The 56,059-nt window shown below is 64.5% G+C and carries 50 protein-coding genes (2 of these 50 only partly in view); 22 read left to right on the top strand and 28 right to left on the bottom strand.

Annotation, left to right across the window (positions count from 1 at the left end):
• The 5 genes from NTD88_RS19790 to NTD88_RS19770 form a co-directional block, all read right to left on the bottom strand.
• Positions 1–286: the 5' portion of a DUF3509 domain-containing protein gene (locus tag NTD88_RS19790; RefSeq protein ID WP_262154543.1), read on the bottom strand. The gene continues 29 nt to the left of window position 1, outside the view; the window shows 286 of its 315 coding nt (coding positions 1–286); it begins with the start codon at positions 284–286; the stop codon falls past the left edge of the window.
• A gap of 164 nt (positions 287–450) precedes the next feature.
• Positions 451–855, bottom strand: a complete 405-nt coding sequence (locus tag NTD88_RS19785) for an HPF/RaiA family ribosome-associated protein (RefSeq protein ID WP_095154499.1) — start codon at positions 853–855, stop codon at positions 451–453.
• Between the two features lie 236 nt (positions 856–1,091).
• Complete coding sequence (fecA, locus tag NTD88_RS19780) at positions 1,092–3,416, bottom strand: TonB-dependent Fe(3+) dicitrate receptor FecA (RefSeq protein ID WP_262154542.1); 2,325 nt, start codon at positions 3,414–3,416, stop codon at positions 1,092–1,094.
• Positions 3,417–3,542: 126 nt separating this feature from the next.
• Positions 3,543–4,478 (bottom strand): FecR domain-containing protein, encoded by a 936-nt coding sequence (locus NTD88_RS19775; protein WP_262154541.1) that lies wholly within the window; start codon positions 4,476–4,478, stop codon positions 3,543–3,545.
• The gene (locus NTD88_RS19770; RefSeq protein WP_262128152.1) at positions 4,475–4,978 is read right to left on the bottom strand and encodes a sigma-70 family RNA polymerase sigma factor; all 504 of its coding nucleotides are present in this window, start codon (positions 4,976–4,978) and stop codon (positions 4,475–4,477) included. Before NTD88_RS19770 ends, NTD88_RS19775 begins: the two co-directional genes overlap by 4 nt.
• A gap of 184 nt (positions 4,979–5,162) precedes the next feature.
• Here NTD88_RS19770 and NTD88_RS19765 point away from each other — a divergent pair, with 184 nt between their 5' ends.
• The 6 genes from NTD88_RS19765 to NTD88_RS19740 all read left to right on the top strand — a co-directional run bounded on the left by NTD88_RS19765 (position 5,163) and on the right by NTD88_RS19740 (position 11,441).
• Entirely contained in the window at positions 5,163–5,468 is a 306-nt protein-coding gene (locus NTD88_RS19765) for a DUF3649 domain-containing protein (RefSeq protein WP_262128153.1), read from the top strand.
• Positions 5,465–7,048, top strand: coding sequence for a PepSY-associated TM helix domain-containing protein (locus NTD88_RS19760; protein WP_262154597.1), 1,584 nt, complete (start codon positions 5,465–5,467; stop codon positions 7,046–7,048). The genes NTD88_RS19765 and NTD88_RS19760 overlap by 4 nt, the downstream gene beginning before the upstream one ends.
• Positions 7,048–7,374 carry a DUF3325 domain-containing protein gene (locus NTD88_RS19755; protein ID WP_262154540.1) on the top strand — a complete coding sequence of 109 codons (327 nt, stop codon included), beginning with the start codon at positions 7,048–7,050 and terminating at the stop codon, positions 7,372–7,374. The genes NTD88_RS19760 and NTD88_RS19755 overlap by 1 nt, the downstream gene beginning before the upstream one ends.
• 4 nt (positions 7,375–7,378) lie before the next feature.
• On the top strand, positions 7,379–7,945 hold the full coding sequence (locus tag NTD88_RS19750; protein ID WP_095154514.1) for an RNA polymerase sigma factor: 567 nt from the start codon (positions 7,379–7,381) through the stop codon (positions 7,943–7,945).
• The gene (locus NTD88_RS19745) at positions 7,942–8,928 is read left to right on the top strand and encodes a FecR family protein (protein WP_262154539.1); all 987 of its coding nucleotides are present in this window, start codon (positions 7,942–7,944) and stop codon (positions 8,926–8,928) included. Before NTD88_RS19750 ends, NTD88_RS19745 begins: the two co-directional genes overlap by 4 nt.
• A gap of 164 nt (positions 8,929–9,092) precedes the next feature.
• Entirely contained in the window at positions 9,093–11,441 is a 2,349-nt protein-coding gene (locus NTD88_RS19740) for a TonB-dependent siderophore receptor (protein WP_262154596.1), read from the top strand.
• A gap of 66 nt (positions 11,442–11,507) precedes the next feature.
• Here NTD88_RS19740 and NTD88_RS19735 read toward each other — a convergent pair whose 3' ends face one another.
• Positions 11,508–12,386: a helix-turn-helix domain-containing protein gene (locus NTD88_RS19735; RefSeq protein WP_095154518.1), complete on the bottom strand. Its 879-nt coding sequence runs from the start codon at positions 12,384–12,386 to the stop codon at positions 11,508–11,510.
• Positions 12,387–12,519: 133 nt separating this feature from the next.
• On the opposite strand from NTD88_RS19735, the gene NTD88_RS19730 reads away from it, so the two are divergent.
• Positions 12,520–13,422 (top strand): DMT family transporter, encoded by a 903-nt coding sequence (locus NTD88_RS19730; RefSeq protein WP_095154520.1) that lies wholly within the window; start codon positions 12,520–12,522, stop codon positions 13,420–13,422.
• An 85-nt stretch (positions 13,423–13,507) separates the two neighbouring features.
• On the opposite strand, the gene NTD88_RS19725 is transcribed toward NTD88_RS19730, so the two are convergent.
• Entirely contained in the window at positions 13,508–14,479 is a 972-nt protein-coding gene (locus NTD88_RS19725; RefSeq protein WP_262154538.1) for a 2-hydroxyacid dehydrogenase, read from the bottom strand.
• Positions 14,480–14,552: 73 nt separating this feature from the next.
• Positions 14,553–15,500 (bottom strand): LysR family transcriptional regulator, encoded by a 948-nt coding sequence (locus tag NTD88_RS19720; RefSeq protein WP_095154524.1) that lies wholly within the window; start codon positions 15,498–15,500, stop codon positions 14,553–14,555.
• A 181-nt stretch (positions 15,501–15,681) separates the two neighbouring features.
• Here NTD88_RS19720 and NTD88_RS19715 point away from each other — a divergent pair, with 181 nt between their 5' ends.
• Genes NTD88_RS19715 through NTD88_RS19700 form a run of 4 tightly spaced genes read left to right on the top strand, consistent with a single transcriptional unit; the run spans position 15,682 to position 20,443 of the window.
• A complete protein-coding gene (locus tag NTD88_RS19715; protein WP_262154537.1) occupies positions 15,682–17,208 on the top strand; it encodes an efflux transporter outer membrane subunit in 1,527 nt (508 codons plus the stop codon).
• Positions 17,205–19,391: an FUSC family protein gene (locus tag NTD88_RS19710; protein ID WP_262154536.1), complete on the top strand. Its 2,187-nt coding sequence runs from the start codon at positions 17,205–17,207 to the stop codon at positions 19,389–19,391. Before NTD88_RS19715 ends, NTD88_RS19710 begins: the two co-directional genes overlap by 4 nt.
• Positions 19,381–19,581, top strand: a complete 201-nt coding sequence (locus NTD88_RS19705; RefSeq protein WP_095154530.1) for a DUF1656 domain-containing protein — start codon at positions 19,381–19,383, stop codon at positions 19,579–19,581. The genes NTD88_RS19710 and NTD88_RS19705 overlap by 11 nt, the downstream gene beginning before the upstream one ends.
• 10 nt (positions 19,582–19,591) lie before the next feature.
• Positions 19,592–20,443, top strand: a complete 852-nt coding sequence (locus NTD88_RS19700; protein WP_262154535.1) for an HlyD family secretion protein — start codon at positions 19,592–19,594, stop codon at positions 20,441–20,443.
• 108 nt (positions 20,444–20,551) lie between these two features.
• On the opposite strand, the gene NTD88_RS19695 is transcribed toward NTD88_RS19700, so the two are convergent.
• Complete coding sequence (locus NTD88_RS19695; protein WP_262154534.1) at positions 20,552–21,001, bottom strand: universal stress protein; 450 nt, start codon at positions 20,999–21,001, stop codon at positions 20,552–20,554.
• A gap of 151 nt (positions 21,002–21,152) precedes the next feature.
• On the opposite strand from NTD88_RS19695, the gene NTD88_RS19690 reads away from it, so the two are divergent.
• The 5 genes from NTD88_RS19690 to NTD88_RS19670 all read left to right on the top strand — a co-directional run bounded on the left by NTD88_RS19690 (position 21,153) and on the right by NTD88_RS19670 (position 27,060).
• Positions 21,153–22,058 carry a LysR family transcriptional regulator gene (locus NTD88_RS19690; RefSeq protein WP_095154536.1) on the top strand — a complete coding sequence of 302 codons (906 nt, stop codon included), beginning with the start codon at positions 21,153–21,155 and terminating at the stop codon, positions 22,056–22,058.
• A gap of 109 nt (positions 22,059–22,167) precedes the next feature.
• Positions 22,168–23,709 carry an MFS transporter gene (locus NTD88_RS19685; protein WP_262154533.1) on the top strand — a complete coding sequence of 514 codons (1,542 nt, stop codon included), beginning with the start codon at positions 22,168–22,170 and terminating at the stop codon, positions 23,707–23,709.
• 27 nt (positions 23,710–23,736) lie between these two features.
• Positions 23,737–24,798 (top strand): HlyD family secretion protein, encoded by a 1,062-nt coding sequence (locus NTD88_RS19680; protein WP_262154532.1) that lies wholly within the window; start codon positions 23,737–23,739, stop codon positions 24,796–24,798.
• Positions 24,795–26,237 (top strand): efflux transporter outer membrane subunit, encoded by a 1,443-nt coding sequence (locus tag NTD88_RS19675; protein WP_262154531.1) that lies wholly within the window; start codon positions 24,795–24,797, stop codon positions 26,235–26,237. The genes NTD88_RS19680 and NTD88_RS19675 overlap by 4 nt, the downstream gene beginning before the upstream one ends.
• A 28-nt stretch (positions 26,238–26,265) precedes the next feature.
• A complete protein-coding gene (locus NTD88_RS19670) occupies positions 26,266–27,060 on the top strand; it encodes an SDR family NAD(P)-dependent oxidoreductase (RefSeq protein WP_095154544.1) in 795 nt (264 codons plus the stop codon).
• A gap of 128 nt (positions 27,061–27,188) precedes the next feature.
• On the opposite strand, the gene NTD88_RS19665 is transcribed toward NTD88_RS19670, so the two are convergent.
• From NTD88_RS19665 to yaaA, 18 genes are all read right to left on the bottom strand, one after another.
• The gene (locus tag NTD88_RS19665; protein WP_262154530.1) at positions 27,189–28,013 is read right to left on the bottom strand and encodes an SDR family oxidoreductase; all 825 of its coding nucleotides are present in this window, start codon (positions 28,011–28,013) and stop codon (positions 27,189–27,191) included.
• Positions 28,014–28,094: 81 nt separating this feature from the next.
• The gene (locus NTD88_RS19660; protein ID WP_262154529.1) at positions 28,095–30,875 is read right to left on the bottom strand and encodes an RHS repeat-associated core domain-containing protein; all 2,781 of its coding nucleotides are present in this window, start codon (positions 30,873–30,875) and stop codon (positions 28,095–28,097) included.
• 28 nt (positions 30,876–30,903) lie between these two features.
• Positions 30,904–31,254 carry a hypothetical protein gene (locus tag NTD88_RS19655; protein WP_095154550.1) on the bottom strand — a complete coding sequence of 117 codons (351 nt, stop codon included), beginning with the start codon at positions 31,252–31,254 and terminating at the stop codon, positions 30,904–30,906.
• 78 nt (positions 31,255–31,332) lie between these two features.
• A complete protein-coding gene (locus tag NTD88_RS19650) occupies positions 31,333–31,797 on the bottom strand; it encodes a multidrug transporter (RefSeq protein WP_262154528.1) in 465 nt (154 codons plus the stop codon).
• A 113-nt stretch (positions 31,798–31,910) separates the two neighbouring features.
• Positions 31,911–32,153 (bottom strand): hypothetical protein, encoded by a 243-nt coding sequence (locus NTD88_RS19645; protein ID WP_262154527.1) that lies wholly within the window; start codon positions 32,151–32,153, stop codon positions 31,911–31,913.
• Positions 32,154–32,560: 407 nt separating this feature from the next.
• On the bottom strand, positions 32,561–34,012 hold the full coding sequence (locus tag NTD88_RS19640; RefSeq protein WP_262154526.1) for a mannose-1-phosphate guanylyltransferase/mannose-6-phosphate isomerase: 1,452 nt from the start codon (positions 34,010–34,012) through the stop codon (positions 32,561–32,563).
• Positions 34,013–34,049: 37 nt separating this feature from the next.
• Positions 34,050–34,706 (bottom strand): alginate O-acetyltransferase AlgF, encoded by a 657-nt coding sequence (locus NTD88_RS19635; protein WP_095154556.1) that lies wholly within the window; start codon positions 34,704–34,706, stop codon positions 34,050–34,052.
• 13 nt (positions 34,707–34,719) lie between these two features.
• Positions 34,720–35,877 carry an alginate O-acetyltransferase gene (locus tag NTD88_RS19630; protein ID WP_262154525.1) on the bottom strand — a complete coding sequence of 386 codons (1,158 nt, stop codon included), beginning with the start codon at positions 35,875–35,877 and terminating at the stop codon, positions 34,720–34,722.
• 11 nt (positions 35,878–35,888) lie between these two features.
• Positions 35,889–37,346 (bottom strand): MBOAT family O-acyltransferase, encoded by a 1,458-nt coding sequence (locus NTD88_RS19625; RefSeq protein ID WP_095154560.1) that lies wholly within the window; start codon positions 37,344–37,346, stop codon positions 35,889–35,891.
• A gap of 173 nt (positions 37,347–37,519) precedes the next feature.
• Entirely contained in the window at positions 37,520–38,593 is a 1,074-nt protein-coding gene (locus tag NTD88_RS19620; RefSeq protein ID WP_410017298.1) for a mannuronate-specific alginate lyase, read from the bottom strand.
• A gap of 22 nt (positions 38,594–38,615) precedes the next feature.
• Complete coding sequence (locus tag NTD88_RS19615; protein WP_262154523.1) at positions 38,616–40,052, bottom strand: alginate O-acetyltransferase; 1,437 nt, start codon at positions 40,050–40,052, stop codon at positions 38,616–38,618.
• Positions 40,053–40,063: 11 nt separating this feature from the next.
• Complete coding sequence (gene algG, locus NTD88_RS19610) at positions 40,064–41,626, bottom strand: mannuronan 5-epimerase AlgG (protein ID WP_262154522.1); 1,563 nt, start codon at positions 41,624–41,626, stop codon at positions 40,064–40,066.
• Positions 41,627–41,644: 18 nt separating this feature from the next.
• Positions 41,645–43,132: an alginate export family protein gene (locus tag NTD88_RS19605; protein WP_095154568.1), complete on the bottom strand. Its 1,488-nt coding sequence runs from the start codon at positions 43,130–43,132 to the stop codon at positions 41,645–41,647.
• On the bottom strand, positions 43,129–44,541 hold the full coding sequence (algK, locus tag NTD88_RS19600; RefSeq protein ID WP_262154521.1) for an alginate biosynthesis TPR repeat lipoprotein AlgK: 1,413 nt from the start codon (positions 44,539–44,541) through the stop codon (positions 43,129–43,131). The genes NTD88_RS19605 and algK overlap by 4 nt, the downstream gene beginning before the upstream one ends.
• A gap of 115 nt (positions 44,542–44,656) precedes the next feature.
• Complete coding sequence (locus NTD88_RS19595) at positions 44,657–45,823, bottom strand: alginate biosynthesis protein Alg44 (RefSeq protein WP_262154520.1); 1,167 nt, start codon at positions 45,821–45,823, stop codon at positions 44,657–44,659.
• A 39-nt stretch (positions 45,824–45,862) separates the two neighbouring features.
• The gene (gene alg8, locus NTD88_RS19590) at positions 45,863–47,353 is read right to left on the bottom strand and encodes a mannuronan synthase (RefSeq protein ID WP_175652126.1); all 1,491 of its coding nucleotides are present in this window, start codon (positions 47,351–47,353) and stop codon (positions 45,863–45,865) included.
• 61 nt (positions 47,354–47,414) lie between these two features.
• Positions 47,415–48,731 carry a nucleotide sugar dehydrogenase gene (locus NTD88_RS19585; RefSeq protein ID WP_262128175.1) on the bottom strand — a complete coding sequence of 439 codons (1,317 nt, stop codon included), beginning with the start codon at positions 48,729–48,731 and terminating at the stop codon, positions 47,415–47,417.
• Between the two features lie 790 nt (positions 48,732–49,521).
• On the bottom strand, positions 49,522–50,301 hold the full coding sequence (gene yaaA, locus NTD88_RS19580; RefSeq protein ID WP_262154519.1) for a peroxide stress protein YaaA: 780 nt from the start codon (positions 50,299–50,301) through the stop codon (positions 49,522–49,524).
• A gap of 121 nt (positions 50,302–50,422) precedes the next feature.
• Between yaaA and NTD88_RS19575 the strand changes: the two genes are divergently transcribed.
• From NTD88_RS19575 to NTD88_RS19550, 6 genes are all read left to right on the top strand, one after another.
• Complete coding sequence (locus NTD88_RS19575; protein WP_262154517.1) at positions 50,423–51,550, top strand: polysaccharide deacetylase family protein; 1,128 nt, start codon at positions 50,423–50,425, stop codon at positions 51,548–51,550.
• Between the two features lie 318 nt (positions 51,551–51,868).
• Complete coding sequence (locus NTD88_RS19570; protein ID WP_262128178.1) at positions 51,869–53,263, top strand: PhoH family protein; 1,395 nt, start codon at positions 51,869–51,871, stop codon at positions 53,261–53,263.
• Positions 53,264–53,358: 95 nt separating this feature from the next.
• Positions 53,359–53,832 (top strand): cyclic pyranopterin monophosphate synthase MoaC, encoded by a 474-nt coding sequence (gene moaC / locus NTD88_RS19565; RefSeq protein WP_095154582.1) that lies wholly within the window; start codon positions 53,359–53,361, stop codon positions 53,830–53,832.
• Positions 53,829–54,074: a molybdopterin converting factor subunit 1 gene (gene moaD / locus NTD88_RS19560; RefSeq protein WP_095154584.1), complete on the top strand. Its 246-nt coding sequence runs from the start codon at positions 53,829–53,831 to the stop codon at positions 54,072–54,074. The genes moaC and moaD overlap by 4 nt, the downstream gene beginning before the upstream one ends.
• A 1-nt stretch (position 54,075) precedes the next feature.
• Positions 54,076–54,522 carry a molybdopterin synthase catalytic subunit MoaE gene (gene moaE / locus NTD88_RS19555; protein WP_262154516.1) on the top strand — a complete coding sequence of 149 codons (447 nt, stop codon included), beginning with the start codon at positions 54,076–54,078 and terminating at the stop codon, positions 54,520–54,522.
• 206 nt (positions 54,523–54,728) lie between these two features.
• The gene (locus tag NTD88_RS19550) at positions 54,729–55,505 is read left to right on the top strand and encodes an ABC transporter substrate-binding protein (protein ID WP_262154515.1); all 777 of its coding nucleotides are present in this window, start codon (positions 54,729–54,731) and stop codon (positions 55,503–55,505) included.
• 75 nt (positions 55,506–55,580) lie between these two features.
• Here the strand turns inward: NTD88_RS19550 and NTD88_RS19545 are convergent, their stop codons facing one another.
• Positions 55,581–56,059, bottom strand: the 3' portion of a protein-coding gene (locus NTD88_RS19545; protein ID WP_262128181.1) for a transcriptional regulator. Its footprint extends 142 nt past the window's final position; only the last 479 of its 621 coding nucleotides appear in the window; its start codon lies off the right edge, out of view; it ends in the stop codon at positions 55,581–55,583.

The following is a 56,059-nucleotide window of genomic DNA, read 5'->3' as shown; positions in this document are numbered from 1 at the left end:
GATTGTCACGCCGACTGTGGCGTGCACCTTCTTCGGTCATGGCCGCGAGGATGTCCATGGCGCTGTGGCCCTGCTCGATGGCGATGCCGAAACGCACGCTGTCGATCAGTCGATCCAGGCGCTGCGGGTCGTTGCGCTGGGCCGAGCTGATCAGGCGTTTGGCGACCACACCGCCGGTTTCGTTGGACAGCGTCAGCATGATGCTGCCGTCCAGCCGCTCGATACTCAGGTTGACCCGGTACTGCGCCGAAAAGGCGGCGCTGATCTGCTGAAAGGGATTGTGCATGGTGCTCACCTGACAAATGACGTGCATCGATTGACTGGCCTCGAGGCGGGTAGTTCAGATCAGGTTGCAAGGGTCGGGCCGGACGGTGGGGTGCCGGTACATAAAAAAAGCCCCGGGCCGCAAGGCCAGGGGCTTTCTCTACCGTCCGCGTTACCGCGTGATTATCAGCTCAGGCGAGCCTGTTCGTTTTCCAGGAATTCTTCCTGCAGCAGACCATCGGCATCATTGGCACTGCTTTCCTGCTGGGTGACTGCGCGTTTGCTGCGCTGCTTGCCGTAATGGTGTTCCAGCGCGTGGTTCAATTTGTCTGCGGCGCCCGCGACAGCCTTCTCCAGCGATTCGGCTTTGTGGGACACGGAAATCGGTTGATGGCCTTTTGGGCGTGCCTCCATCTGGCAGCGTTTGTCATGCGGGCCGGGCTTGTCGCCGTTTTCATCGCGCATGTGGACTTCAATTCGGGTGAGGTCCTCTTCGTAACGTTCGAGCGTGCTTTCCACCGTGCTGCGAACCCACTCGTTCAGCCGGATATTGCCTTGAATATGGTTGTCGCTGTAGACCTGGATTTGCATGGTTCCAATCCTTATTCAGCTAGCTCGCAAGAGACTGACCAGGAGCTTTGCGCTCTGTGGGAATCATTGCCTCTTGACTACAAGGTCAGGCACTTGGACGAACATTTCAACCCCCTAAAAAATAAAAATATTTTGTTTCAAGTGGGTTGGGGAATAGGGTTAGGATCCGGTAGATAAGTTGCATGAGGGCATTTCACTCTTGCCCAGGAAGGGCCGCAACGCGGCCCCCAGGGGCTTCAGAACGCCACGGACGTTTGCAGGTAAACCGTGCGCGGCTCACCCACATACTTGCCCTTGTTGTTGTCGTCGAACGAGCGCGTGAAGTACTCACGATTGAAGATGTTCTTCACGCCCACCGCCACGTTCAGGTTCGACAGTTGCGGACCGAAGTCGTACGCCGCGCGGCTGCTGAACAGCATGTAGCCGGGGATGCGTCCGGTGCTGCCGTCGGCGCTTTCTGCCGAGGTGTTGGCGTTGTCGGCGAACTGGTCGCTCTGCCAGGTGCTGTCCAGGTTCAACTTCCACGGCCCTTCGCTGTAACCCACGCCCAGCGTGCCCTTGTGCCGCGACGAGAACGGCACGCGGTTGCCCTTGTTGGCGCCGTCTTCGCGGATGGTAGCGTCGACGAACGCATAGCTGGCGTACACATCGAAACCGGCCAGCGCCGGGGTCAGCCCGTCGAGCGCATATTTCACGCTGGTTTCCAGACCCTGGTGACGTGTTTCGCCGCGGGCGATGACGCTGTCGTTGGTCTGGTTGCTCTCGTACTGATTGTCGAAGTTGATGAGGAACAGGCCGGCTTCTGCCTGCAAGTTGCCGTTATCGTAGCGAGTGCCGACTTCCCAGGTGCGCGCCTTCTCCGGCTTCACTTCACCCTGGTTCACGCGGTTCGGCATCTGGCTGTACTGCACGCTGCCGAACGAGCCTTCGGTGTTGGCGTAGAGGTTCCAGCTTTCACTCAGGTGATACATCACGTTCAGCGCTGGCAGGGCGGTGTTGTAGCTGCCCTGGTAGTCCTTGCCGGTGAGGTTGTTGTTCTGCCGCGAGTCGATCATTTCGTAGCGGATGCCGGGGGTGATGGTCCACTGGCCGATGTCGATGCGGTCATCGAGGAACAGCGCATGGGCTTCGGTGGCGCCGCGGGTGTCGCGGTCGTTGAGGCTGGCAGTGGACGGCAGGCGATTGGCGCTCACCGCTTCCATGAAGCGCAGTTCGTGGCCGGCCTCGTTGACGTAGCGGTAGCCGAGGCCGACTTCGTGGTGGCTGTCGCCCAGCGCGAAGCCTTGGGTGAAGCGGGTTTCGATGCCGCGCACCCAGTACTCGCGCGGCGACAGCGAAATCGAGTTGCCCTGGCGCAGGTAGCCGCTGCGCAGGGTCTTGGTGAAGAAGCTGTTGACGCTGAACTGGCGCTCGCCTTCCTTGTAGTCGTAGCCGGCGTTGAACATGGTGCGACGGCCCCAGAACTCGTCCTGCAGGCGGGTCGACTGGTACGGATCGGCGTCGTACGCGGCCGTGCTCAGGCCGCCGGGCATCTCGGCTTCGCCCTCGTAGTACTGGGCCATGGCGTGCAGGCTGTTGGCGTCGTCGATCTGCAATTTGCCTTTGAGGATCAGGTCGTCGATCTGCGTGTCGCTGTGCTCGCGCCAGTCGCCACCGCGGGTGCCGGAGTAGAGCAGGGCGCCGCCGAGGCCGTTGTCGGCGGTGCCGCCGGCGAGCAGGTTGGCGCTGCTCTTGAAGCCGTCGTGGCTGGACGACGGGCTGGTCTGGGTTTGCAGGCCGGCCTTGACGGTCGGTTCGTCCGGGATCGCCCGGGTCACGAAGTTGACGATGCCGCCGACGTTCTGCGGCCCGTAGCGCACCGCGCCGCCGCCGCGCACCACATCCACCGCGTCCATGTTGCCCAGGCTGATTGGGGCGAAGGACAGTTGCGGCTGGCCATAGGGCGCGAAGGGCACCGGAATGCCGTCCATCAGCACCGTGGAGCGCGAGGCCAGGCGCGGGTTGAGGCCGCGGATGCCGAAGTTCAGTGCCATGTCGTGGCTGCCGGTGCCGTTGTTTTCCGGCGCGTTGACCCCCGGGATACGGTTGAGCACTTCCCGCGCGCTGCTGGCGCCGGTGCGTTCGAATTCTTCGCGGCGGATCACGTCACGGGCACCGGGGTGCTCGAAGACGTTGTCCTGCGCCGCTTCGCCGAGCCAGTCGCCCACCACGCTGGAAGCGCCCAGCTCGACCGGCGCACTGGCGGCGCTGCTCGATGGTTGCAGGCTGAAGGCGTTGTCGCCCTCGGCGCGGGCGTACAGGCCGGTGCCGTGCAGCAGTGCGGCGAGGGCTTGCTCTGCCGTGAAGTTGCCGCTCAGGCCGTGGCTTTGCAGGCCCTGGGTGAATTCCGAACCGAAGGAAATCAGCACGCCGCTTTCCCGGCCGAACTGGTTCAGGGCGTTTTCCAGCGGCATCGGCGCGATCTGGTAAGTGCGCGCCGGGGTATCGGCGGCCTGGGTCGGGGCGATGGCGCTGAAGGTCAGCAGCAGGGCGAGAGCAAGCGGGCTTGGGCGCAAGGGCATTTCGGGATCCTTGAGAAGTCAGGAGCGGAAGGGTTCTGTCTTCTCTGTCACGCGAGGAGCGGAAAACGGCTCACGGGTTTTGAAAATAATTCACAGCGCAGTGGATTGGTGGTTTGAAAACGCCCATCAGGCGCGGCCTTCCACCGTCACCCAATACCGCGTAAACCGCTTCACCCGCACCGGCAACGCCACTTCCAGTAGATCAAGAATCCGCTCGCTGTCCGCCAGTGGATAACTCCCCGACACCAGCAACCCCGCGACCTTCGGATCGCAATTGAGCTGCCCGCGACGGTAGCGACCCAGCTCGCCGAGGAATTCGCCCAGCGGCATGTGCGCGGCCACCAGCATGCCGTCGACCCAGGCGCCGCTGTTGGCGTCCAAGGCGCGTCTGGCGCTCCAGCCGCTGGCGTCGAAGCGGGCCTGGCGGCCGCTTTCCAGCAAGGCACCATCGAGGCCGGCGCTGCCCTGAAACACCGCCACGCTGCTGTGCCGCGACCACTGGCGAACGTTGAAACGCCCGGCGGAAAGGTCCAGCAGGCCGTCGTCCGTCTGTACCCGCAACGGGCGACTGTCATTGGTCACGGTGAGCAGCAACTCGCCTTCGAGCAGGTGAATCAGGCGCTGCTCGGCGTCGAAGCGCACATCGGCGGCGCTGGCGGTGTTCAGGTGCAGTTGGCTGCCGTCGTCCAGGCGCATTTGCCGACGCTGGCCCAGCGGGCTGCGGTAATCGGCCAGCAGCGGCGTCAGGTTGTGGTTGGCCTGCAGGCCGAACCCGACGGCGCTGCCGGCGCCCAGCAACAACAGCATTTTCAGCGCACGACGGCGGCCGGCCGAGGCGGGCGTCTGCAAGGTGGCATGGGCCAGCGGCGAGGACAGCCCGCCCAGACGCTGGTTGACCCGCTGGATATGCGCCCACGCCCGGCGATGTTCTTCGCTGGCCTGCAACCAGCGCTCCATGGCCAGTTGCTGACGGTGATCCAGCGTGCCGCCCTGGAGTTCGATCAGCCAGTGCACGGCCTGCTCGGCCACTTGATGGGAAAACGCGGGATTCGGTGTGTTCACAGGGCGAAGTAGCAGCGCAGGGCGGCCTTGTTCAGGTGGCGTTTGACCGTCGCCAGGGAAATACCCAGTTGCGCGGCGATTTCGTTGTAGGTCAGGCCGTCGACCTGGGCCAGCAGGAAGGCACGCTTGACCTGCGCCGGCAGGCCGTCGAGCAGGCGGTCCAGTTCGAGCAGGGTATCGAAGATGATCGCCCGGTGCTCTTCCGAAGGCGCAACGTCCTCCGGTAGCTGCGCCAGCGCTTGCAGGTAGGCGCGTTCCAGTTCCTGGCGGCGGTAGTGGTTGAACAACACGCGCTTGGCCACGGTGGTGAGGAACGCCCGCGGCTCGTTCGGCGCCGGCGCTTCGCGGGCCTGGAGCAGGCGCATGAAGGTGTCTTGCGCCAGGTCGGCGGCGCTGTCCGGGCAGCCGAGACGGCGCCGCAACCAGCCGGTCAGCCAGTGGTGGTGATCGTGGTAAAGACCTTCGACCGATGAAGACAGGGCGGTAGGAGCACTGGGCACCGTGGACACTCCGGCGCCAGGATGCGCAACAGAATAAGAATTGTTCGCATTGTATGAGTGAAAGCCGGAATTCGGCAATCGGACGTTGACTGACGGTCCGTAGGAATCATTCGGTCAGACAGTTTTGCGTGTGAGAATCCTTATCATTTATATTGGCGGCCTTTTCCGCCCTGGAATCTCCCTGATGAAAAGCAAAGCCGCCGGGCTGCCCTTGAGTTACCGCATGGCCGTGGCGTCCCGCTGCCTCGCGGCGCTGCTCGGTGGCTACCTTTTGGCGGCGATGGCCAGCGTCTGCTTCAGCCTGCTGCTGCCGATTCCCCGGGCCGAAGCGGTGCTCAGCGGGATGATGCTGTCGTTCCTGTTCTACCTGGGGGCGTTCATCTGGGTCTTTGCTGCGCGCAGCGCGTGGCTGGCCTGGTTCGGCGTGCTGGCGCCGAGTGCGCTGCTGGGGGTGATCAACGGACTGACGTGGTGGGTGACCAACGCATGAAAGAGGGCTTTCGCCAGGCCATGGCCTGGCTGCACACCTGGGCCGGGCTGATTTTCGGCTGGCTGTTGTTCGCGATTTTCCTGACGGGCACGATGTCTTACTTCAAGTCCGAGATCACCCACTGGAGCCAGCCGGAAATCCCGGTGCGCCCGCTCGATGGCGCCGCCAGCCTGGCGATGGCCCAGGATTACCTGCAACGCAACGCCGCCGATGCCGGCAGTTGGTTCATCCAGTTGCCGAACGCCCGCGAGCCGGCGCTGACGGTGGGTTGGCGTGCGCCCGGCGCCGGTCGGCGCGATTTCACCGAAAAGACCCTTGATCCTGCCAGCGGCGCCGAAATCACCCCGCGTGACAGCCTGGGCGGCCAGTTCTTCTACCGCTTCCATTTCCAGTTGGAGATGCCGTACCCGTGGGGCCGCTGGCTGTCCACCTTCGCCGCGCTGATGATGCTGGTGGGGCTGGTGACCGGGATCATCACCCACAAGAAAATCTTCAAGGAGTTCTTCACCTTCCGCCCCGGCAAGGGCCAGCGTTCCTGGCTCGACGGGCACAACGCGATCGGCGTGCTGGTGCTGCCGTTCCACCTGATGATCAGCTACAGCAGCCTGGTGATCTTCATGTCCATGGTCATGCCGGCGAGCATCCTCGCCAGCTACGGCAACGACACCCGGGCGTTCTTCAACGAGGTGTTCGGGCCTCAGCGCAATGTCGAACGGGCCAATCAGCCGGCACCGTTGCAGTCGCTGCCGGCGCTGTACCACAAGGTCGGCGAGGCCGCGCCGGGCAGCCACATCGGCTGGGTCGAGGTGCAGCAGCCGGGGGATCGCAATGCCCAGGTGCGCTTCATTCCTGAAACGGGTCAACGGATTGTCCGCCAGCGTGGCGCCGGCTGGGTGTTCGATGGCGCCGACGGCTCCCTGACCTACAGCCAGATGCCCGAGCCGGCGCCGGTGCTGATCGCCGGCGGTTTCTACGGCCTGCACATGGGCGAGTTCGCCGGGCCGGTGTTGCGCTGGCTGTACTTCTTCTTCGGCCTGGCCGGCACCGCGGTGATCGGCACCGGGCTGGTGATGTGGCTGGGCAAGCGCCAGCTCAGGCACGCGAAGAGCGGCACCCAGCCGTTCGAACTGCGGCTGGTGGAAGTGCTGAACATCGCCAGCATGAGCGGGCTGATCCTCGGGATTGCCGGGTTCTTCTGGGCCAACCGCCTGTTGCCGGTGGGGCTGGAAGGACGCTCCGGCTGGGAGGTCAACGCGTTCTTCGGCGTCTGGTTGCTGGGTTTGCTGCATGCGCTGCTGCGTCCCGGACGCAAAGCCTGGGGCGAGCAACTGGCGCTGGCGGCGCTGGCCTGGGGCGCGTTGCCGCTGCTCAACGGCCTGACCACCGACGCTGGCCTCGACCATTCGCTGGCCGCGGGCGACTGGGCCATGGCCGGCTTCGATTTGACCGCCCTGGGCTGCGGCCTGTTCTTCGCCTGGACCGCCAGCAAGATGCTGCGCCCGCCGGTGCAGGCGCCAAAGCGCGCGCCGAAAGCGGCGAAGGCCGCGCCGGTGGCCGTCCGTGAAGCGGGGGTGAACTGATGCTGGCCATTGCGCTGTTTGCCTTCGCCGGTTCCGCCGCCTTGTGCCTGGCCATGGAAAAGCACTTCAGCGACCTGCTCGGACGCAAGCCTACCCCACGCCAACTCAACGGACTGCGGATCGCCGGCTGGCTGCTGATGGCCCTGGCCCTTGCCGCCGCGGTGCATCACAGCGGCTGGGCCATGGGCCTGGTCGAATTGTCCGGCGCGCTGATGGCCGGCCTGTGCCTGTGGGTGTTCGCCTTGCCGTACCGGCCGCGCTGGCTGCTGGGGCTGGCGGCGGCGAGCCTGTTGCTGGCGCCGTTTTCCGCACTGGGACTGATCTGAGCCGATGAGCGAACCCCTCGACCCGCCGCCCGCCGACGCCCCGGCCCGTGCCCGCTTTCTCCAGGTGTTCCTGGCGCAGCGTGCGCGCATGGAAAGCCTGGTCAGTCGGCGGGTCGGTTGCCGGGCCACGGCGGCCGATCTGGTGCAGGAGCTGTTCCTGCGCTTCTGGCGTCGGCCCCAGGTCGAGGTCGAGTCGCTGGACAGCTACCTGATGCGCTGCGCCGGCAATATCGCCATCGACCACCTGCGCAGCGAAGGCGCCCGCGAGCGGATCAACGACAACCTGCCCGAGCCGATTCAACAGGCGCTGGAAAGCGAGCCCCAGGCCGCGCTCGAAGCCGACAGCGACCTGCGCCGGATCGAAGCGGCGCTGCGCGAATTGCCCGAGCGCACCCGGCACATCTTCTTGCTCAACCGCATCCACGGGCGCACTTATGGCGAGATCGCCAAGGTCATGCAGGTGTCCCAAAGCGCGGTGGAAAAACATATGATGCGGGCCCTCGAGGCCTGCAAGGCGAGTGTCGCCGCAGAGCCCGAGCTGCCCCGCAAGCCTGGAACCGCGCCGCGATGAATGCTTCAGCCACCCCCCAACAGCAGCAGATGGCCCTCGACTGGCTGACCCGCATCAACGGGCAGCCGGCGCTGGCCGAAGGCGCGGCCTTCAAGCGCTGGCTGCTGGCCGATCCGGCGCATGCGCGGGCGTATCGCGAGGCCCTGGTGCTGTGGCAGCGCAGCGCGGAACCGGCAGAGCGACTGGCGCGGGAAGAACACGCCGCGTTGCAGGCGTACCTGCGGGCCATGGATCAACCGGCCGCGGGATCCTGGTCGCGTCGCGGTCGGCGCGTCGGCGGTCTGGCCGTGGCGGCGGCGGTGGTGCTGATGGTCAGCGTCGGCGCCGGTTGGCATCCCGGCGACTGGCTGCGCGATCTCGGTGCGGACTATGTGGCCGACGTCGGCCAACTCCGTGAGGTGACCCTGGCCGACAACTCGCAGCTCGTGCTGGATGCCGACACCGCTATCAGCGTCGATTTCAGCCACGGCCAGCGCCGTATCGAACTGCACCGCGGCGCGGTGTTCTTCCAGGTCAGCCACACCGGCGAGCCGTTTATCGTCGAGGCCGAGGGCGGCCGCACCGAGGTGCTGGGCACGCGCTTCGAAGTGCGTCGGCAGCAGGCGGGCGCGGAGGTCACGGTGCTCTCCGGCCGGGTCGGCGTCACCGCCGCCGAAGGTCAGCCGCAGCAGGTGCTCGGCGCCAGCCAGCAGGTGGATTACCGCGACGGCCGCGCCGGCAATGTCCACGGCGTCGACAGCGAAAGCCGCCTGGCCTGGCGCCAGGGCTGGCTGAATTATTACCAGGCGCCGCTGAGCCAGGTGGTGGACGACCTCGCCCGCTATTACCCCGGACGCATTGTCCTGCTCGGCGATGAACTGGCGGCGCGCAAGGTCAGCGGCAGCTTCCCCAGCAATGACCCGCTGGCGGCCCTCGATGCCCTCGGCGCGGTGGCCGGATTCCAGCGCCACACCCTGCTCGGGCGGGTCACGCTGCTGCGCTGAAAAAATATTTTCAGTTTCAGGTGAGGTATCCCGCGACGGCGTCCGTGTAGTGAGTGGAAGTGCGATTGATTCGCATATATGAAGGCTTCTCTCACAGGTTCATCGGCATGAAGGCAAGATCGGCGGTGGTTCACAGCATTTCTATCGGTGTGGCGGCGGGGTTGATGGTCGCCTGCGCGGTTCCGGCGTTCGCCGCCGAGCAGGTCGAGCAGGTCTACGCGTTCGACCAGCCGGGCAAGCCCTTGCCCCAGGCCCTCAGCGATTTCAGCCGGGTCACCGGGCTGAGCGTGGTCTACACCGTCGATCTGCCGAACCTGCAAGCGCCGGCCCTCAATGGCCGGCTCAGCGCCGAGCAGGCCCTGCAACGCCTGCTGGCGAATTCGGGCTACGGCTACCGGCGGATCAACGCCCGCACCCTGACTCTCGAACCGCTGGCCCGCGATGCCGGCGCCCTGAGCCTGGACGCCACCACCGTGTCCTCGCAGCGTGACGGCGTCGGCAGCTATCGCCAGCCGGAGACCAGTTCGATCATGCGCGGCTCGGCCTCGAGCATGGAAATCCCCCATGCCATCAACGTCGTGCCGGAGCAGGTGCTCAAAGACCAGACCCCGCGCAACCTCGACGACGCGCTGTACAACGTCAGCGGCATCACCCAGGGCAACAACTTTGGCGGCACCTCCGACACCGTGATGAAGCGCGGCTTCGGCGACAACCGCGACGGATCGATCATGCGCGACGGCATGCCCATCGTGCAGGGCCGCAGCCTCAATGCCACCACCGAGCGGGTCGAAGTGCTCAAGGGCCCGGCCTCGCTGCTGTACGGCATCCAGGACCCGGGCGGGGTCATCAACGTGGTCAGCAAGCGCCCGCAACTGCAACGCTACAACGCCATCAACCTGCGCGGCTCGACCTACGGCGAAGGCAAGAACGGCAGCGGCGGCGGGCTCGACAGCACCGGCGCGCTGGGCGACAGCGGGCTGGCGTACCGGATGGTGCTGGACCACGAAGACGAAGATTACTGGCGCAATTACGGCGTCCACCGCGAATCGCTGGTGGCGCCGTCGCTGGCCTGGTACGGCGAAAACACCCAGGTGCAACTGGCCTACGAGCACCGCGAATTCCTCTACCCGTTCGACCGCGGCACCGCGATCGACCCGCGCACCAACCGCGCGCTGAACATTCCTCGCGAGCGTCGCCTGGACGAACCGTTCAACGACATGGAAGGCCGCTCGGACCTGTACCGGCTGGAAATCGACCACCAGTTTTCCGATGACTGGAAAGCCCACGTCGGCTACAGCTTCAACCGCGAAACCTACGATGCCAGCCAGGTCCGCGTCACGGCGGTGAACCCGGTCGCCGGCACCCTGACCCGCAGCATCGACGGCACCCGCGGCTCACTGAGCACCGACCGCTTCGCCACCCTCAGTTTCGACGGCAAGGTGCAGATCGCCGGCTTGCAGAACGACCTGCTGTTCGGCGTCGACAGCGAGTACCGCAAGATCTACCGCTCCGACCTGATCCGCCAGACCAGCCGCAGCACCTTCAGCTACCTCAACCCGGTATATGGCCGCGAAGTCGAAGGCACCACCGTCAGGGCCAGCGACAGCGCGCAGACCGACAAACTGCGCAACGACTCGATCTTCTTCCAGGACTCCCTGCACCTGGATGAGCACTGGATCCTGGTGGCGGGCGCGCGCTGGCAGACCTACGACCAGCTCGCCGGTCGCGGCCGCCCGTTCAAGGCCAACACCAACAACAGTGATCAGGCCTGGACGCCGCATGCCGGCGTGGTCTATCGCGTCGACGACACCCTGTCGTTCTACGGCAGCTACAGCGAATCGTTCAAACCCAACGCCAGCATCGCTCCGCTGACCGGCGGCCTGGTGCTGGACTCGGCGATCGCGCCGGAAGAGGGCAAGTCCTGGGAACTGGGCGCCAAGCTCGACCTGCCGGATTCCCTCAGCGCCACCGTGGCGCTGTTCGACATCACCAAGCAGAACGTGCTGGTTTCCAACTTCGATGCCACCACCGGCGACACCGTCTACAGCAACGCCGGCGAAGTGCGTTCCCGTGGGCTGGAAGTGGATGTCAGCGGCCAGTTGAGCGAGCGCTGGAGCCTGATCGGCAGCTACGCCTTCACCGACGCCGAAGTGACCAAGGACCCGGACTTCAAGGGCAACCGCCTGCAGAACGTGGCGAAGCACAGCGGCTCGTTGTCGGCGGTGTATGACGTTGGCAGCGTGTTGGGCGGCGACCGCCTGCGGCTGGGCGCGGGCGCGCGGTATGTGGGTGAGCGGGCGGGCAACCCGGTGAATGACTTCGACCTGCCGTCCTACACCGTGGCGGACGCGTTCGCCAGCTACGAGACCAAGCTGGACGAACACAAAGTGCGCTTTCAGTTGAACGTGAAGAACCTGTTCGACAAGACCTACTACAGCTCGGCGGTGAACCGCTTCTTCGTGGCGGTGGGGGATTCGCGGCAGGTGAGTGTGTCGAGCACGCTGGAGTTCTGATCCTTCGGTGAATTTGATGGCCCTATCGCTGCGGTTCGGCGTGCCGACAAGCCAGCGATGAGGCCATCAGCTCAACCGCAACGCCAACCGGTAAGCCCCCGGCGTCGCCCCCACCGCTTGCCGGAACCGGTTGCTGAAATGGCTGGCACTGGCAAACCCGCACGCCAGCGCCACTTCAACCAGTGGCAGATCCCCGCAAGCCAGTAACTGCCGTGCCTTGGCCAGGCGCCGGGCCAGCAGGTACTGGTGCGGCGGCAGGCCGAAGCTCTCGCGGAACATCCGCGCAAAATGGTATTCGGACAGGTTGCACAGCGCCGCCAGTTCGCTCAGGCCAATGGACTGTTCCAGGTGGCTATCGATGTAATCCACCAGTTGCCGACGCTGGTGCGCGGCCAGCCCGCCCTTGCGCTTGAGTCCTTCACGCAACCCGACCTCGCTGAGAATCGCGTGGCTGAGAATCTCGTGGGCCAGGCTGCTGGTCAGCAGACGTTCGCCGGGTTCTTCCCAGTTCAGGGTGATCAGTTGGTGAAAGCGCCGCGCCTGCTCCGGGTCTTCGATGAAGTCCGCCTCGCGCAGTTGCAGTTCGCGCGGCTCGCGGTCGAGCAGGGTCACGCAGCCGAGGGCGAACTGTTCTTCGCTGATGTACAGGTGGGCCAGGCGGATATTGCCGTTGACCACCCAGTTCGAGACGCAGCCGGCGGGCATGATGCACAGCTTGTCCGGCGCGCCTTTGGTGCCCGGCCGTTCGCGGCGGAAGGTGCCGGTGCCGTCGGCGATATAGCACGACAGCGTGTGGTGGCTCGGCGCCTCGTAGTCGCGGGCGTCATGGCGGTTGCTCCACAGGGCCGCGGCCAGGCCGTCGCCGAGCTGCGCGCTGTGTTCCAGGCGAGCGTGGGGGGACGCGTGCATGGATTTGAAAACCTGTAACTGATCGAGCGCGGTCATGATGGCTACCTCCGACGCCATCCTACGCTTGTGAGGTTGGTCTGACAGCGGCCGACCCGACAAAAGCGCAAGTTTGTGCAAGCGGCCGGGCCGAACGGCGCGGGACACTGGTGGCAACCTTGGGAGGCTTGCCATGAACCTGTCGCTGTATCTGCTCACCGTGCTCATCTGGGGCACCACCTGGATCGCCCTGAAACTGCAACTGGGCGTGGTCGCCATTCCGGTTTCCATCGTTTATCGCTTCGCCCTGGCGGCGCTGGTGCTGTTTGTCGTGCTGTTGCTGACGCGCAAGCTGCAACCGATGAACCGCCGCGGGCACCTGGTGTGCGTGGCGCAGGGGCTGTGCCTGTTCTGCGTCAACTTCATGTGTTTCCTCACCGCCAGCCAGTGGGTGACCACCGGCTTGATCGCCGTGGTGTTTTCCACCGCCACCCTGTGGAACGCGCTGAATGCACGGTTGTTCTTCGGCCAGAAGATCGCCACCAACGTGCTGCTGGGCGGGGCGCTCGGCCTGAGCGGGCTGGGGCTGCTGTTCTGGCCGGAGTTGTCCGGGCAGGCCGCCAGCCATGAAACCCTGATGGGCTTGGGCTTGGCGCTGGCCGGCACGCTGTGTTTCTCCGCGGGGAACATGCTTTCCAGCGTGCAGCAGAAAGCCGGGCTGCGGCCGATGACCACCAACGCCTGGGGCATGGCCTATGGCGCGGGGATGCTGGCGACGTACTGCCTGGTCAGCGGGATTCCGTTTGCCATGGACTGGAGCGCGCAGTATGTCGGGTCGCTGCTGTACCTGGTGATTCCGGGGTCGGTGATCGGCTTTACTGCGTACCTGACGCTGGTCGGGCGCATGGGGCCTGAGCGGGCGGCGTATTGCACCGTGTTGTTCCCGTTGGTGGCGCTGAATGTGTCGGCGGTGGTGGAGGGGTATCAGTGGACGGCGCCGGCGTTGATGGGGCTGGTGTTGGTGATGGTGGGGAATGTGTTGGTGTTTCGCAAACCCAAGCCGAAGGTTGCTGTGGGTGGGGCTGTGTTGAGGTAAGGCGCTTCGCGAGCAAGCTCGCTCCTACAGGGGAAGGGATCGCGGTCCATTCTTCTGTAGGAGCGAGCTTGCTCGCGATGAGCGTTTACTTCCAGACCTGCGGATTCACCAGGTCCCGCGGCCGCTCGCCCAGCAGCGCCGCCCGCAGGTTGTCGATGGCGCGGTTGGCCATGGCTTCGCGGGTTTCGGCGGTTGCCGAACCGACATGGGGCAAGGTCACCGCATTGCTCAACGCGAACAGCGGCGACTCGGTCAGCGGCTCTTTCTCATACACATCCAGCCCCGCGCCGCGAATGACGCCGTTCTGCAACGCCTCCACCAGCGCCGCCTCATCCACCACCGGCCCGCGGGACACGTTGATCAGAAACGCGCTGCGCTTCATCTGCCGCAGTTGCTCGGCGCCGATCAGGTGTTTGGTCTGCGCACTGAGCGGAACCACCAAGCAGACGAAATCCGCCTCGGCCAGCAACTGCTCAAGACTCACATGGCGCGCACCCAGTTCCTGCTCCAGCGCTTCCTTGCGGCTGTTGCCGGCGTAGATCACCGGCATGTTGAAGCCGAAACGTCCGCGCCGGGCGATGGCCGCGCCGATGTTGCCGAGGCCGACGATGCCCAGGGTCTTGCCGAACACGTCGCTGCCGAACTGCGCCGGGCCGACGGTGGCCTGCCACTGGCCGGCCTTGGTCCAGGCGTCCAGCTCGGCGGTGCGCCGGGCGGCGCTCATGATCAGGGCGAAACCGAGGTCGGCGGTGCTTTCGGTCAGCACGTCCGGGGTGTTGGTCAGGGCAAGGCCGCGTTCGTTGAAGTAGGCCAGGTCGTAGTTGTCGTAGCCCACCGATACGCTGGACACCACCTCAAGCTTCGCGGCGTTTTCCAGTTGCGCGCGGCCCAGCTTGCGGCCGACGCCGATCAGGCCGTGGGCCTCGGGCAGGGCGTCGTTGAACTGGGCGGCGATGTCGCCCAGTTTCGGGTTGGGAACGATCACGTTGAAGTCTTGCTGCAGGCGTTCGACCATCGGCGCGGTAATGCGACTGAAGGCAAGGACGGTCTTTTTCATCGGCGAAATCTCTGCGGGCGGTGGAGAATGGGTAGCACGCTATCATTCCCCGCCGCCGCTGTGCAGCAAGATTTCAGTTCGCCACGCGCAGCTCGTGGGTCTTCAGGTCGGCCTCGTGGGCGGCGAGGATTTCCGGCAGGGAGTTGCGCAGGTACTCGACCCAGGTCTTGATCTTGGCATCGAGGTACTGCCGCGACGGGTAGATCGCGTACAGGTTCAGCTCCTGCAGGCGGTACTCGGGCATCACCCGCACCAGGCTGCCGTCGCGCAGGCCGTCGATCGCCGAGTAGATCGGCAGCACGCCGACGCCCATGCCGCTGCGGATCGCTGCTTTCATCGCGTCGGCGGAATTCACCTGGAACGGCGCCTGGGTGATGTTCACCACTTCCTGGCCTTCCGGGCCGTCGAACAACCATTTCTCCAGCGGAATCACCGGGCTGACCATGCGCAGACAAGCGTGCTTGAGCAGGTCCGACGGCTTCTGCGCGATGCCGTGCTGGGCCACGTAATCAGGCGAGGCGCAGACAATGCTGTAGGTGATGCCCAGGCGCTGCGAGACGAAGCCGGAGTCCGGCAGTTCGCTGGCCAGCACGATGGACACGTCATAGCCCTCGTCCAGTAGGTCCGGCACGCGGTTGGCCATGGTCAGGTCGAAAGTGACGTCCGGGTGGGTCTGGCGGTAGCGGGCGATGGCGTCGATGACGAAATGCTGGCCGACGCCGGTCATCGAGTGCACTTTCAGTTGCCCGGCGGGGCGGGCATGGGCATCGCTGGCCTCGGCCTCGGCTTCCTCGACATAGGTGAGGATCTGCTCGCAGCGCATCAGGTAGCGCTTGCCGGCTTCGGTCAAGGCAATGCGCCGGGTGGTGCGGTTGAGCAAGCGGGTTTGCAGGTGCGCTTCAAGATTGGAAACCGCCCGCGAGACGTTCGCGGTGGTTGTATCCAGTTGCACGGCCGCGGCGGTGAAGCTGCCGACTTGCGCGACGCAACTGAAAGCACGCATGTTTTGCAGGGTGTCCATGGGGCGCTCTCAAAGAAGACGACAGAATTGTGACATGAAGTAACTAAACCAGTCTTCCGACTAAAGCCGGATTATCGCCAATTCGGTAACAAAGATTCGCAGGAAAGCACGCTTATCGCCACTGCGGCGGCCCCCTAGAATTGCCCGGCCTCATCCACCTCTACGTCGGGAACTCGCCGCTGTGCCGCGTCGCATCATCAGAGCGCTGAATGCGCTCAGTGTCTGTGCCTTTAGCTTGACCTTGAGCGGCTGTATCGGAACCTGGGGCATTGCCCCGCAAAGCAAGACGCTGCAAGCCAATACCCTGACCCCCGACGCGGCGATCACCGAAGCTGCGCGCGATGCCCATTGGCCCGACCAGCAATGGTGGCGCGCCTATGGCGATCCGCAACTGGACCGCTGGATCACTCTGGCGATGAACGGCAGCCCGACCATCGCCATGGCCGCAGCGCGGGTGCGCGAGGCCAAGGCCATGGCCGGCGTGGTCGAGTCGGCGGAAAAACTCCAGGTCAACGGCGACGCCAGCCTGAAACGCCACAACTGGCCGGAAGACCAGTTCTACGGCCCGGGCGCGCTGTCCGGCGCCAACACCTGGGACAACAACGCCGCGCTTGGTTTCAGCTACGCCCTCGACCTCTGGGGACGCGAGCGCAATGCCAGCGAGCAGGCCGTGGACAGGGCGCACCTGAGCGTGGCCCAGGCCCGTCAGGCCCAGCTCGAACTGCAGAACAACGTGGTGCGGGTCTACATCCAGCTTTCCCTGCACTTTGCCCAGCGCGACGTGGTCAAGGCCGAACTGGCCCAGCAGGAACAGATCCTGGCCCTGGCCGAGCGGCGCCTGGCCGGCGGCATCGGCACGCATTTCGAAGTCAGCCAGGCGCAGACGCCGCTACCGGAAACCCACCGCCAGCTCGACGCCCTCAATGAAGAAATCGCCCTGGCCCGCAACCAGTTGGCGGCCCTGGCCGGCAAGGGACCGGGGGAGGGCGCGCAACTGCAACGTCCGCAACTGTCCCTCGCTGCGCCGCTGAAACTGCCGTCGGCATTGCCGGCGGAACTGGTTGGCCAGCGTCCCGACGTGGTCGCCAGCCGTTGGCAGGTCGCGGCCCAGGCCCGTGGCATCGACGTTGCCCATGCCGGTTTCTTTCCCAATGTCGACCTGATCGGCGGCCTCGGCTTTATGGCCACCGGCGGCGGCCCGCTGGAATTCCTCACCGGACGCAAATTCAACTACAACGTCGGCCCGGCCATCAGCCTGCCGATCTTCGATGGCGGTCGCCTGCGCTCGCAGCTCGGCGTGGCCTCGGCCGGCTATGACATCGCCGTGGCGCGCTACAACCAGACCGTGGTGGAAGCGCTCAGGGGGATTTCCGACCAGCTCATTCGCCGCGAGTCGATGAAGGAGCAGGCGCACTTCGCCGCCGAATCCGTGGCCTCGGCGCAGAAGACCTACGACATCGCCATGATCGCCTTCCAGCGCGGCCTGACCGATTACCTCAATGTGCTCAACGCCCAGACCCTGCTGTTCAAACAGCAGATGATCCAGCAGCAGGTCCAGGCCGCGCGCCTGAGCGCCCATGCCGGGTTGGTAACGGCGCTGGGCGGCGGCCTCGGCGCCGGTGCCGACGTGCCCGAACCCGGCAAACAGGACGCGCCCCCGACACCCCGCACCCTGGCGATCTTCGACAAAGCCGACCACGCAGAATGAACGTCCTGACCCTGCCGTTCCGTTGGCTGGCCTCGCTTGAGTGGCGCCGCGGATTCTTCCACTGGGCGCGCACCGACGGCGTGACCTGGGTGTACATCTTCAAGGTGCTGGTCGCCGCGTTCGCCACCCTCTGGCTGGCGATGCGCCTGGAACTGCCGCAGCCGCGCACGGCGATGATCACCGTGTTCATCGTCATGCAGCCGCAGAGCGGGCACGTGTTCGCCAAGAGCTTCTACCGGGTGCTCGGCACCCTCGCCGGCTCGGCGATGATGGTTGCGCTGATCGCGATCTTTCCGCAGAACACCGAGCTGTTTCTGCCCAGCCTGGCGCTGTGGGTCGGCCTCTGCTCGGCGGGCGCGATGCGCTACCGCACCTTCCGCGCCTACGGCTTCGTCCTGGCCGGCTACACCGCGGCGATGATCGGCCTGCCGATCCTCGACCAGCCGCAGCAAGCCTTCATGGCGGCGGTGTGGCGGGTACTGGAAATCGGCCTGGGGATCTTCATCTCGACCCTGGTCAGCGCCGCGATCCTGCCGCAATCGGCCAGTGCCGCCATGCGCAACGCCTTGTACCAGCGCTTTGGCGTGTTCGCCGGCGTGGTTGTGGAAGGGCTGCGTGGCGACAGCCAGCGTGATCGCCTGGAAAGCAGCAACGTGCGTTTTATCGCCGAAGCGGTTGGCCTGGAAAGCCTGCGCAGCGTGACCACCTTCGAAGACCCGCACATGCGCCGCCGCAGCGGCCGGCTAGTGCGCATGAACAGCGAGTTCATGGCCATCACCACGCGCTACAACGCCCTGCACCAATTGCTTGAGCGTCTGCGCTTGCGCGGCCCGTTGCAGATCGTCAGCGCCATCGAGCCGGGGCTGAAGACCCTCGCCGAGCTGCTCGACCCCTATGTCGGCCGCGCCCTGACCGACGCCGACGCCCTGCGCCTGACGCTCGAACTGGCCGCCTACAAAGAAGGCCTGCCGGCCCAGGTGCGCAGCTTGCGCGCGGCCTTCGAAGAAACCGGACCGAGCGAAACCGAACTGCTGGATTTCCACACCGCCTACGAGCTGCTTTATCGCTTCGTCGACGACATGCACAGCTACGCCGAGACCCACGCTTCGCTGGCCGCGCACAACCACGAACGCGAGCAATGGGACGAGCCCTATGTGGCGCAGACCAACTGGCTGGTGTCGGCCGCCGCCGGGGTGCGCGCGGCGGCGGTGCTGTTGCTGCTGGGCAGCTATTGGCTGCTCAGCAACTGGCCCAGCGGCGGCATGATGACCCTGATCGCGACCGTCACCGTGGGCCTCTCGGCGGCGTCGCCGAACCCCAAGCGCATGTCGTTCCAGATGGCGTGCGGCACGCTGTTCGGCGCCTTCGTCGGCTTCTTCGAAACCTTCTTCGTGTTTCCCTGGATCGACGGTTTCCCGCTGCTGTGCATGGTGCTGGCGCCGGTCTTCGTGCTCGGTGCATTCCTCGCCTCGCGCCCGGCCTACGCGGGCTACGGCATCGGCCTGCTGGTGTTCTTCGCCATCGGTTCGGTGCCGAACAACCTGACGGTGTACAACCCCTACACCTACATCAACGATTACATCGGCATGATCATCGGCATGCTGGTCTGCGCGGCGGCGGGCGCGATCATCCTGCCGCCCAACAGCCGCTGGCTGTGGAGCCGCCTGGAGCAGGACCTGCGCGAACAGGTGCTGTTCGCCATCACCGGGCGCCTGCGCGGGCTTGGCTCCGGTTTCGAAAGCCGCACCCGCGACCTGCTGCACCAGGCCTACGGCCTGGCGGTGGGCCAGCCGCTGGTGCAGAGCCGTCTGCTGCGCTGGATGTTCGTGGTGCTGGAAGTCGGCCACGCCATCATCGAGTTGCGCAAGGAACAGGCGATCCTGCCGGTGCACCCGAGCTACGCCGAATCGCAGCCGTGGCGCCAGGCGATCCGGGTCATGGGCCGGGCGCTGGCGCGCCTGTTCCTGCAACCGACGGCGAGCAACCACGAGCGCGCGCTGATCGCCGTGGATCACGCCATCAGCCGCGTGCAGGCCACCGACGAACCCTTCGCCCGCCACTTCGATACTTCCGCGCTGCGCCGGGTGCAGAGCTACCTGCACTTCATCCGAACCTCCCTGCTCGACCCTCAATCGCCGCTGGCCGAACTCGGCTCGCCGCAAGGACTGCCCCATGCTCCGTGAAATCGCCTTCCATGGCCTTTACATGCCGACCGTGACCCTGATGTTCCTGTTCGCCGCCGGCCTGGCCTGGGGGCTGGACCGCTTCATCGCGAGCGTCGATGGCTACCGTTTTTTCTGGCACCCGTCGCTGCTGCGCCTGTGCCTGTTCATCTGCCTGTTCGGCGCCATGGCGCTGACCGTTTACCGTTGAGAGCCCGTCGATGAAGAAGTTTTTCAGCCTGATCGCCACCTTGCTCGTGCTGGTCGCCGCCGTGGCGATCGGCCGGCAACTCTGGGTGAGCTACATGACCACGCCCTGGACCCGCGACGGCCGGGTGCGCGCCGACATCATCAACGTAGCTGCCGACGTGCCCGGCTACGTCGTGGACGTACCGGTGAAGGACAACCAGTGGGTGAAAAAGGGCGATGTGCTGCTGCAGATCGACCCCGAGCACTACCAGGTCGCGGTGCGCCAGGCCGAGGCGCTGGTGGCCTCGCGCAAGGCCACCTGGGAAATGCGCAAGGTCAACGCCAGCCGCCGCGCCGACATGGACAACCTGGTGATCTCCAAGGAAAACCGCGACGACGCCAGCAACATCGCCAACGCCGCCCAGGCGGACTACCAACAGGCCCAGGCCCAACTGGCGGCTGCGCAACTGGACCTCAAGCGCACCACCATCCTCGCCACCGTCGACGGCTACGTCACCAACCTCAACGTGCACCGCGGCGACTACGCCCGCACCGGCGAAGCGAAAATGGCGGTGGTCGACAGCAACTCGTTCTGGGTCTACGGCTTCTTCGAAGAAACCAAACTGCCCCATGTGAAAGTGGGCGCCGAAGCCGAGTTGCAGATGATGAGCGGCGAAGTGCTCAAGGGCCATGTGGAGAGCATCTCCCGCGGCATCTACGACCGCGACAACCCCGAGAGCCGCGAACTGATCGCCGACGTCAACCCGACCTTCAACTGGGTCCGCCTGGCCCAGCGGGTGCCGGTGCGGATTCATATCGATGAAGTGCCGGAAGGCTTTTTGTTGGCGGCGGGGACGACGTGTACGGTGGTGGTGAAGCCTTGATCGAGGGCCTGAGGGCACTGATGAAACCTGTGGGAGCCGGCTTGCCGGCGATGCGCCGCGCCGGCGGCGCCCGATCTCAAGAGCGCTGAAGATCTATCGACAGGCCGCTCAGCCCGCCACCCCCACCAACACCGGACACCCCACCCGATCAATCACCTTCCCGCTCACCGACGGATCCAGCAACCGGCCCAGCCGCGACAGGTGCCGGTGGCCCATGATGATCAACTCGCACTCCAGTGCCTTCGCCTGGTCGACGATCGCCTCCACCGGGTCGGCGGCAATCACACGTCCATCGCAAGAAAATCCGCTTTCACGCAGGGCCGCCACGGCGTCTTTCACCGCTCGCTCAGCCAGGTGTTGTTCGTCGCAGGCGGCGGGGTATTCCTCTTCTTCGCCGCGGGTGTAGGCGGCGGGTTTGTCGTGCACGGCGAAGGTGGCGTCGATCGCCAGCAGTACTTGCAGGTGATGCTGTTCCGGGCGGCAGTAACGACGGGCGAGGTCGAGCAGGCTGGCGCAGGCGGGGGAGGCGTCGATGGCGATCAGTACCGGGCTGGGCATGCGGGTTCCTTGGCAGGGGTGGAGACGGGGCATTTTCGACCTGTTTCGGCGCCCGGATAAATGGCCCGACGTGCACTGGATCATTGCACCAGACGCAATCCGCGGAGCTGCTAAGATCGTGTTTCCATCACGTCACCCACGGAGCCCGGCCATGCAACTCCCGGACATGAACCTGCTTGTCGCCCTCGATGCCTTGCTCGACGAGGGCAGTGTGGTCGGCGCGGCCCAGCGCATGAACCTGAGCCCGGCAGCCATGAGCCGGACCCTGAGCCGGATTCGCGAAGCGCTCGGTGATCCGATCCTGGTTCGCGCCGGTCGCGGCCTGGTGCCGACGCCGCGGGCGCTGGCGTTGCAGGAGCAGGTGCGGGTGCTGGTGGAGCAGGCCGGGCAGGTGTTCCGTGGCGGCGACGAGGTGGACCTGCCGAACCTCGACCGAGCCTTCAATATCCGCACCAACGACCTGTTCATCGCGCTCTATGGCGCGCAGTTGCTGCGCAAGATGCACGAGCAGGCGCCGCGCACGGTGCTGCGCTTCGTCCCGGAAACCGGCGGCGATGACGACACGGTGCTGCGCGACGGGCGCACCGACCTGATCATCAGTTCGACCATCGACCTCGGCCCGGAGATCAAGGTGCAGAGTCTGTTCCATACCGTCTATGTCGGCCTGGTGCGCCGCGATCACCCGATCTTCGACAGTGAGATCACGCCGGAGAGCTTTGCGGCTTATCCACAAATCAGCGTGTCGCGGCGCGGGCGGGCCAACGGGCCGATCGATGTCGAGCTGGCCAACTTCAAGGTGCAGCGGCGGGTGGCGTTGATCACGCCGAGTTTCCATTCGGCGATGTTCTCGCTGCCGGCGTCGGACCTGATCCTGCCGATGCCGGCCAATATCCTCAACAGCGTCGCCCGGCTCGGCCTGCCGCTGCGCTCGTTCGAGATTCCGCTGCCGATGGAACGGGTCACGGTGATGCAGGCCTGGCACCCGCGTTTCCACAACGATCCGGCGCACCGCTGGCTGCGCCAGACCCTGAAAACCTGCTGCAGCGTCGACCCTTGAACCGTCGATTGCGTTTGGTGCAACTGTAAACTGCCGAGAAGTCAGTTTTCGTAAGCATTCAGTGTTTCTAGACTCGCTCCAGTCAATTTGTTGCTGGAGATTTCTACTGATGACGTCCCTCACCGCGCCCCTTGCCGCGCCTGCCGCTGCCCCGGCGGCGGCCGCTCCCGCGCAACAGGCGTTTGGCCTGCGGGTGGTGGTCGGGCTGTTTGGCGTGCTGCTGGCGGTGCTCTGCGCCGGGCTCAACGAGATGGTCACCAAGATCTCGCTGGCCGATATTCGCGGCGCCATGGGCATCGGCGCCGACGAGGGTGCCTGGCTGGTGGCGGTCTATGCCGCCGCGTCGGTGTCGGCCATGGCGTTCTCGCCGTGGCTGGCGGCGACCTTTTCCCTGCGCCGCTTCACCCTCAGCGCGGTCGGCCTGTTCGCCGTGCTCGGGTTGGTGCAGCCCTATGCGCCGGACCTGCACAGCCTGATGGTGCTGCGAATACTCCAGGGCCTGGCCTCCGGCGCGCTGCCGCCGATGCTGATGAGCGTGGCGCTGCGTTTCCTGCCGCCAGGCATCAAGGTTTACGGCCTGGCCTGCTACGCCCTGACCGCCACCTTCGGCCCAAACCTGGGCACGCCGCTGGCCGGTTTGTGGACCGAATACGTCGGCTGGCAGTGGTCGTTCTGGCAGATCATCCTGCCCTCGGCGCTGGCGATGTTCTGCGTTGGCTGGGGCTTGCCGCAGGATCCGCTGCGCCTGGAGCGCTTCCGCCAACTGGACTGGCGCGGCGTGCTGCTGGGCCTGCCGGCGATCAGTTCGCTGGTGCTCGGCCTGAGCCTGGGTGACCGCTGGGGCTGGTTCGATTCGACGCTGATCTGCTGGCTGCTGGGCGGTGGCCTGCTGTTGCTGGTGCTGTTCATGTTCAATGAATGGTCCGAGCCGCTGCCGTTCTTCCAGTTGCGCATGCTCGGCCGGCGTAACCTCAGTTTCGCCCTGGTGACGCTGGCCGGGGTGCTGGTGGTGCTGTCGGCGGTGATCAGCATTCCGTCCGCGTACCTGGCGCAGATTCAGGGTTACCGCCCGGCCCAGACCAGCCCGCTGATGCTGCTGGTGGCGATGCCGCAACTGATCTCGCTGCCGCTGGTGGCGGCGTTGTGCAATATCCGCGCGGTGGACTGCCGCTGGGTGCTGGCGGTGGGCCTGGGGATGCTGGCGCTGAGCTGCTTCGGTGGCACCCAACTGACCTCGGAATGGATTCGCGACAACTTCTATCTGCTGCAACTGCTGCAGGTATTTGGCCAGCCGATGGCGGTGCTGCCGCTGCTGATGCTTGCGACCAACGGCATGAGCCCGCAGGAAGGGCCGTTCGCCTCGGCCTGGTTCAACACGGTCAAGGGGCTCTCGGCGGTGGTTGCCGGGGGGCTGCTTGATGCCCTCGGCACCGTGCGCCGGCATTTCCATTCCACCCACCTCACCGACAGCCTGGGCAACGCGCCCTTGCTCGACGACAGCGCCGCCAACCTGGCCCGGCGCATCCATGAACAGGCGCTGGTGCTGGCTTCGGCCGACCTCTATCTGTTTGTGGCGTGCATTGCCGTGGCGCTGATTTGCCTGATTCCTTTCGTGCCTGTCCGGGTCTATCCACCGCGCGCGGTGGCTTGAGCCTGGAAGAATTAGAGACTTGCCGACATGACCAACACACGCAAAAACATCCTTATTGGCTCGGTGCTCGCCATTGCCGTCCTCGCCGCCATCGGCGGTCCGCACCTGCTGGGCAGCGACCACCGCCAGCGCACCAACGATGCCTACGTCAGCGCCGACTACACCGTGGTCGCGCCGAAGGTGGCGGGCTTTATCAAAGAAGTGCGGGTGGAAGACAACCAGCAAGTCAGCGCCGGGCAATTGCTGGCGACCCTCGACGACCGCGATTACCAGGCCGCGCTGGACGCCGCCCAGGCTCAGTTGCTGGTGGCCCGCGCGCAGAGCGCCGACGCCCGCGCGACCCTTGAGCGGCAGGCCGCGCTGATCGCCCAGGCCGACGCCGCGCTCAAGGCCGCGCAGGCCGAGACGGCCTTCGCCAATCACGAAGTGACCCGCTACAGCCGCCTCGCCGAGCAGGGCGCCGGCACGGTGCAGAACGCGCAGCAGGCGCGCAGCCGGGTCGATCAGGCCAGCGCTCGCCAGGCCAACGCCCAGGCCGCGCTGCTGGCAACGCGCAAACAGGTGGACATCCTCGACGCCCAGGTCGCCAGTGCCGACGGCCAGCTCAAGCGCGCCGAAGCCGGGGTGGAAAAAGCCAACCTGGACCTGTCCTACACCCGCATTGTCGCGCCGGTGGGCGGCATGGTCGGCGAGCGCGCGCTGCGCGTCGGTGCCTACGTCAATCCCGGCGCACGGCTGCTGTCGGTGGTGCCGCTGAGCCAGGCTTACGTGATCGGCAACTTCCAGGAAACCCAACTGACCCACGTGCAGCCCGGCCAGCCGGTGAGCATCAGCGTCGATACGTTCTCCGGCGAAACCCTGCGCGGCCATGTGCAGAGCATCGCCCCGGCGACCGGTGTGACGTTCGCCGCGGTCAAGCCCGACAACGCCACCGGCAACTTCACCAAGGTGGTCCAGCGGATTCCGGTGAAGATCGTCTTCGACGCCGATCAGCCATTGCTGGAGCGCTTGCGCGTGGGCATGTCGGTGGAAGCCACCATCGATACCCAGGGCGACACCCTCGGCGGCAAGGAGGTCAGCGCACGATGAACGCCGTCTTTCGTGTGGGCCCGCTGCTGCTCGGCCTGGTGCTGGCCGGCTGCACCCTCGGTCCGGATTTCCAGCGCCCCGACAGCCAGGCGCCGCAGGCTTGGGCACCGTTGCAGGGCGATGCCGCGGCGAGTCAGCCGCAGGCCGAACCGCTGGAACTGCGCTGGTGGGAAAGTTTTCATGACGCCCGTCTCAGCGCGCTGATCCAGCGGGTTGCCGACAACAACCTCGACCTGCGCATGGCCAGCGCCCGCCTTCTGCAAAGCCGCGCCCTGCGCAGCAGCATCGCCGCGGACCAAAGCCCGTCAGTGGATCTGAACGCCGGCTATAGCCGCGCCCGCAACAGCGCCGAAGGCCTCAGCGACCCGTCCGGCAATTCCGGCAAGGCCGCCTACAACCTGTGGCAGGGCGATCTGGTGGCAGGTTGGGAACTCGACCTTTGGGGCCGGGTGCGGCGCCAGGTGGAAGCCGCCGACGCCACGGTGCAAGTGGCCGAGAATGATCGGCGCGGCGTGCTGCTGGCGTTGCTGGCGGAAACCGCTGGCGACTACATCCAGTTGCGCGCCGTGCAGCACACCCTGGCGGTGACCCGCAACAACCTGGATGTGGCCCGGCACAGCCTGAAGCTGTCCCGCGATCGCCAGGACCAGGGCGTCGCCACTCGCCTCGACGTCGCCCAGGCCAGCGCCCAGGTGGCGTCCATCGAGGCGCGTCTGCCGAGTCTGGAAGCGCGTCAGGCCGACCTGATCAACGCCCTCAGCCTGCTCGCCGCCGAGCCGCCGCGCAGCCTGCAAAACGAACTGCTGGAAGCCACCGACTTGCCGGCGCCGCAACAACGTTTCGCCATCGGCGTGCCGTCGGAACTGGCCGAGCGCCGCCCGGATATCCGCCAGGCCGAGGCTCGGCTGCATGCTGCCACCGCCAGCATTGGCGTGGCCAAGGCGGACTTCTATCCGAGCATCCGCCTGTCTGGAAACCTCGGTTTCCAGGCGCTGCAACTGAGCGATTTCGGTGCCTGGGATTCGCGCCGGTTCGCCATCGGTCCGCAGCTTTCCCTGCCGATTTTCGAGGGCGGGCGGTTGCAGGGCACCCTCGAATTGCGCGAGGCCCAGCAACAGGAAGCGGCGCTGAACTACCGCAAGGTGGTGCTCAGCGCCTGGCACGAAATCGACGATGTGCTACGCCTGTACAACGCCAGTCAATTGCGCCGCGACCACTTGGCAGAAGCCGTGCGGCAAAACCGCATCGCCCTGGAAACCGCCCAGCGCCAATACGTCGAAGGCGCGGTGGACTTCCTCAATGTGCTCAGCGTGCAAGGGGCGTTGCTGGCCAGTGAAGAACAATGGATCGACAGCTCGGCGGCGGTGTCACAGGCCCTGGTGGGTTTGTACAAGGCGCTGGGTGGCGGCTGGCAGGCGTTTGATGTTGCCAGTAACTGAAGATTGATAACGGTAGGAGCGAGCTCGAATGCATATTTCCCTGAACGGTAAACGCGCCATCGTCAGCGGTTCCACCGCCGGTATTGGCCTGGCCATCGTGATCGGCCTGGCCGAGGCGGGCGCCGAAGTGGTGCTCAACGGCCGCACTCAGGCGCGGGTGGACCAGGCCCTCAAGCAGGTTCGCGAACGGGTGCCGGCGGCGCGGATCATCGGCGTCGCCGCCGACCTGGGCACGGTCGAAGGCGCTCGGGTGCTGTTCGAGCAAGTGCCGCAGACCGACATCCTGGTCAACAACCTGGGCATCTTCGAGCCCAAGGGCTTCTTCGAGATCAGCGACGACGACTGGCAGCGCTTCTTCGACGTCAACGTCATGAGCGCGGTGCGCCTGTCGCGGCATTACGCGCCGGGGATGGCCGAGCGCAACTGGGGACGGGTGCTGTTCCTGTCCAGCGAGTCGGCGCTGGAAATTCCTACCGAGATGGTTCACTACGGCACCACCAAGACCGCGTTGCTGGCGATTTCCCGCGGGCTGGCGGAAACCCTGGCTGGCACCGGAGTGACGGTCAACGCCGTGTTGCCGGGGCCGACCCGCTCGGAAGGCGTGGGTGATTTCTTCGCTGAAATGGCGAAAGAGCAGGGCGTGTCGGTGCAGGAAATGGAAGCCAACTTCATCGCCGAACACCGGCCCGGCTCGATCATCCAGCGCCTGGCGACGGTGGAAGAAGTGGCGAATCTGGTGGTGTACCTGTCGTCGCGGCAGGCCAGTGCGACTACCGGCGCGGCGATGCGGGTGGATGGTGGGGTGGTGCGGGCGATTGCTTGATTCAGGCCTCATCGCGGGTAAGCAAAAAGCTTCATGCCTCCACGAACGGTGGGAGCGGATGAATCCGCTCCCACAGTACGAGGCGATCTGACGTCCTGTGCTTGCCAGCGATGAAGCCAGTAGCCCCCCTACAAATCCCGATCCAGCCCAAATTTCTTCTTCAACACCTTATCCAGCAACCGCGTCGGCAACCAACTCGCCAGCCACGGCAACGCCCGACTCCCATTCCCCAACCGCACCAGCGGCGGTGTCGGGTTTTGCTGCGCCGCCTTGAGCAATCCCTTGGCGAATTCCGTGGCCGGGGTCGGCTTGTCCTGCGAGGCCCGCGCCCGTGCCCGGATGCTTTCACGCATCGGCCACCACGCCGATTCCGGTTTCAGCAGTTGCTCGGCCTCATGCCCGGCGTTGCTGGCGAAGTTGGACTGAATCGCCCCCGGTTGCACTTCCATCACCCGGATGCCGAAGGGCGACAACTCAAGCCGCAGCGCATCGCTCAACGCATGCACCGCCGCCTTCGACGCGCAGTAAGCGCCGGCGAACGGCGTCACCAACACGCCGGACACGCTGCCGATATTCACCACCAGCCCACGGTTGCGACGCAGCAAGCCGAACAGCGAACGGGTCACCCCGACCACGGCAAACACATTGGTTTCGAACTGCCGGCGCATCGCCTCGACGCCGCCGTCCAGCAGCGGGCCCATGGCGCCGTAGCCGGCGTTGTTGATCAGCACGTCGAGGCCGCCGTGGGCGTAGTCGATTTCCTCGCTCAGGCGTTGCAGCGCCTGTGGGTCGTTCACATCCAGTTGGCGGGCGCGAAAACCGGCAGACGCCAGCGCCGCGACATCCTCGGCCTTGCGCGCCGTGGCCCAGACCTCGTAGCCCGCCTGTTTGAACGTGTCGGCCAGGGCACGGCCGATACCACTGGAGCAACCGGTGATGAGAGCGATGGGCATGAGGCGGTCCTTCGGCGTGGGGAAGAAACGCCGATCATACGGGATGTGCCATCACGCCGGGATGACTGTGTCGGTCCGCGGTCAACGGCCAACGCAGTTCTTGAACAGCACCCGCCAGCCACTCGCCTTTCGGGTGCTGACCGCCGTGGGCCGTGTGGGTGGTGGCACGGCTACCCGGTTATTTCGGCGCTGCACGAGAGGCTTCGCGGGGGGCAGGGCCGCCAGCACTCTACGCTGCTCAACCTCACTCGGACTGATGCCCTGGTCATGGGCCTCGAAGAGGAGGTTGATGCCGTGGGTATCGGCGTAGGTCTGCCGGACGCGCTCCCATAGCCCGGAGTCCTTCAGGTAGCCGATCACCTTTTCATGACCTCCCTTGAGTGTATTGACCAGATCGACGTACTCCTCGGGCGAAGCGACCGAAAGCCTGACCGCCGAATCGAAGTCACTGGATTGCTTGATGGGCTCGTAACGGACATTGCGCGCCCCTGGTGCCAGTTGGCCAAGCAGGGCCTCGACCGTGGCGGCGTTCGCCAGCGGTTTGTAATGGCCGGAGTGGTTGTCGAAGACGACGCCGCCATCGTTCCCGCTGCGGATTCGCCCGGCAAACAGCGGCAATCCCATCCCCGGCTGAATCCCCATGTGGCGCATGAAGGTGTTGACGAACAGGCGCGGGAGGTTATCCCGGTCCTGGAAGATCGCGATGGCGCTGCCTTCATCGCTCATCGACCAGTCCGGCGTGGCATTCATGGCCTGCATGCTCCGTGAATACACCGAGCGGGTGGTCTGGAAGGCCCTGCTGGCTGCGTCCCAGCGCAGTTCTTCGAACCAGCCGCTGCCAATGTCGGCGCCTTCAAGGGCATCAGCAATCAGAATATCCGCCGGAACCTTCTGCGTTCCCTGCTCATCCCGGTAGCCCAGCGGGTTGTTGCCGACCATCCGGTAGAGGTTGAGCCCGTCACCGTAGCCGGCAGGGTCGGGATTGATCCAGCGCATCAGCCACGGAGCGTAGTAACGCAGGCCGTAGTAGTAGAGCCCCGAAGCCTCACGTTCCTTGCCCGAATAACGGCGGCGCTTGCACCCGGCGTTGTCCGCCGTGCGCGCGGCCCAGCAAGCGGTGGCGCCAAACGGGTAATAGACCTCATGTGTGAGCAACGCGGCGGCTGCATCCAGTTCCAGGCAACTGGAGCCCAGGTGATCGCGCAACTGATAGCGGCACTGGTTGTTTTCGATACCGGGCGGCGGCGCCTTCGGCCAATGCAGGACGTGCACCCGGGCGCGTCCGGCCGTGCAAAGCACCACGCGCAGGACATCGTCGTCGCTGCCGTTGCGGTGCAGTTCCAGTCCCGGCAGATAACGCACCTCGGACCGCACGACACGGCCGCCGACCACCTGTTGTCGCACTTTGCGCAGGCGCCTGCCGCTGCCGTCCTGGATATAGCGTTCGTAGTCGCTCGCCGCGTCCTTGCGGCTGACGATGCTGAGCTGTTCGAGCTGGTTGCGCGGGTTCCACAGCAGTGTTTGCCCCGGCTGCAACTGGAGCAGGTTGCCGTTGGCATCGAATGCGCTATCGATAGAGATGGCGCCGGTGGGCGCCTCGGCCACGGCGCGATTGCTGTCGGTCGCGACGTTCAGGGTCTGGGTGAATTGCCGAGCGCCGAAATGCCGTAGCTCGGTCAGGTTGCCGGCTGCGTCGTAGCGGTAGGTCTGCCGGTAGTTGAGCAGGCGGGCGGGGTCGATGGGCGCGGGTTGCAGGTCCGGCAGATGCGGCCCGTGGTCGGCGTTGTCCTGCTCCCAGCCGCTGGCTTCGATCAGTTGATACAGGCTGTCGTAGCGATAGCGGTTGACCGGTTCGATACGCTGGTTACGAAAGTACCGGACCGGCAGGGCGCGGTCTTCGATGGCGACGAGATTGCCCACCGCGTCATGACTGTAATGCAGGTCCTGAAGTACCGGCCCCGAGGGACTGCTGCTGCGCAGTGTGAGTAGCCTGCCGTTCGCCGGATCATGGCCGGCGCGGCTGACCACCCCATTGCCTGCCGTTTCGCAGGTGACCTGCCCGAGCGCGTTGTAGTCAATGGCGCTGATCAGTTGGCGGGTCTGTCCCGTCGCGGCATTGAACAGCGCGACCGCCTTTTGCAGCCCGGCGAGGTCGTGGTTGAACAGGTGGCGGTTGCCGACCGCGTCGCTGCATTGAATCGGCTGACCTACGGCATTGAACTGGCTGGCGGAGCTGAAACCCGTGTCCTCCAGCAACAGATCGCGGGCAGTGACCTCCTCAGGCCAGTCCGGGTGATCGAGCGAAATCAGAAAGTGCCGACGCTGCAGGCTCACGCCGCCGCCAAGCGCGTAGCCGACAACGTGCTCACTGCCTGCGGGATCGTCATGCCGCAGCAGCCGGCCACACTGGTTGTGGCTAGCGAATGCCGGGTCTGCACCGGCGTAGTCGAAGCGCTCGACCACGGCGTCGGCACCCTGCGCAGATGCTTGGGCGACCTCGATGATGCGCAGCAGGCCATCGTGGACGAAGCGCGTCGAGGTTCCTCGGCCGTCCCATGTCCGCTGCGTGATGCCCGCGTCAGTGTGCAGTTGCAGCTTCCAGCCGGCGTCCACGCTGTCGCTCAGTAGCTGCTGGCCCGAGAGGCTGGACACACAGGTCAGGTTGACCTTGTCTGGCCCCAGGCGCGGATCGCCCGTGCGCCATGGGTGCCCGGCCGGGGTCCACGACTGATGGCTGATCCTCGCTTCGGCGGTGTTCTCGCTGTCGTCGCGGCAATACGCCACGGTGCGCACATTCAGGCCGCGGGGATCAATCACCGCCAGCGTCGGGGTATGGTGGTGCGGTGTGCGGGTAGGGAGCATGGACGGCAATTCCGGCGGGCTCGGTCGGTCAATAGAGTCTGTGCAGTTCCTTTTTGATTCTTTCGATGTTGTTGGTGCTGATGGTTTGTGGTTTGCCGCTGCTCGGCAGCAGCACCTGGGAGAGCAGGGGATTGATCTGCCAGTCCATGATGATTCGCGCCAGTTTCTGTTTTCGATCGGAGGGTTCACGGTGGTCGACGGTGAAATCGTAGAAGACGAACTGCGGCATGGACTGCGCCAGTGCCTGGATTCTGGGTTGCAGGTTGACGTAGGGCGGGCAACTGGATGAGCCGATCAGGATGATTCCCGGTCGGTCACGTTCGTCGGACTCCAGGATCCCGGCGAGTGATTCTGTTCCGTTCAGGTGACAGATGCTCATGGGCAGCCTCCTGCGGGGGCTGGCTTATGAAGGCTTCATTTAACGCGCTGATGGCATTTTGCGGTACTGGCAAAAATGCTAGTTGGCGAAGGTTCCCTGCAGGCGTTCGGCGCGGAATTCCAGGGTTTGCGGGCGATAGCCCGGACGCAGCGGCGGCAGGGGCAGGCAGTCGCTCCAGTTGGCGCCGGCCTGGAGTTCGCCGGGGCCGCGGTAGCGGGGCGCGGCGTAGGTGTTTTCGGCGAGGTTGACGCTGTCACCCGGCGCATAGGCCGCGACCCGCCAGTGCAGTTCCACCAGTGGCACGTCGTTGCCGTTGTTCATGCGCACCCGCAGCGGGCGCCCGGCGGGGCACTCTTGTGGCGCGTAGTCCACGCGCAGTTCCAGCCGTGCCAGTTGGCGTGCCTCGCGGTTGTCCAGCCAGACCACCCAGGCGCCGACCATGACCAGCCCGAGCAGCGCCGCCAGCGAGACCGGCAGCGCCTTGGCCGGGTAGCGCAGCAGCAGGACCAGCCAGGTAAGGATGAGCAGGATGCCGATGATCATGACGAGTACCGAGACGGAGGGGTTCCTTGATCCTAGCGGCAAGGTGGGCGGGCTGTCATGTTTGTCAGGGGTTGGAAGGGGGGCATGCCGAGGCAGGCCCCCGTGACGCGGTTTCAGATCGGCATCGCCGTGGTCGACCCGGCCAACGCGATCTTCAGGTACGCCTGACAAATCTCCATCTCCAGGATCGATGCGCTGAGCAGCGTCTGTTGTGCGGGGATGGGTTGCCGGGGCAGGCGCGAGGTTTTGGCGAGGGCGTGCTTGAGGAATTCCGCCGCCTGGCGGACGGCCTCGTCATGGGTGACACCGGGGCGGATGGAGCAAACGGGGGGTGGGTCGGGGACGATTTTTTTCATGGCAATACTCTGCGTCGGCTTATGGAGCGGCCACATTTCGCTGCTAAACCAAGGGTGGCAACTGTGCGTGGGTTAGCAGACCGAGGACACAGAACCCGGCGCACCCGAAGGTGCCCACACGCACAGCCGCCATAACGGGTTGCTGTTGGGTTTGTATCGTTCGGACTGCTAATCCGGCCGTTGATTTGGCAACGACGGAGGGAGACTAGGCAGCGATTCCACAGAGCGCAACAAGCTGGCAGGGCCGCGCAGTATGCTTGGGAAGTTGCCTACAAGAAAGTCGGAGATTGAGGAAGTTCTGTGGCTTTATGCGATGGATTTCGTATGAATGTTTAAAGCCGCGAGCTTGCTCGCGAAGGGCGCAACGCAATGAAACCGTGCCCCGAAGGGCACGGCCTGGCACCTCTTTACTGCGCGATCGTCTTGATCGACACCCCGCGCTCGATCGGCGTCGAGCGGCCGTAGATGTCTTCGAAGCGCTCGATATCGTCTTCGCCCAGGTAACTGCCGGACTGCACTTCGATGATTTCCAGCGGGATCTTGCCGGGGTTGCGCAGGCGGTGGATGGAGGCGATCGGGATGTAGGTGGACTGGTTCTCGGTGAGCAGGAACACGTTCTCGTCGCAGGTCACTTCGGCGGTGCCGGTGACCACGATCCAGTGTTCGGCGCGGTGGTGGTGCATTTGCAGCGACAGGCTGGCGCCCGGCTTGACGGTGATGTGCTTGACCTGGAAGCGCCCGCCCATGTCCACCGAGTCATACGAGCCCCACGGTCGGTAGACCTCGCAGTGGGTCTGGGTCTCGCTGCGGCCCTGGGCGTCGAGGGTGTTGACCATTTGCTTGACGCCCTGAACCTTGTCCTTGTGGGCGATCATCATGGCGTCCTTGGTTTCGACGACGACGATGTTTTCCAGGCCGATCACCGACACCAGTTTGCCGTTGCCGTGGATCATGCAGTTGTGGCTGTCCTGCACCACCACATCGCCCTTGGTGACGTTGCCGTTGTCGTCCTTCGGGTGCACGTCCCACAACGATGACCAGCAGCCGACATCGCTCCAGCCGGCGGACAGCGGCACGACGCAGGCGCGCTGGGTTTTTTCCATCACCGCGTAGTCGATGGAGTTGTCCGGGCAGCAGGCGAAGGTGGCTTCGTCGATGCTCAGGCTGTCGCCGTCTTCCTGGCTGCGTTCGAGGGTCAGCAGGCAGGTGTCGTAGATGTCCGGGTCGTGCTTTTTCAGCTCTTCGAGGAAGCGGCTGGCGCGGAACAGGAACATGCCGCTGTTCCAGAAATAGCCGCCGGCCTGGACGAATTCGCGGGCGCGTTTTTCATCGGGTTTTTCCACGAACTGCGCAACCCGGCTGACGCCCTCCGGCAGCAGCGCATCCTGGCTGGAACGGATGTAGCCGTAACCGGTTTCCGGTTTGGTCGCGGGGATGCCGAACAGCACCATCTCGCCGCGCTCGGCGGCCACGGTGGCCAGGGCGAGGGCGCGTTGCAGGGCTTTCTGGTCGTCGATCACGTGGTCGGCGGGCAGCACCAGCATCAGCTCGTCGCGGCCTTCATTGATCAGCTTCATCGCGCTGAGCGCCACCGCCGGCGCGGTGTTGCGGCCGAAGGGTTCCATGAGGATGGCCTGGGTCTCCAGGCTCAAAGTGCTCAGTTGCTCGTTGACGATGAAACGGTGGTCTTTGTTGCAGACCACGATGGGTGTGTCCATGCCGTCGAACACCAGCCGCGACAGGGTCTGCTGGAACAGCGTGTGTTCGCCGGTGAGGGCCAGGAACTGCTTGGGAAATTGCTTGCGCGACAGCGGCCACAGGCGCGAACCGTTACCACCGGACAGGATGACTGGAATCATGGTTGTTCTCCGAATCGTTCAATAAAGGGCAGTGGAATTAACGGGTCGAGACCGGGCGCTTGACCCAGACCGGGGACAGCTCGTTGCCGGAACCGGTGACGTAGAGCACGGCGGCTTCACCGCGCTCCAGGGCGACCGGTTTGACGTCGCTGACTTTTTTGTCGCCTTCGTACAGCGCCAGGCTGACCTTGACCGGGTTGATCTCGCGTTCGCCGCGGCTGCTGGCGGCCACCGGCTTGACCACTTCGGTCTTGCCGTCGGCGGTTTTCAGGGTCAGGGCCTGGTCACTCAGGTTCTGCACCCGCACCAGGGACTTCTGCTTGTTGCGGAACGGCGGTTCTTCCACCAGTTGCGGCTTGCCGTTGGCGTGGTTGACCAGGGTGTAATAGTGGTCGGCGGCCAGTTTCACCGGCAGGTTGGCGCTGCCGATTTTTGCGCTGTAGTCGCCTTGCGGCATGAAGCTGAAGTCGCTGCTGGCCAGTGCCCCGACCTGGTTGATCGGGGTGTTGCCGACGCTGGCGGCGACCGGCTGGCTGGAGGCGTTGTACAGGCGCACGAAGGTCGAGCCTTTCGGTGCGCTCGGGCCGTAGAGCGCGGCGTCACCGCCGGCCCAGGCTTGCAGCGAGGCGAGGGTGAGGCCGGCAGCGAGGGCGCAGGCTTTGGCGATACGGTGTTTGGAAGTGTGCAAGGTCATGTGCGTTTCCTCTTCAGTGTTCCGTCCGATGGGACGACAGGGCCAGCTCTTGATGGGTATTGCGGTTTTTTTTCAGTTGCGCGATCCAGTGCGGATCGAAGCCGCTGAGATCGTTCTTGATGGGCAGATAACGCTCGGGAAATTCCCAGACCACGACTTGTGGCGGGCTGTTTTTGAATTCATCGCTTTGCAGGTACTTGAGCATCGGCAGGACCGGGCCATGGCCGTCCTCGGCGTAGTTGGCGACATCGCTGCGCAGCGCTTGCTGCAAGGCGCCGAGGAAGTTCCAGTTGGGGTTGGCGCTGTAGCTGGTGCCGACCAGCGCTACCGGGATCTGCTTGTCGGCGAACAGCGCGTCGTCGCCGCCGCTGCCTTCTTCGGTGGCACGGGTGCTGCGTTTCTGCAGTTGGTCCGGCTTGGGCAGGAGGTTGCTGAACAGCGGGTCCAGCGGCAGGAAGTTGGTCAGGTCGCCTTTGTACGGCGTCTGCTGCTGGTGCTCGGTGACGAAGCTCTGCGGCTCGCCGTTGAGCAGGGTCTGCCGGGCCACGGCCTCGGCCAGTTGCCGGGCGGCGACTTCCGCGCCCATCGGCGTCCAGTGGCTGTCGGTGCGCAGGAACACCTGGCCGCGGGCCTTGGCCGCTTGCAGCGGGCCGAACAGGTCGGGGGCGAAGATGTTGGCCTGGCGGGCCTGGGCGTGGAAGGCGTTGTAGAGGTCCGCGTGAAGGCTGGCCGGGGCCTGCTCGCCGATGTACTCGGGATAGACCCGCGCCTTGGCCGGGACGATCGCCAGTACCAGTTCCACACCGTGCTCGCGCAGGGTGTCGCGCACGCCGCGCAGCAGGGCGAGGTTCTCGGCCTGGGTCTGTTCGGCGTTAACCGCCGGCTTGAATTCCTCGTCGCTGAACAGCCACTGGTCGCGACCCAGGACCACGCCGGGACGGCCTTCGTTGAACAGCTTGAAGTCCAGCGCCGCCCACAGGTTGGTGCCGATGCGCTTGAGCGGGAACTGCTCGTCGTAGTGGGTCTCGGCGGCCTTGGCCAGCTTGCCGTCGAGCAGGCTCATCTGCGCCGTGCGCTGGAACCCGCCGAGCCCGCCGAGGGACCACAGGCCCAGCGCCGTCAACAGGGCGAGGAACAGCAGGGAGTAGAGGATGCGTAATGATCGGGTCATGGTCGGCTCGCTCAGAACTGGAAGTAGAGGAAGGGCGAGTAGCTCTGCGCCGAGAGCTTGAGGATCGAGGCCACGAACAGCAGCAGCACCAGCACGCGGGTGGCGTAGAGGCTCCAATCGAGGCCGACGCTGCCGTCGTGGTGCACCACCACCGGGCTGGCTTTGGCGGTCGGCTTGGCATTGCGGTAGAAATCGCGCAGGCCGAACCAGGCCAGGGTGATGTAGGCCAGGATCAGGGTCGCGACTTGCAGGCCGGTGAGGCTGGCGCGGTTGAGTTCCGAGAGGTTCCAGTCGCCGAGGCTGAACATGGCGGCGTACATGCGTCCGGCGACGTGCAGGTTTTCAGCGCGGAAGATCACCCAGCCGATTACTACCAGCAGGAAGGTGAAGGCCCATTTGACCGGGTTGAAACGCTGCGGGTTGGTGTCGAGGCCCAGCGCCCGCTCGATCGCCAGCCACATGCCGTGCCAGGCGCCCCAGAGGATGTAGGTGAAGTTGGCGCCGTGCCACAGGCCGCCGAGCAGCATGGTCAGGAACAGGTTGCGGTAGGTGGCGAACGTGCCGCCGCGGTTGCCGCCGAGGGTGATGTACAGGTAGTCGCGCAGCCAGGTCGACAGGCTGATGTGCCAGCGCCGCCAGAACTCGGTGATCGACTGGCTGATGTACGGCTGCTTGAAGTTTTCCATGAAGCGGAAGCCCATCATCAGGCCGAGGCCGATGGCCATGTCGCTGTAGCCGGAGAAGTCGAAGTACAACTGCGCGGTGTAGGCCAGCGCACCGAGCCAGGCATCGCCGGTGGTGGGGTTTTCCAGGGCGAAGCAATGATCGGCGACCACCGCCAGGGTGTCGGCGATGAACACTTTCTTGATGAAGCCCTGCATGAAGCGGGTGCAGCCTTCGGCGAATTTGTCGACGGTGTGGGTGCGGTGGTTGAACTGGTCGGCGAGGTCCTTGAAGCGCAGCACGGGGCCGGCGATCAGGTGCGGGAAGATCGCGACGAACGCGGCGAAGTCGATCAGGTTGCGCGTGGCCGGGGTGTCGCCGCGGTAGACGTCGATGATGTAGCTGATGGACTCGAAGATGTAGAACGAGATCCCGATCGGCAGCAGCACATGGGTCAGGATGAACGGCTCCAGGCCGAACGAGGTCATGATCGCGTTGATGCTGTCGACGCCGAAGTTGGCGTACTTGAAGTAGCCGAGGATGCACAGGTCCACCGCCACCCCGAGCAGCAGCCAGCGCTGGGCGGGTTTGGTGCGCACCCCGGCGGCGCCGACTTTCAGGCCGATCCAGTAGTTCCACAGGGTGACCCCGGCGAACAGCGCGAGGAAGTCCACCCGCCACCAGGCGTAGAACAGGTAGCTGGCCAGCAGCAACAGCAGGTTGCGGTAGCGTTGCCCGCTCAGGTAGTACAGGCCGAGGAAGGTCGGCAAAAACAGGAACAGGAACACGTTGGACGAGAAGACCATCCCGGTTCTCCTTGTTGTTCAAGCATCCGGGGCAACAGCGCCCCCCAAACCCCCCGCTGTTTGGCGGGGGAAACCAGTGTTTCAAGATCCTTGTAGGAGCGAGCTTGCTCGCGACCGCGTCAGCAGGTCCGGCGCCGGTGTCCGGGCGGGCCTCATCGCGAGCAAGCTCGCTCCTACCGGGCTCCGGGGTCGTAGACCCGCGTCACATCCCCGCCGAGGCGGAAGCTGTTGAACGGCTGCAGGTCGTGTCGGCGCTGTTGCACGTCGGCGCCGCAGGCGTAGACGCTGCACCACGGTTCCAGCCAGGCGTATTTGCTGCCGACCTTGAGGTCTTTCATGTCCTGGTCTTCGCCGTTCTTGCGGGTGAACGCCGACGGGTCTTTCGATCCGCTCAGCACTCGATCCCCCAAGCGTTTCAACGCCTGGTTGTTTTCATCGCGCAGGTCCACGCCGTTGACCTGGGCGAAGCTGGCGATCATCGCCAGCGGCGGCAGGGCGTAGTTGTGGTAGGCGAGGGCGCGCTGTTTGCGCTTGAGTTCGTTGGGCAAGAAACCCTGGTCGTCGATCTGGTTGGCGGCGACGCGGTATTCCTTCACCGACCAGTCGAACAGGTCGCGGCGGTCGGTGGCGACGGCGGTGGCCATCACTGACCAGGCGGCCCAGTAGCTGTGGTTGTTGATCTTGGCCAGGGGCAGGTTGCTCCAGTCGCTGACCACTTGGTCGGCCAGGCGGCCGAACCATTTTTCGATTTCTTCGGCCTGGGCCTGGTGCGCCACCAGCGGCCGCGCATTGGAGAACTTCAGGCGCAGCCAGGCGCTGCTCATGCTGCCCAGCGCCCATTTGCGCATGGACTTGCCGGTGTGGTTGAAGTCTTTCGACAGCAGCGCATCGGCCCGCGCCCAGGTGCCCAGCCACGTGAGGGTGCAGTCGAGTTGTTGCGGACGGCCATCGCGCAGGTAGCGGTTGACCTGCTGGGCGACGCCGCGCTCCAGGGTGGTGATGCTGGCGGTGGAGTCGCGGAAGGCCTGTTCGGCGTCTTCGTTGAGGGTCGAGCGGGCGCCGTCCGAGCCTTCGTACTTGCTGCGAAATTGCAGCTTGCCGGTGTAGGGCGTCGGTACCGCGTCGCACTTGAAGTCGTTCTTGCCGGTTTTCTGTTTCTCGATGCCGGCGTAGTAGCCGGGCGGCGGCACCAGCCCGGCGGCCATGACCTGGCCGCCGAGGCTGAGCAGTACCGCGCTGGCGAGCATGCTGAGTCTGTTCATGGTGTCCTCACAATCCGGCCTGGGCGTTGCGCGAAGCATCGCCTGAACCGCGTTTGCACAAGGTGGCCTGCACCTTCTGGCTGCCGTTTTCCGGACCCTGGAGTTCCACGGCCAGCAGGGTTTGCCCGGCCCAGTCCTCGTCCTCGCGCAACTGGAAGGTGAAGCGGCCATCGGTGTCGGAGGTGGTCGGCTTGTCGATCTTCAGGTCTTCGTGGCGGCCGTTGAGGTACCAGAGGGTGGCCTGCAGGGTCTTCACCGAGGTGTCTTCGAAACGGATGTCGAGCTGGTGATTGCGGTTGGTCAGGTCCTTGATCACGCCATTGCGACCGTTGACCAGCAGCTCGTTGGTGCCCGGCTTGAGCGCGGTGCTGGCGCTCATCTGCGCCGGCTTGCCTTCGCAGCCGTTGTCGAGCAGGGCGAGCATCTGCCGCCAGATGGTTTCCTGGTTCAGCGGGTACAGCGGCGAGAATTCCCAGACCAGGATCTTCGGCGGGTTCTTCTTGAATTCTTCGCTGCCCAGGTACTGGATCATCGAGCCTTCCAGGCCGCCGCCGGGGAAGGCGACGTTGAGCACGTCGGCGCCGATGTACTGCTCCAGGAAGCCGGAGAAGTTGTAGTTCTTGCCGCTGTGGCTGGTGCCGACCAGGGTGATCTGCGCGTTGCCGGAATCGCCGAACAGGTCGTCGCCGCCGCTTTCGCCCTTGGGCTCGGTGGCGAACTGGTCCATGTACTGCACCGCGTAGCTGGTGCCGCAGAGCTGGCCGGCGACGTTGTGCAGGGTGCCGGTCTTGCCCATGCGCCCGGATTTGGTCGTCTCGAATTCCTTGCGCGGAATGCCTTCGAAGGCGGGCATCGAGTGCACCGTCTCGGCCACGATTTTCGCTGCGCGCTCGGCGCCGTAAGGCGTCCAGTGCTGGTCACCGCGGAAGTAGAAATCCTTGCCCTGGTCGGCGGCGGCCAGTTGCTCGTTGGTCAGCGGCGACAGGTCGGGCACGTTGTAGCCCATGCCGCCGAAGCGCTTGAGCATCGCTTGGTAGTTGCCGAGGGCCTTTTGGTAATCGAAGGCGGCCTTGTCGGCGGGATTGAGCATGTTGCGGTTCACCAGGCCGCGGGTCGGCTGATAGACCACCACCAGTTCGATGCCGCGCGCCTTGAAGGCGTCGTGGATCTGCTGCAGGCGTTTGTAGCCGGCCGGCGTGGTGGTGAATTCGGTGCGCAGGTCTTCCTTGGTGCGGAACAGCCAGTCGCCCTGGGCCTGCACCAACGTGGTGAAGTTCTGTTGGTAACGGGTGGTGTAGCGGCTGGCGTCGTGGGCTTCGGGGCACAGTTGGCAGCACGGCTCGGCGCTGAAGGTCGGCGCCTTGACCTCGTCGGCGCGCACGCCGTTGCTGATCGCCAGCAGGGCGGCGCTGAGGCCGAGGAGTTTCATCAAGTATGGGGTCATGTCGGGCTTCCTCAATCCAGCATTTCGGTCTGGCGTTCGACCGGGTCGATCAGCACGGCCTTCTGCTGGCGCACCATCAGGTCGAGAATCTCGTCCTGACGCTCGCCGAGTACGCCGGAGAAACTGATGCCGCTGGCCTTGCTCGGGGCCAGCATCGACACCCGGTACAGCTCGACGCTCAGCGGCGAGTCGATGGACAGCGGGCCGCTGCCGTTGGCCGCCAGCTCGCCGCCGACGAGGATCAGCGAAACCTTGGTGTCGAACGGGTCGAGGGCGATGTCGCGGTCGGTGTCGGACAGGTCCTTGATGTGCCCGTAGACGCCCACCAGGCCGTTGGCCATGGCGAGGTTTTCGTACAGGCGGATGTTCACGCTGTTGCGCACGCGGATGCCGTGGCGACGGTTGCTGATCAGCTTGTTGCCCCAGATCAGGTTGTCGCCGCTCTCGTACAGGGTGATGCCGTCGGTGTGGTTGCGGTAAATCTCGTTGTAGGCGATCAGGTTGTTGACGCTGTTACGGTCGATCACCACGCCGGAGAGTTTGTTGTCGAAGCTCTTGTTGTTGATGATCCAACTGTCGTTGACCTCGCGGGAAATGATGATCCCGTGCTTCTTCTTCGTGCCGTGGACGGTGTTGCCGGCAATGATCAGCCGGTGCGAACGGTCGTGGGGGTCGATGCCGTAGACGATGTTGTCGCGGTAGGTGCTGTCCTTGACCACGAAGTCGCTGGTCTCGTAGCAGTAGAAGCCGTACCACATGTCGCTGAAGGTCGAGCCGATGATCCAGCCGGTGGGTTCGGCGCGGCCCATCTGCTTGGCCATGTTCGGCGTGTACTGCGAAATGCTCACGCCGTAGGACTTGCTCTTGGCGTAGCCGAAGCTGGCCATGGTGGTGTTGACGATGTAGGTCTCGGTGCCGCCCCACGACAGCAGGAACGGACGGAATTCATCCGGCTTGCGGAAGGTCGCCGGGCCGTTGTCCGCCTCGCGCCAGCCGATCACCCGGCTGTCGCTGACGAACAGTTTGCCGTCGTTGACCAGGAACGCGCCGCCTTCCTGGGACAGCCGCAGTTCCTTGACCTTGCCGTTGATTTCCAGGGTCGCGCCGTGGCCGACCACGATCGGCAGGCGGGCCAGGTACACGCCCGGCGAGACTTCACGGACATAGCGCTCGGGCACTTTTTTCGCCAGTTCGGCGAAGTCCACATGGCCGCCCTCGATGAAGATCGCCTGCGGGATACCGCGCTGGCGGGCGACCCATTCGGCGCCCTTGTTGTCGCCGCCGATGAACTCCTTGAGGGTGGTTTCCTGAAGCATGCGGCGGACCGAAACCTTGCCCTTGTGACGGCGGTCGATTTTCTTCTGCACCGCCTCGGCGGTGTAGCCGCTGAGGTCCGGCAGGGTCGGCGGGTCCATGTGCAAGGGCTCCACCGGCGCGCTGCTGACGGTGTAGGTCTTGGCATGTTGCAGCCCTTTGGCGGTCGGCGCCGCCTGGCCGTTGGCCTGGGCGATGCCGGTGGCCAGCAGCAGGGCGCCGGCCAGCAGGGCGTGGAGCCTGTTCGGGTGAAGGTTCATGTCAATGCTCTCCGTGCATCAGAAGCGCCAGACCACGTCAACGAAGGCGCGATGCATGTAGGCGTCGGCCTCTTTGCCGTAGGCGTCGCCCGGCTTGAACACGCCGCCGCGAAAGCGCACCAGCGCCGAGGGTTCATCGATCGACTTGCTCAGTGAGGCAGGCAGCAGGCCCTGCTTGAAGTACTTGGTGACCACCAGGTCCATCTCCTGCCCGACATCTTTTTCGCCCTGGATCAGCGGACGGTTGATACCGCCGTCGTCGACCACCGCGTTGATGCCGCTGCCGCCGAGGTTCTGGTCGCCATCGACGCGCCAGAACTTGTGGTAGATCAGGCTGGCGTCGTAGTCGTCGCGCAGTTGCCAGGAGGTGAACAGGGTCGCCGCCTGCAGGTTGCCCAGTTCGCCGCGGAAGGCTTCGCCGAAGCGGTGCACGCGGGAGCGGGTGCCGGTGAAGTTGGAGCGGTTGCTCTCGAGGCCGGTCTGCTCGTAGTTGTTCGAACCGTCGCTGCCACCACCACCGCTGCCGCGGGCGTAGGCGGCGCCGACCTGCCAGTTGGGATCGAGGCGCAGGCGGATGCCGAGGTCGGTGGCCCAGGCGTTGACGTCACCGCTCTGCTTGCCGGTGGCGACCTGTTCGCCGTTTACCGTGGTGCTGCTCAGGGTGTCGCGGTCGCCGGTCAGCCAGGTGAGGCTGCCCCAATAGTTGACGGTGTTTTGATTGCGCCAGTTGTAAGCGTCGCTGTTGGCTTCCACGCCGAGCCAGGTGAGGTCGCCGTTGCGGGTTTTGTCGAGAGCGTCGAGGGTTTCGCCGGGGTTCTTCAGCTTGCCGTCGTCGCGGGTGTGGTGGGCGCGCAGGCCGACCCAGTGGCCGGGCGTCCATTGCGCCGCGACATCGCCGTAGACATGCAGGCGGTCCTTGTCTTCGGCGGCCAGTTCGGTGAGGTCGGTGCGGTATTCGCTGAAGCGTTCGGCCACGCCGAGGTTGGCCCGCAGCAGGGTGGTGTCGAAGGTCCAGTTCAGCGCTTCGATATTGGTGTCGCGCCACATGCCGTCGTCGTTGCGCAGGCGCTGGCGGCCGAAGCGCAGTTGCTCGCCGGGGTAGGCGGTGAAGCCGCTATAGCCGACCCAGAACTCGCGCATCGCCAGGTAGTTTTTCTTGGCTTCGCGGTCGTCGTTGCTGCTGTTGGCGTTGTCGATTTCGCTGCCGTCGGCGGACTGGCGGCTGGTGTCGGTTTCGATGATGTCGGTGGCCGCGACCGCCTGGCCCATGGCGTAGGCGCTCCAGTCGCCGCGCTCGAAGAACACCCACGGGCGCAGGTCGAGGCCGAGGCCGTTGACGTCGCCGCCGGCGCGGGTGCCGAGGTCGCGATCGTCTTCCGACTGGCCGGTGATTTTCACTTCCAGGCCGAAGTTCTTTTCAGCGGTTTCGGCGGCCAGGGTCGGGCAGGCCCAGAACAGCGCGAAGCTCAGGCCGAGGCCGGCTTTCATCCACGGATTGAGCGTCATAGGGAATCCTCACCTTGTTCTTCGTCGGGAGCTTGTACGGCTTGCAGGGCCAGGGCATTCGGGCCCGGGCCGATGGCGCCACGGGCAGCGCGTTCCTGTTCCAGCAGGCGCTGGGCGGCGGCTTTTTGTTCGGGGCTGAGCTGGGCGTCGAGTTCGCCGGCCAGCGTGGTCGATTGTTCGCTGGCGTTGGCCTGCGCCAGTTGGGCGAAGACCCAGGCGTTGACCGGGTCCTGACGAATGCCGTGGCCTTCGCTGAACAACTGGGCCAGGGCGTAGTCGGCGCTGAGCTGGCCGCCGCGGGCGGCCTGGAGCAGATGATCGACGGCTTTCTGTGGCTCGACATCGCCCAGGTAGCCGCGGCGATAAAGTTGGCCGAGGTAGTAATGGGCGCTGATCTCGCCGGCGCTGGCGGCGGCGAGCAGATGGGATTCGGCTTTCTTCGCGTCGGCTGGAAGGGTCTTGCCTTCGTAGTAGAGGCGACCCAGCAGCAGCTCGGCACGCGGCTGCTCGGCGGCGCGGCCCTTGTCGATGTAGCCCATCAACTGGTCGCTGTCGCCCAGCTCGGGGAAGTCGTAGAGCAGTTGCGCCAGGCTGACCCAGGACGCCGGGTTCTGCGGCGCGATGTCTTCGAGCAGGGCCTGGGCGGTTTTCTCGTCGGTCTGGCCGAGGTTGCGGTCGGCCAGCACGCGGGCCACGCTGTCGACCCGGCTGGCCGGAACCGCGCCGCGCTGGTGCGCGCTCTTGAGCTGTTCCAGCAGCGCCGCCTGTTGTTCCGGCTGGGCGCGTTTCTGGTAGACGGTGGCGAGTTCGACGTAGCAGATGTCGGTGCTGGTCAGCGCCGCCTTGCAGATGCGCTCGACGTCATCGAGGTGCTGGTCGTAGGTGTTCTGGGTGCGGTACAGCAGGACCTGGGCCAGGCCCGCCTCCGGGTAGCCGGCGCTGCGCCACTGGTCGATCTGCTGCTGCGCGTTGATTCGCGGGAAGCTCTGCGGGTATTGCAGGTAGAGCATCGCCAGCGGGATCAGGGTGTTGCCCTCGCCGTTGGCGAAGGCTTTCTTCAACAGGGACTCGGCTTCCTGGCGCTCGGCTTCGCTGGCGTCGGGTTTCGCCGCCAGCAGGCGGCCGAGGCGCGACTGGGCGCGGGGCGAGATTTCGGCGGCGGCGCGGTAGGTGGCTTCGGCTTCCTTCAGCTTGGCCGGGTCGCGGGTTTCCACCTGGATATCGGCGAGCCCGACCTGGGCTTCGCTGTAGCCAAGGTCGGCCAGTTGCCGGTAGTTGCGCTCGGCGGTGGCGGTGTCACCGTTTTTCAGGGCTTCGTTGGCCAGGCGCTGGTCGGGCAGGCCGGCGCAGCCGGTGAGGCTGATGGCCAGGGCCAGGGCGCACAGCAGGGGTGAGGCTGGGGGCCTCATCGCGAGCAAGCTCGCTCCTACGGGGGATGGCTGCGCGTCCGTTGTAGGAGAGAGCCGGACGGCGTTCCGCTCGCTCGCGATGGACGCAATGTGATTATTCATCGGAGAACCCTCTTCAGAGCCCATGCGCCACAGCGCTGTCGATCAACCAGTCCAGCGACGGACCCCGCTTGGCGTTGACGCTGGCAGGCAAGCCGATCAGGTTCGCGGGCATCGGTGCGTCCGGTTTGATCTGCACGCGGATGTCCGAAGACAGGTCGTCCTGGTTCAGGTTGCTGCTGCTGACGATCTGCCCGGTACGGGTCTGCTCTTCGCCGGCGACCTGGAAGTTGACCCGGGTGCCCGGCTTCACATCGTCGAACTGGCGATAGCTGAAGCGCGCTTCGACGGTCGGGTTGGTGGTACGCGGGATCAACTGGAAGATCACCGTGCCCTTGGCGGCGTACTGGCCGTCGTCCACCAGTTGCCGCGCCACGGTGCAATCACACGGGCTGGTGAGGGTGCCGCTCATTTGCTTGCCGAACAGTTCCTCGACCTTGGCCGGCTCCAGTTGCTGGTCGTCCAGATGCCCTTTGAGCAGGTCGAGCATGCTGGTGCTGAAGGACGCCAGCGGCGCGCCCTTGACCACCTCGCCACCGTTTTCCACCAGCGCCTGCACGGTGCCGTCACGCGGCATGGTGACCTGGGTAGTCGGCACGCTGACCACACCGGCCTCGGCATGGCTGACGAAGTACAGGCCGTAGATCGACTTGGCGACGAAGCCGAACGCCGCGACCCCGACCACGAACACGCCGAGGCTGAAGGTCACCGCCCGCAGCCGGCCCAGCGGGCTCAGGCCGCCGTGGGTGTCTTTCTGCTTGCGCGCCTTGGTGAAGTTGTCGCGCTGCAGGGTGCTGAGCACGTCGCCGATGCTGATCAACTCGCCGGACAGGTGCGAAGTGATGAGGTGGCGCAGGGTGGCGATGTCGCGCTGTTCGAGGTTCTGGAACTGCACCCCGGTGCGGCCGCTGGACGGGTCAAAGGAGCGCACCTGGAATTCCACGTCCATCGACAGGCCGAGGTTGTCCACCGTGAATTGCAGGCGGCCACGCAGCACGTCGCCGACTGTCAGTGGCTGTTTGGCGTGGAAGCTCAGGCCCCCGGCGGAGAGGTCGTCGACTTTCATCTCCAGGGTTTCGCGGTTGCCCCCCAGGTAGCGCAGCTTGGCGGGAATGCGCACCCGGGCGTGTTGGCGCTGGGTTTCGGACTCATGCACGACATTGACGTTCACGGCGGTATTCATGGCGATGTTTTCCTATTGGATCCGTTGGGTTACCGCGGCTCACACGACCACGAACAGCACAGCAACGAAGATGCTGGCCGCCGAGAAGGTCATGGTCCGGGAAGACCAGGTGTTGAACCATTGTTGAAAGCTGGCGAGGTCGCGTTTGAGCGCGGTGGGCTGGCGGGTCCAGGACTGCCGGTCGAGGCGGAAGAACACGTAGATCTTCATCAGCGCGCCGACGATCTGGTTGTAGTAAAGGATCAGCGGGTAGGCCGGGCCGATCTTGTGCCCCGAGCACAGCAGCATGAGGGTCAGGATCAGGCGGGTGAGGCCGATCCACAGCAGGTAGGCGAGGAGGAATTTGCCGCCGAACTTGAGGCTGGCGATCACCGCGACGGTCAGCCCGAGCAGGCTGGTCCACATCGACACGCGCTGGTCGAACAGCACCACGCTGGTGAACAGGCCGAGGCGACGCATGCCGAGGCCGAGGGCGCGGGAGTTCTGCCGCAGGTTGTTGCCGTACCAGCGGTACATCAGTTTGCGGCTGGCCTTGATGAAGCTCTTTTCCGGCGGGTGCTCGACGGTGTTGATCGCCGCGTCAGGCACGTAGAAGGTGTCGTAGCCCAGGCGCATCAGGCTGAACCAGCTCGACTTGTCGTCGCCGGTGAGGAACTTGAAGCGGCCCAGGCGCCAGTGCATCAGCGAGTCGCTTTCGACGTCGGCGATGAACTCGGGGTTGGTCACCACGCTGGCGCGGAACACCGACATGCGCCCGGTCATGGTCAGCACGCGCTTGGACAGGGCCATCGAGCACATGTTGATGTGGCGCTGGGCGAAGCGCAGCTTGTGCCACTCGCTCATGATGTAGCCGCCGCGCACTTCGCAGAATTCGTTGGTGGTCAGGCCGCCGACATTGCCGAACAGCTTGAACCAGGGGACGGTCTTGCGCACCACGCCTTCGCCGAGCACGGTGTCGCCGTCGATCACCGCGACCACCGCGTTGTCGTCCGGCAGGTGGCGGGAGATGGCGCGGAAACCGAAGGCCAGGCCGTCGCGCTTGCCGGTGCCGGCGATGCGCACGAAGTCCAGGCTGACGCGCTCCGGCGGGTTGTATTTGGCCCACAGGCTTTTCACCAGCAACTCATCGGACATTTCCACCAGCGAGCAGACCACGGTGGTGGGGTAGCCGCAGTCGATCGCTTCGCGGATCACCGAGCTGTAGACCTGCGCGGTGGTCAGGGCGTCGATGCGAAAGCTGGTGACCATCAGGTACACGTGCGACGGGTCGGCGGCGGCGCCGAGCTTGCGCACTTTGCGCCGCAGCCGTGGGTAAACCACGTAGAGAAACAGCATGCCGCGGACGAAATGGGTGGCGCCCATCGAATAGCGCCAGATGCCGACGGCGCCAATCAGGAAGAGGAAATCCTTCGAGTCGGGGTCGAACAGGGTGTTGGGCAAGGCCAGGGCGATCAACATGAGCAAAGTCACGTAGAACAGCCAACCGGCAGCCTGTAGCAGGCCGTGCTTGAGGCTTTGCATGTTCTGCATCCGTATCGGTGACGTCAGGTTGGAAAAAGCGCGCGGGGCCGGACGGCCCCGCGCGGCCTGCTTACCAGCAGATGCCTTCGGTACGGTTGGTCGGGGAGGTGGCCTGGCTCATGAAGCCCACCAGGTCGATCACCTGCTTGCCGGCCGGTGCTTGTTGGGCGAGGGCGCGGAACTGCTCGTCGCGGTTGCCCAGGACGATGATCTCGGCGTCGTCGATGACCTGTTGCAGGTCAGCGTTGAGCAGCGAGGAGACGTGGGGGATCTTCGATTCGATGTAGTCCTTGTTGGCGCCGTGGACACGGGCGTACTGGACGTTCTGGTCGTAGATGTTCAGTTGGTAGCCCTTGCCGATCAGGCGCTCGGCCAGTTCCACCAGCGGGCTTTCGCGCAGGTCGTCGGTGCCGGCCTTGAAGCTCAGGCCGAGCAGGGCGACCTTGCGCTTGTCGTGGCTTTCGATGATGTCGAAGGCGTTCTGCACCTGGGATTCGTTGCTGCGCATCAGCGAGTCGAGCAGTGGCGCTTTCACGTCCAGGCTGCCGGCGCGGTAGGTGAGGGCGCGGACGTCCTTGGGCAGGCACGAGCCGCCGAAGGCGAAGCCGGGGCGCATGTAGTACTGCGACAGGTTCAGGGCCTTGTCCTGGCAGACCACCTCCATCACTTCGCGGCCATCGACACCCACCGCCTTGGCGATGTTGCCGATCTCGTTGGCGAAGGTGACCTTGGTCGCGTGCCAGACGTTGCAGGTGTACTTGATCATCTCGGCGACTTCGATGTCCTTGCGGATGATCGGCGCGTCGAGTTCTTCGTAGAGGGCCTGGAGCACGTCGCCGCTGGCGCGGTCCAGTTCACCGATGACGGTCATGGGTGGCTTGTCGTAGTCGGCGATCGCGGTACTTTCGCGGAGGAACTCGGGGTTTACCGCGACACCGAAATCGACCCCGGCTTTCTTGCCCGAGCAGTCTTCAAGTATCGGGATCACCACGTTCTTCACGGTGCCCGGCAGGACGGTACTGCGCACCACGATGGTGTGGCGGCTGGCTTTGTCGCGCAGGACGAAACCGATTTCACGGCACACCGACTCGATGTATTCCAGGCCCAGGTCGCCGTTTTTCTTGCTCGGGGTGCCGACGCAGATCATCGACAGGTCGCTGTCGCGGATGGCCTGGGAAAAGTCGGTGGTGCCGCGCAGGCGGCCGGTGCTGATGCCCTGTTGCAACAGGCCTTCGAGGCCGGGTTCGACAATCGGGGATTTGCCCTGGTTGATCAGGTCGATCTTGGTTGCGGAAACGTCCACGCCAATCACGTCATGGCCTCGTGCGGACAGACAACCGGCACAGACTGCACCCACATAACCCAAACCAAAGATGCTGATACGCATCGCATTCACCTCATGTAGTAAGCAATGCCGATTCCATTCAAAGAACCGGACCGGGTTGATTTACCAGCCGTTTTTCGGGCGCACGGAACCGCGGCGTTAAATACGCAGTACCGCGTGCAGGCATAAGTAATTTGTGAGCGCGCACTCTCACGTGCTCAAAGTAGGCAGCCAATGGCCATTAATCGGGACGTGCCCAAAACGCTAGCCGTCTTTATTGCAGTACTGCACTTTCAATACTGCAGTGCTTGTTTTTTCAAGTGGATTAAATCCTTTGAAATCAACCACTAGGACGAATTATGAGTGCGTATTCTCCTGGGCGTGAGCCGCGCGCCGAACGGATTTCGGGCGGATGCTCAACTGACTCTGTATAACTTCCTGACTTCAGTTTTGTTATGTAAGTCATTTCTCACACAGGGTTCGAAAATCGTTACGGGTGGTATGAGCGAGCGGCGAGGGGATAAGTTCCTGAGGGTGCAGAGTGTCGGTGAAAGATTTTTTAATATTTTTCTACTTGCCGATACTTTCACTTTGATAGCACGCGGGAGTCTCGTCCCTATATATAAAGGGCGAACTTGAGGTGGGATGGTTTTGTGCCAGTACGGAAAATTTTTTCAGGATTTTTCGTCAAAAAACTACGAACGGTCTTATGGCGTTTTGCGATAAGGATAGAGTGGCGGATTTATGGCGTCGGAATAATGGCGAAATTGAGTGCGGGAATGGGGATTGAGAGTGGTGTGCAGGGCCCTATCGCTGGCTTGCCAGCGATCAGGGCCTTCAGCCACACAACAGATCAGTGGTCGGGATGATCCCGCAAGAACACCAGATTATCCGGCTTCGACTGCTCGGCACTGTAGTAGTAGCCCTGCACATCGAACTGCTTGAGCTGCTGCGGATCGTTGATCCGTTCCTGGATCACGAAGCGGCTCATCAGGCCGCGCGCCTTCTTGGCGTAGAAGCTGATGATCTTGTACTGGCCATTCTTCTGGTCGCGGAACTCGGTGTTGATGATCCGCGCCTTGAGGGCGCTGCGTTTCACGGCGCTGAAGTATTCGTTGCTGGCCAGGTTCAACAGCAGGTCGTCGCCTTGCTCGGCGAGCGCCTGGTTCAGCCATTCGCTGATCCGCGTGCCCCAGAAGGCATACAAGTCTTTGCCGCGGGCGTTGGCGAGTTTGGTGCCCATTTCCAGGCGGTACGGCTGCATCAGGTCCAGCGGGCGCAGCAGGCCATACAGGCCGGACAGCATGCGCAGGTGATCCTGGGCGTAGCTGAAATCATCTTCGCTGAGGGTTTCGGCATCGAGCCCGGTGTACACGTCGCCCTTGAACGCCAGCAGTGCCTGCTTGGCGTTGGCCGGGGTGAAATCCGGGGTCCAGCTACCGAAACGCGCGGCGTTGAGGCCGGCGAGCTTGTCGGACAGGTGCATCAGTTCGCTGATCTGCGCCGGCGACAGGTCGCGCAGTTGCACAATCAGTTCCTGGGAGTCGTCCAGGTACTGCGGCAGGGTGTGCCGCGAGGTGACGGGCGGGGTGTCGTAATCGAGGGTCTTGGCGGGGGAAATCACCGTCAGCATGAGGTCGGCTCCTTGAATCGTGGCCGCGATTCTACGGGGCGGGGCCGATGTTCTCCAGCTATCGCGGCGATAGCCGGGCGCGCTGCTATAGTGCGCGGCGGATGAACCGGAGAGTGTGAACGTGCGCATAGCCCTTGTTGCCCTGACAGCCCTGCTCAGCCTCGTGGCCCAGGCCGCCCCGCTGGAAATCGCGACGTTCGAGCGCAGTCACTGGCCGGAAACGCTGGACACCCCGGTGTTGTTCGACGTCGCCTCGCGGGCCGAGATTCTGTCCTTTGCCCGGGTCCTGAGTGAAACCGAGGTGCTGAACGAGCCGACCCTGGCGGCGCGCCTGCAACTGCGCCAGATCAACCTGCCGGCCATCAGCGAATACCGCGAACGGCTCTGGCGCACGCTGTGGCGCAACTACGACATGGCCCAGCAGAGTTGCGAGCAGGACGCGTCGTTCTGCTATGCCATCGAAAACCTCGGTGACCTGCGCCAGCAAGCGGCGAAGTTTGCCGTCGACGCCGACTCCTTCTATGCCGGCTGGGCCGAGCCGAGCCGGCAATTTCATACCGCCTACCTCAATGAACTGCTGCGCAAGGCCGCGCTGTTCCCGCAGACCGCCAGCGAAGTGATGTTCTACGACGCCGCAGAGGTCAACGGTGATCGTCTCAATGACCGTGTGTTCTTGTTCACCTTCGATGGTGGCCCGAGCATGGCCGGGGCCAGCACCGAGCAATTGAGCGTGTTCCTGCGCAAGCAGAAACTCGACGGCCTGTTCTTCGTCCTCGGCCAGAGCGTGCAGAGCCGGCGCGACAAACTTTCGCTGGCGGCGCTGCGCGAGGTCTATCGCGGACAGTGCGTCGGTGTGCAGGGCTGGCAGTACCGCTCCCATGCCCAGTGGAAGGACTGGGAAGACTCGGTGCTGCGCAGTGTGGCGCGGGTTCAGGGCGATCTGCCGGACCAGTATGTGCCGCTGTTTCGCCCACCTTACGGCCAGCGCCGGGCCGACAGCGCCGGCTTTTTCGCCAGTCAGAACCTGCGCGTGACCCTGTGGGATATCGACGCCCAGGACCTCAGTCCACTGACCGCCGAGCAATCGGCGCAGCGCACCTTGAGTCTGATGTTGTTATGGCGTCGCGGCTTGATCCAGTTGCATGACAGCCAGCCGAAAGCGCAGGCGGTAGTGAGCTGGGTGCTGACGCACACGGCACAAAGCGGGATTGGCTGGGAGAGTTGCCGAGACTTCGCGGGTCGGCAGTAGCAGGGGAGTCCGGGGCTGGGCGAAACGTTTCAACGGGCTCCATCCTTGAATGTAGTCGCGCTTTGCGACGCCGCCAAGGGCAATTCGTCCAAGTGAAAAATAAACTGCCCTGACGCATGAAAATGCTTTTTCCGGTAACGGTTTTTGCGGTATGTAGGAGTCAGACAGCCGAACCCTGCAGCCAGGTGGCGTCTTCCAAGGCCCCCTTGTTGGCAGGTTCTCTTCCCGCCCGTAGCAACGCGGATACGGGAAGCGCGGCGGTCACTCTGCGATGCGTGAAGTACCGCATCGTGTAGCTTCCACATAAGGTGACCGAGTATGGATGACCAAGGACGCAACCCTTCCTCCAACCAGCCAATCCTGTATGTGCTCGATACCAATGTCCTGATTCACGATCCCAACGCCTTGCTCAACTTCGAGGAGCACCACGTCGCGATACCGATGACGGTGCTGGAGGAACTCGACAAGCTCAAGACCGGAAAACACACCGTCGCCGCCGAATGTCGCCAGGCCATCCGCCTGATCGACCAGACCCTCGGTGACGCCACGCCCGAAGACGTCGAACAGGGCGTACCGATCCAGCGTGGCAAGGGCGGGCCCAAGGGCTTCCTGTCGATCCTGATGACCCCGCGCGCCGAACCTCACCGTCTGCTGCCCGAACACCTGAACGACAACATCATCATCAACCAGTTGCTGGACCTGCGCAGTCGGCGCAAGGACCGCGACGTGGTGCTGGTGACCAAAGACATCAACATGCGCCTCAAGGCCCGCGCCTGTGGAATCGCGGCCGAGGACTACAGTACCGACCAATTGGTTGACGACGTCAGCCTGCTGTCCAAGGGCTACCACTCGGTCACCGGATCGTTCTGGGACCGCGTGAGCAAGGTCGAGACCCGCCAGGAACGTGGTCGCACCTGGCACCGTGTGCAACTGATCGACAACCTGCCGGCGGTCCACGTCAACGAGTTCATTATTGACGAGCAGGGCTTCGTCGGCTGGATCAAGGGCATCAAGGACAGCGAACTGCTGCTGCTCGACCTGCACCAGGAACCGCTGCTGCACCAGGAAGCCTGGGGCCTGAAACCCCGCGACATTCATCAGGCGCTGGCGCTGTTCGCGCTGCTCGATCCGGACATTCACCTGGTCAACCTCACCGGCGCCGCGGGTTCCGGCAAGACCATCCTGGCCCTGGCCGCGGCCATCGAGCAGACCATGGTCAGCAAGCGCTACCGACGCATCATCGCCACCCGCAGCGTGCAGGGGCTGGACCAGGAGATCGGCTTCCTGCCGGGCACCGAGGCGGAAAAAATGGAACCCTGGCTCGGCGCCATCACCGACAACCTCGAAGCCCTGCACATGGATGACGAGAGCACCCACGGCAGCGTCGAATACATCCTTGAACGCGTCCCGCTGCAGTTCAAGTCGCTCAACTACATTCGCGGCCGCAGCTTCCAGCAGAGCCTGATCCTGATCGACGAATGCCAGAACCTCACGCCGCACCAGATGAAAACCATCATCACCCGTGCCGGCACCGGTTCGAAAGTGATCTGCCTGGGCAACCTGGCACAGATCGACACCCCCTACCTGTCGGCCACCAGCTCCGGGCTGACCTACCTCACCGAACGCTTCAAGGACTTCCCCAACGGCGTCCATATCACCCTGCAGGGCGTACCCCGGTCGATCCTCGCCGAATACGCCGAATCCCACCTGTAAACCACGCCCCGGGCGGCCTCGCGCCGCCCGGTTTTTTTCGCTGGCAAAGCTGACTCCCAGGTTTACAATCGGGGCTCCTGATCTGGAGTAACCCCGTGCTGACTCATCTCGATTCCCAAGGTCGCGCCGCCATGGTCGACGTCACCGACAAGGCCGTGACCTTCCGCGAAGCCGTGGCCGAAGCCCGCGTGCGCATGCTCCCGCAGACCCTGGCGATGATCGTCGACGGCGCCCATCCCAAGGGTGATGTGTTCGCCGTGGCGCGTATCGCCGGGATCCAGGCGGCGAAGAAAACCAGCGACCTGATTCCCCTGTGCCATCCGCTGATGCTCACCAGCGTCAAGGTCGAACTGAGCGCTGAAGGCGCGGACGCTGTGCACATTGTCGCCCGCTGCAAGCTGTCCGGGCAGACCGGCGTGGAAATGGAAGCCCTGACCGCCGCCAGCGTTGCCGCGTTGACCATTTACGACATGTGCAAGGCCGTCGACCGCGGCATGACCATTGAAAACGTGCGCCTGCTGGAAAAGCTCGGCGGCAAGAGCGGCCACTACCAGGCGGATGCGCAATGAAGATCAAGGTGGTGTATTTCGCCCGCTACCGTGAGTTGCTGGGCACCGACGGCGAGGTGCTCGATGGCGCTTTCGCCCGTGTCGAAGACGTGCGCCAAGCCTTGCTCGACAAGGGCGAGCGCTACGCCGTGCTGGCCGAACAGAACCTGATGTGCGCACGCAACCAGGACCTGTGCAAGCCGGACGAAGCGCTGGAAGACGGCGACGAAGTCGCATTCTTCCCGCCGGTCACCGGAGGTTGAGATGAGCGTTCGGGTCCAGACCGCGCCCTTCGATCCGGGGGCGGAAACCAATGCCATGCACGCGGCCAACGTCGGCGTTGGGGCCGTGGTGGCCTTCGTTGGTTATGTGCGTGACTTCAATGATGGCCGGGAGGTGGCGGGGATGTTCCTCGAACACTATCCGGGCATGACCGAGAAGGCGCTGGGCAAGATCGTTATCGAGGCCGAGGCGCGCTGGCAACTGCTCAAGGTCGAGGTGCTGCACCGTATTGGCGCGCTCGAACCGGGCGAGCCGATCGTCTTCGTCGGCGTCGCCAGCGCCCACCGCCAGGCGGCATTCGACGCCTGCAACTTCATCATGGACTACCTCAAGACCCGCGCGCCGTTCTGGAAAAAGGAACAGACCTGCGAAGGCCCGCGTTGGGTCGAGGGCAAGCAGAGTGATGCTGACGCCGCCGAGCGTTGGTAGACACTGATTCCGAATTATCCGTAAACCTCATGGGAGCTGGCTTGCCAGCTCCTACAGCGTCTTGCCTGACTTTTCTGACTGTTGTTTTTTTGTACGATAAAGTCCAGTATGGATTCATAAGTACAAAATAATGACAGGCCCCGTGCCTGACTTCCTTTCCTCTGTCTTGTCACCCCCAACACAACAACGAGCGAGAGAGCCCCATCATGAAGACCTCCAACCTGATCGCCGGTCTGGCGCTTGGCCTGTTGGCCAGCAGCCCTGTGTTCGCGGCCGACGACGTTCTGCGCATCGGCATCGAGGCTGCTTACCCGCCCTTTGCCTACAAGACCCCGAATGGCATAGAAGGCTTTGACTACGACATCGGCAACGCGCTGTGCGCCGAGATGAAGGTCAAGTGCCAGTGGGTCGAGCAGGAATACGACGGCCTGATCCCGTCGCTGAAGGTCAAGAAAATCGACGCGGCCCTGTCGTCGATCACCATCACCGAAGAGCGCAAGAAGTCCGTGGACTTCACCAACAAGTACTACTTCACGTCGGCGCGCCTGGCGATGAAGGAAGGCACCCAGGTGGACGATCAGTACGAAGCCCTCAAGGGCAAGCGCATCGGTGTGCAGCGCGCCACTACTACTGACCGCTATGTGCGTGCGGTGCTGGAGCCCAAAGGTGTGATCGTGGTGCCGTATACCACCAACGAAGAGATCTTCCTGGACATGGAAAGCGGTCGTCTGGACGGTGTGTTCGCCGATACCATCCCGCTGCAACTGGGCTTCCTCGACACGCCACGGGGCAAGGGCTTCGCCTTTGTCGGCCCTGAGCTGAAAGATCCGAAATTCGTCGGTGAAGGCGCCGGTATCGCCGTGCGCAAGGGCAATACCGAGCTGGTGAAGAAACTGAACGATGCCATTGCCGCAATCCGCGCCGATGGCGAGTACCAGAAGATCCAGGGCAAGTACTTCAAGACCGACATCTACGGCGACTGATCGCCTGACTCAAGCGCCCGGGGCTGCTGCCCTTTCTGTAGGAGCGAGCTTGCTCGCGAAGCGGTACCCGCAGCCTCAGGCCTTGAGTTCCTTCAGGTGTTTGTACACCGTCGCCCGCCCCATATTCAGCACATTGGCCACATAGTTGGCTGCACTCTTGCCGCGGAACGCGCCTTCGGCGTGCAGGGCCAGGACCAGCTCGCGCTTGTGGTCGCGGTTGAGCACATTGAGGCTGAGCTGACGCTGGCGCAGCCAACTGTTGAGAAAGGTATTGATCCGCTCCTGCCAGTCATCGCGAAACAGGGCGTCGGGCTGCGGGATCAATTTGCTCGGTGACAGGAACAAATCCAGCGCCGCCTTGGCATTCTCGAACAGCGAAATATTCAGGTTGATGCACAACACGGCCTGCGGGTTGCCCGCGGCGTCGCGCAGCACCGTGCTCAGGGAGCGGATCTTCTGTCCGTCCCAGTTGAGCTTCTCGTAGGGGCCGATATTGGTCTCGTCGGTACCTTCCTCGAACATGTCTTCCAGCGCCGCGTCGTCACCGATTTCGC

Source organism: Pseudomonas sp. 20P_3.2_Bac5 (assembly GCF_025466035.1).
GTDB lineage: Bacteria > Pseudomonadota > Gammaproteobacteria > Pseudomonadales > Pseudomonadaceae > Aquipseudomonas.
The sequence above is the reverse complement of the archived record's forward strand: the minus strand, read 5'-3'. Positions and strand labels throughout refer to the sequence as shown.

What these genes read in the sequence shown, in the direction of transcription:
- NTD88_RS19785 (WP_095154499.1), bottom strand. Translation starts at nt 855, where the DNA reads ATGCAAATCCAGGTCTACAGCGACAACCATATTCAAGGCAATATCCGG.
- fecA (WP_262154542.1), bottom strand. Translation starts at nt 3,416, where the DNA reads ATGCCCTTGCGCCCAAGCCCGCTTGCTCTCGCCCTGCTGCTGACCTTC.
- NTD88_RS19765 (WP_262128153.1), top strand. Translation starts at nt 5,163, where the DNA reads ATGAAAAGCAAAGCCGCCGGGCTGCCCTTGAGTTACCGCATGGCCGTG.
- NTD88_RS19760 (WP_262154597.1), top strand. Translation starts at nt 5,465, where the DNA reads ATGAAAGAGGGCTTTCGCCAGGCCATGGCCTGGCTGCACACCTGGGCC.
- NTD88_RS19755 (WP_262154540.1), top strand. Translation starts at nt 7,048, where the DNA reads ATGCTGGCCATTGCGCTGTTTGCCTTCGCCGGTTCCGCCGCCTTGTGC.
- NTD88_RS19750 (WP_095154514.1), top strand. Translation starts at nt 7,379, where the DNA reads ATGAGCGAACCCCTCGACCCGCCGCCCGCCGACGCCCCGGCCCGTGCC.
- NTD88_RS19745 (WP_262154539.1), top strand. Translation starts at nt 7,942, where the DNA reads ATGAATGCTTCAGCCACCCCCCAACAGCAGCAGATGGCCCTCGACTGG.
- NTD88_RS19740 (WP_262154596.1), top strand. Translation starts at nt 9,093, where the DNA reads ATGGTCGCCTGCGCGGTTCCGGCGTTCGCCGCCGAGCAGGTCGAGCAG.
- NTD88_RS19735 (WP_095154518.1), bottom strand. Translation starts at nt 12,386, where the DNA reads ATGACCGCGCTCGATCAGTTACAGGTTTTCAAATCCATGCACGCGTCC.
- NTD88_RS19730 (WP_095154520.1), top strand. Translation starts at nt 12,520, where the DNA reads ATGAACCTGTCGCTGTATCTGCTCACCGTGCTCATCTGGGGCACCACC.
- NTD88_RS19725 (WP_262154538.1), bottom strand. Translation starts at nt 14,479, where the DNA reads ATGAAAAAGACCGTCCTTGCCTTCAGTCGCATTACCGCGCCGATGGTC.
- NTD88_RS19720 (WP_095154524.1), bottom strand. Translation starts at nt 15,500, where the DNA reads ATGGACACCCTGCAAAACATGCGTGCTTTCAGTTGCGTCGCGCAAGTC.
- NTD88_RS19710 (WP_262154536.1), top strand. Translation starts at nt 17,205, where the DNA reads ATGAACGTCCTGACCCTGCCGTTCCGTTGGCTGGCCTCGCTTGAGTGG.
- NTD88_RS19705 (WP_095154530.1), top strand. Translation starts at nt 19,381, where the DNA reads ATGCTCCGTGAAATCGCCTTCCATGGCCTTTACATGCCGACCGTGACC.
- NTD88_RS19700 (WP_262154535.1), top strand. Translation starts at nt 19,592, where the DNA reads ATGAAGAAGTTTTTCAGCCTGATCGCCACCTTGCTCGTGCTGGTCGCC.
- NTD88_RS19695 (WP_262154534.1), bottom strand. Translation starts at nt 21,001, where the DNA reads ATGCCCAGCCCGGTACTGATCGCCATCGACGCCTCCCCCGCCTGCGCC.
- NTD88_RS19690 (WP_095154536.1), top strand. Translation starts at nt 21,153, where the DNA reads ATGCAACTCCCGGACATGAACCTGCTTGTCGCCCTCGATGCCTTGCTC.
- NTD88_RS19685 (WP_262154533.1), top strand. Translation starts at nt 22,168, where the DNA reads ATGACGTCCCTCACCGCGCCCCTTGCCGCGCCTGCCGCTGCCCCGGCG.
- NTD88_RS19680 (WP_262154532.1), top strand. Translation starts at nt 23,737, where the DNA reads ATGACCAACACACGCAAAAACATCCTTATTGGCTCGGTGCTCGCCATT.
- NTD88_RS19675 (WP_262154531.1), top strand. Translation starts at nt 24,795, where the DNA reads ATGAACGCCGTCTTTCGTGTGGGCCCGCTGCTGCTCGGCCTGGTGCTG.
- NTD88_RS19670 (WP_095154544.1), top strand. Translation starts at nt 26,266, where the DNA reads ATGCATATTTCCCTGAACGGTAAACGCGCCATCGTCAGCGGTTCCACC.
- NTD88_RS19665 (WP_262154530.1), bottom strand. Translation starts at nt 28,013, where the DNA reads ATGCCCATCGCTCTCATCACCGGTTGCTCCAGTGGTATCGGCCGTGCC.
- NTD88_RS19660 (WP_262154529.1), bottom strand. Translation starts at nt 30,875, where the DNA reads ATGCTCCCTACCCGCACACCGCACCACCATACCCCGACGCTGGCGGTG.
- NTD88_RS19655 (WP_095154550.1), bottom strand. Translation starts at nt 31,254, where the DNA reads ATGAGCATCTGTCACCTGAACGGAACAGAATCACTCGCCGGGATCCTG.
- NTD88_RS19650 (WP_262154528.1), bottom strand. Translation starts at nt 31,797, where the DNA reads ATGATCATCGGCATCCTGCTCATCCTTACCTGGCTGGTCCTGCTGCTG.
- NTD88_RS19645 (WP_262154527.1), bottom strand. Translation starts at nt 32,153, where the DNA reads ATGAAAAAAATCGTCCCCGACCCACCCCCCGTTTGCTCCATCCGCCCC.
- NTD88_RS19640 (WP_262154526.1), bottom strand. Translation starts at nt 34,012, where the DNA reads ATGATTCCAGTCATCCTGTCCGGTGGTAACGGTTCGCGCCTGTGGCCG.
- NTD88_RS19635 (WP_095154556.1), bottom strand. Translation starts at nt 34,706, where the DNA reads ATGACCTTGCACACTTCCAAACACCGTATCGCCAAAGCCTGCGCCCTC.
- NTD88_RS19630 (WP_262154525.1), bottom strand. Translation starts at nt 35,877, where the DNA reads ATGACCCGATCATTACGCATCCTCTACTCCCTGCTGTTCCTCGCCCTG.
- NTD88_RS19625 (WP_095154560.1), bottom strand. Translation starts at nt 37,346, where the DNA reads ATGGTCTTCTCGTCCAACGTGTTCCTGTTCCTGTTTTTGCCGACCTTC.
- NTD88_RS19620 (WP_410017298.1), bottom strand. Translation starts at nt 38,593, where the DNA reads ATGCTCGCCAGCGCGGTACTGCTCAGCCTCGGCGGCCAGGTCATGGCC.
- NTD88_RS19615 (WP_262154523.1), bottom strand. Translation starts at nt 40,052, where the DNA reads ATGACCCCATACTTGATGAAACTCCTCGGCCTCAGCGCCGCCCTGCTG.
- algG (WP_262154522.1), bottom strand. Translation starts at nt 41,626, where the DNA reads ATGAACCTTCACCCGAACAGGCTCCACGCCCTGCTGGCCGGCGCCCTG.
- NTD88_RS19605 (WP_095154568.1), bottom strand. Translation starts at nt 43,132, where the DNA reads ATGACGCTCAATCCGTGGATGAAAGCCGGCCTCGGCCTGAGCTTCGCG.
- algK (WP_262154521.1), bottom strand. Translation starts at nt 44,541, where the DNA reads ATGAGGCCCCCAGCCTCACCCCTGCTGTGCGCCCTGGCCCTGGCCATC.
- NTD88_RS19595 (WP_262154520.1), bottom strand. Translation starts at nt 45,823, where the DNA reads ATGAATACCGCCGTGAACGTCAATGTCGTGCATGAGTCCGAAACCCAG.
- alg8 (WP_175652126.1), bottom strand. Translation starts at nt 47,353, where the DNA reads ATGCAGAACATGCAAAGCCTCAAGCACGGCCTGCTACAGGCTGCCGGT.
- NTD88_RS19585 (WP_262128175.1), bottom strand. Translation starts at nt 48,731, where the DNA reads ATGCGTATCAGCATCTTTGGTTTGGGTTATGTGGGTGCAGTCTGTGCC.
- yaaA (WP_262154519.1), bottom strand. Translation starts at nt 50,301, where the DNA reads ATGCTGACGGTGATTTCCCCCGCCAAGACCCTCGATTACGACACCCCG.
- NTD88_RS19570 (WP_262128178.1), top strand. Translation starts at nt 51,869, where the DNA reads ATGGATGACCAAGGACGCAACCCTTCCTCCAACCAGCCAATCCTGTAT.
- moaD (WP_095154584.1), top strand. Translation starts at nt 53,829, where the DNA reads ATGAAGATCAAGGTGGTGTATTTCGCCCGCTACCGTGAGTTGCTGGGC.
- moaE (WP_262154516.1), top strand. Translation starts at nt 54,076, where the DNA reads ATGAGCGTTCGGGTCCAGACCGCGCCCTTCGATCCGGGGGCGGAAACC.
- NTD88_RS19550 (WP_262154515.1), top strand. Translation starts at nt 54,729, where the DNA reads ATGAAGACCTCCAACCTGATCGCCGGTCTGGCGCTTGGCCTGTTGGCC.